A 56,652-nucleotide genomic window follows, 5' to 3' on the forward strand; every position below is an offset into this window, starting at 1 on the left:
CAGCACGGGTTACCAGCTTTACCTGGCGTTACCGGCAGGCCTCCCCGGGTAAGAGCGTTAACCTTCGCCCCGCGCCCGCCCCATATACTCTACCGCCCCTTGGCAGCCTGGGATTTCGCTGTGTTATGCCAGCTCATCCGAACGGTCTAGCCTCCTATGGGGTTCTTGTTCATCAGGCCGTGGCTTTGCCTCCAACTTCCTTCAGATTCCACCTCGCAGTGGACACCCTTGCCTTCGGCTAGCAGGCTAGTGCTGCCTCGCCTGCAGTGGACTTTCACCACCGAGTTAACGCCCATGCCGGGCGCACATAAATAAAACCCTGCGGTTTCTGCAGGGTTTAGAAATCACTGACGGACTGTAGATCTGAACATATCGAGTATGCCGAGGACTATATGCGCAAGTCCGAAGCCGATTATACCGGCGCCCAGAGTTCCTCCTACCATTGTGCCGACTCCAGCCACGACCGCCCCGACACCCGTGACTACCCAGCTCATAGTATTACCCTTCATAAATCCACCTCCTAAAGGTATTATTCCACAATGTATCCAATATATGTAACCATGGAGGCGGATTTTGACTGCTCTCAGAAGAGAACATCCCTCCTATCGGCAACCGCTGCAGCTGCCACACCCACCGCTGCAGCCTCCGGACCCGGAACCTCCAGATCCCCCTTTACCTACATATATAAAATCCGTAAAGCGCTGTTCAACCTTCCCACCGCACTCCGGACATTTTACGTTTTCCTTTTCCCTTAAAGATACAAATTCGCTGAACTTATGACCGCATTTCCTGCACACGAAATCATAGGTCGGCATATGACATTCTCCTTTACTGTAAATCTAATAAAAAGCCTCAATAAAAATTATAAGGTTTTTTCCCGGTTTTGTCATGACGTAAAAAAAGAAACCCACCGGATTATTCCTGGCGGGTTATTGGCTTTTAAGCTCTATTTATTGACTACACCCTCAAACCTGTGCCTGCAGCTAGTGCAAAACCCCCACATTTTTCTAAAACTGCCGAAATTGTCGCTTTGATGGGTGTAAAACAAGAAGAAAAGCTCCTGGCACTTAGGGCATCTGACTCCCAGCATCTCACCGCTCCAATCCTGCCGCCGCATCGCATCTTCACAAGTATCGACGCCTTCGATGTAAGACGGCTTGCACCGAGCTTTAAAGGCCGGCAAGGTGGACAATATTACCCCTCCTCAAATTTATTTTTTTAATTAATTTATATTTAACAGGCTCAAGCCTAATAGTATTGTCCTAAAATTCGAAAGAGGGGTCATTAAAAAATCATACTTTCAGATCAGCTGCAGCTCCTAGATATCGTTCGTATTTCGTCAATATCGGGTCAACCACTTCTTTTATGAATTCGAGCACCTGACCCGGGCTTCGACCAATGAAAATAGACGGATCCATCATTTCGATTATCTCTTCTTTTGTCATCCTGAACCTGGCATCACCGGCAATTTTGTCGATCAGCGTGTTGGGGTTTCCCTCCTTCACCTCAGCTGAAGCTTCTATAGAATACATCCTCAGGGCTTCGTGGAGTTCCTGCCTGTCACCGCCCCTCTTCACCACTTCCATCAGGATATTTTCTGTTGCAATAAAAGGAAGTTCTTCCATCACGTGTTTTTCGATAACTTTAGGGTAAACCACTAACCCCTTGCTCACATTCATGTAAATGTTCAGTATAGCGTCTACTGCCAGGAACATTTCCGGGATGACCAGTCTTCTATTGGCAGAATCATCAAGGGTCCTCTCAAACCACTGATTTGCGGCGGTAAGATACGGGTTGAGGCCGTTGACTATCACATAACGGCACAGAGCGGTCATGCGCTCACAGCGCATGGGATTCCGCTTGTAAGCCATGGCTGACGAACCTATCTGGGTTTCTTCAAAAGGTTCTTCGATTTCTTTCAAACTCGCCAGCAGCCTTATATCGCAAGCGAATTTATGGGCACTTTCGGCAATGGACTGCAGTACCCTCAGTACACGGGAATCCTGTTTTCTCGGATAGGTCTGGCCGGTCACGGGGAAAGTACTGTCGAATCCCATTTTTTGGGATATTAACCGGTCCAGCATTCTGACCTTTTCCTCATTATTCTCGAAAAGTTTCATAAAACTCGCCTGGGTACCTGTGGTACCCTTGGCCCCTCTCAGCCGCAGGCTCTGCTCGGCGTATTCCAGGTCCCAGAGGTCCATGACCAGGTCTTGAATCCAAAGGCACGCCCTCTTGCCGACTGTAGTAAGCTGGGCCGGCTGAAAATGAGTAAAACCGAGGGTGGGCATGTCCTTGTATTTCAATGCGAAGCGCTTTAAATTGTCGATGACGTTTACCAGCTTTCTCTTTAATATATTAAGGCCGTCCCTCATGAGTATGATGTCAGTATTATCCCCCACAAAAGCGCTGGTGGCCCCGAGGTGTATGATGGGTTTTGCTTTGGGACACTGCTTTCCAAAAGCCCATATATGTGCCATTACGTCGTGCCTTGTGATTTTCTCAAACCTTTCGGCGTCTTCAAAGTTTATATCATCTACGTGGGCCTTCATCTCATCGATCTGCTCCTGGGTAATGGGAAGCCCAAGCTCCCTCTCGGCTTCCGCTAAAGCTATCCACAGTCTTCGCCAGGTCGTAAATTTTTTATAAGGTGAAAAATTTGCGAGCATTTCCTCGCTGGCGTATCTTTCTGCTAAAGGATTCTCAAAATACTGTTTCATCATGTCAGCTCCTTTTCTAAAATAAAAAGCAGGAAATAACGCCTGCTTTACATCAGATCATCAACAAACTGTTGTATTCTATCTAGTCCCTTCTCTATATTTTCCATAGAAGTGGCATAGGAAAGCCTTACATATTCGTCGGCTCCGAAGGCAATACCGGGTACCACCGCCACCTTGTATTTTTCAAGTAAAGCCTCGGCAAAGGTTGTGGAATCCTTAATTACTCTATTGTCTATGAATTTGCCGAAGGTTTTCGATACGTTCATCATCACGTAGAATGCCCCTTTCGGCATCCGGCAGGACAGTCCCTCTATTTTGTTTATTCTCTCCACCATATACTGCCTTCTCTTTGAAAATTCCCGTACCATCACCTCTACGGCCTGCTTTCTGGCGGGGTTCGTCAAAGCTTCAAGGCTGGCTTTCTGGGCTATAGAATTAGGGTTTGACGTTGCATGACTTTGTAAATCGGTCATCGCCTTAATGAGTTCCCGGGGACCTGCCGCAAAACCTATCCTCCACCCGGTCATTGCATAAGCTTTAGAAACACCGTTTACGACCAGCGTCCTGTTGTAGATCTCGTTGTTGAGCGATGCTATGCTTACATGGGTTTCCCTGTCGTAAACGAGCCTGTCATAGATCTCGTCGGATATTACAAAAAGATCGTTTTCCAGGGCTAACTTGGCTATCTCTTCCAGGTCTTCCCGCGTATACACGCTTCCAGTGGGGTTATTGGGGCTGTTGATTATCAGCACCTTAGTCTTCTTGGTTATAAGGGGCTTTATAGCCTCAGCCTTTAATTTAAAATCCTGTGACTCTGAAGTAGGTACAAATACCGGGGTTCCTCCGCATAGTTTTACGAGTTCCGGGTAGCTAACCCAGAACGGTGAAGGAATCAGAACTTCGTCCCCGGGATCGCACAGGCAATACAGGGCGTTAAAAAGGCACTGCTTTGCCCCGTTTGATACTATAATCTGATTGGGCTCGTAAGAGACACCTATATCCTCCCTTAATACGTCAGCTACGGCTTTTTTGAGCTCGGGAATGCCTCCAACGGGAGTATATTTGGTAAAACCTTGATTTATGGCGTTTACAGCGGCGGATTTTATGAAATCCGGCGTATCAAAATCGGGTTCACCAGCACCAAAACCGATAACGTCGTGTCCTTCGCTTTTGAGCTGTTTGGCTTTAGCGTCAACTGCTAACGTTGGAGACGGACTGATGTTGCGCGCTTTTTGAGAAAGGTTCATCAATTAAGGCCCTCCTTCATTATTATAATATTCATCAGGATGCCAAATCTTTCGGATAATTTATATTTATATCATTATTGAAATCGTAAAGCAGCACCGTCATATTTATAAATTGCTCTCCTGTTTCATCCGTATCGAATTTAAGATCAACATTCATTTTGTAAATTAAAAAGTCTTTCTTACCTATCCATATCCTGTACTTCGCCTTTATATCCTTTATACTCCCGGGTTCGTTGCCTTCAAACACGATTTTTTTCAGCTTTTCCTGATCAGGTATGTACTCTATGACCTTGCAGTCGACCCCGCTTACCTTTTCATCCGGCAGGTATTCAGCTTCCGATATCATGTCCTTTAAATCGTTTAAAGTCTTTTCTGGAGTTGAAATGATATCGTTCATATCCCCGAGCCCCATTTCCTTAGTCTCCACCCATTTACCGGTAAGGGGGTTTTTTATAAAAAATTTATCTCCCTTTTGGTAAATTTCAATTTCCATCCCTGCAAGATCTCCGGTTAAGTGAACCTGATCTGGATTTCTTACTTCCCCGGTAAGCGTAACCTGCTGCTTTATATCCTTTATTATCAATTCCGCATCGATTTTCATTCTATAGCCTGTTACATTTTTCAATTTTTCGTTGGCTTTTATGACTGCCTCTTTGGGTGACAGATTTTTGAACCTGTCGCCACAACCCGCCAAAACCATGGAAATTATTAAGATCGTTATTACGTAAACTGCGATATTCTTTGTCGACTTTAAACTACGGTATGTCATCACTTTAGTCCCCCTGAAAAGCAGTATCGTTAGAATAAGATATTCTTCATCAACTTTTAGTTTTCCTTCTTACAACAATAAAAAAACAGGGAGCAATTCCCCTTGTTTTTACTCACTGCTGGCACCGTCAATCAATTTTATGACTGCTCCGTAAGTATATTCCAGTTTCTGGTCAATCCTTTTAAAATCCATATTTGTTATATAAAAACTTTCCAATCTATCGTGCAAAGCCTTGGCTTGTTTAAAACACCCGACCGTTTTATCCAACAGTTCCGTGAAAATCCTTTTTAAGTATTCTACGTCTTCCCTGTATCTGCTGAATTCGGAGTCAGTGAGTAATTCATCAAAGTTTATTATCAAATCATCTGGCTTTTCCTGCGGAAAAACATGCGGTTCTACCGAAGTTATAAACCCTACATTCAGATCCTTAATTATGAGATGCTCCACCCGCTCGGGAGACAAAGGACAGTGGAAAATCTCAACATCGAGCCCCTTCATCAGAGCTATGTCCAGTACCGCATTGAGCAGACGGGTTCTTGCCAACGCCGGCGCGCCTTTCAAAATAAAACGTTTTTTAACACCCTCAAAAAGATTCTCTAAAAAATTCACCAAACCTTCCGGAGCTATGGCGCTGGCGAACATATGCCTTTGCCTTGACTCTTTTTCTTTTTTGCGGACATCTGAAAATACTTTATTGATTACTTCTTCACAGGTTTGGCAAACCTTTTTTGCATCGATAGCCCATGAATATATTTCCTGCATTTCATCATAGACGGCCCTGGCCGCTTTCAGATAACCGAAGCCCCTCTTATAGCACCTGCTTATTTCTTCCTGTAGTGCAAGTATATCCTTTTTGTGTTTTCTTATACCATCTTCAGCCCAGAAGTCCCCTAAATTTATGATTTCGTCAACACATCCCGGATATTTAGGATCAACCACGTGGGGTGCCGTCCCGTCAATAAGAGCTATCCCGTACTCGGGGATAACTACCCCATCCAGAGAACCACTATCCGCCGAACAGTGAAGAAATTCTATGTCGATTCCTCTTTTCGAAAGACGTTCTCCTATTTTCCGAATGAAGGTGGATTTTCCAATCCCAGGTCCACCTTTTATTATGAAAATTTTACTTGCCTGGGCCCACGGCAGTATATGATCAAAAAACGACACGTACCCCCTAGAAGTGCTTCCGCCGGGGAAAAATCTTTTTATACGTCCTTCCATAAAAATGCCTCCTCTAAAAAAGCCTTTCATATACAGCTTATTAAGAGGAGGCCCGATTGGTGAATGTCAGGTCTCATATATTGTTATGAGAGCTTTGTCGCCTTCTTTTGACAGCCCGAAGATAAAACCCTTCTTTTTCAACGATTTATTTAGGAAATCCACCAACTGATACAGTTCGTCGTGGTAATTAAATTCCTTTTTTGCCAGCAATTCGAGTTTGGCTTCCATTCAAACTTTCCTTTCCAAATTTTTATGGCTCCAGTTCCCATTTTTTTATATTATCAATTACTTCGTAATTAGTCAAATCAAAGTGAATTGGTGTAATCGAAATATAATTATTTTTGATTGCCCAAATGTCGGAACCGGTGTCACCCAGGTCCTCCACCGCCTCTCCTGCCAGCCAGTAATAGGTTTTGCCCCTGGGATCCTGCCTTCTGTCAAAGCAGTTTTTGTACCTCCTGTTCCCCAGGTGCGTTATTAAAACGCCTGCTATGTCTTCATCGTCTAAGGGAGGTATGTTGACGTTTAATAAGGTGTCCTTGGGAAACTTCTTTTCCATCAAGCTTTCGCAAAGCTTTCTGGCGAAGCACGCCGGGTAGTCATACGATACATTCTCATAAGCGGCGACAGAAAAGGCCACTGCCGGAATGCCGTAAATTGCCGCTTCGATAGCAGCCGATACTGTACCGGAGTAAATCACGTCAGTTCCTATATTTGGCCCCCTGTTAATCCCCGACAGCACCAAATCCGGAGCATCGTTGAGCAGTGCGTCCAGGGCCAGTTTTACGCAGTCCGACGGAGTCCCGTTCACCATCCAGCTTTCTACGTGACAGTCATGAAGATTAACCCTCTCCACCCTTAGGGGTTTGTGCATGGTTATCGCATGAGCTGTAGCGCTCCTTTCCCTGTCGGGGGCCACAACCGTCACTTTCGCAATTTTGGATATTTCCCTGGCCAACGCCAAAAGGCCTTCGGCGTACACACCGTCATCATTGGTAATAAGAATATTCATTCCTGCACCCCTATTCTCAAGCAATTAATGCCTTGTTGTAATATTCAACAGCTTTTTCAGTTTCTCCCAATCTTTCAAAACATATACCCAGCATGGTATAAATACCGGCCTTGTCTGTAGTTCTACCCTCCAGTTCTTTATAGCATTCAGCTGCTTCTCGGTAGAGTCCCATCTTAATGAGGCAGAAGGCCTTATTTATTAATATATCATCGCTCCTGTGTTTTTGCAAAACATCCTCCAACAGCTGGAGGGCTTCACCGTATTTTTTTACCGCCATAAGGCACAATGCCATGTTGTTCTTCACCACGAGGTCATCCTTGACAAGCTTTTCGGCTTCTCTAAAGCACTCAATGGCCTTTTTGTAGTCCGCCATCTTATACAGGCAGTAGCCCTTGTTTATCAGCAGGTCTCCGTTAAGCGGGTCCATCGCCAGTCCCCTCTCGCAATATTCAAGGGCCTCCTCGTAACGCCCCGATGCGGCAAGGCATAATGCCAGGTTGTTAATGGCAATTATATCATGAGGAAATCTGGATAATGCCGATTTATATAGATTTATAGCTTTTTCGTATTCCCCGGATTTGCTCAGTACCAAAGCCAGATTCAGCTTCGCATTATTGTCTCCCGGCGCCCGGCTTAAGCAGTCGCAAAAACATGCCTTCGCTTCTTCCAGGAGTCCCAGTTCCATCAGGCACAGCCCTTTTTTGTTCTGAATCTTTACGTAGTCAGCACCCCTGGCTTCGGGTAAAGCACAGTTGAGCAGCTCCAAAGCCTCCTTGTACTGGCTTTTCCCGGATTTACACAAAGCAAGCCCGTACATCGCTTTTACCTTTAGAGCCGGGTTGTCCACTATCAAGGTGTAATTTTCCTCGGCCTTCTCAAACTCCATCAATTCCAGGCATGTTTCTCCGAGGAAATATCTTATTTCTGCGGCATCCTCTACAGAAAGAGCCTTTTCAAAATAATGTAAAGCCCCGTTGAAATCCCTCTTGAAATAACAGATTAATCCACCCCAGCAGAATAAGACGAATCCTGGCGACCGAAGCAACATTTTCCTGACATAATCAAGAGCAGCATCGTACATGTTTGCTCGGTATAAAATGCTCAGATAAAAGTGCGTTATAGATACAAATCTCCTGTTAAATACCTTAGAAAGAAGGTGTAGAGCTTCAGTTTTATTCATCCAGTCCCCCCCTTTCCTTTATATAACATATTATTCTATTTTTTCTTTTATTTTCCTGCTTTATCACGAAAATATGCCCATTCCAGCATACCGTTAAACCGGAATATAGTGCTGGCAATGGGCATCACAGAATTCGTGGGGTCTTTCAAGACTTATATCCAGCAATTCACAGGTAAACCATGTCTGGCTCGAACCCCTTAATATAAAATCCTTTCTGGGTTTCAGGTATCTACAGGGCCGGCCCGCCAGTATCCAGGGCACTATACAACCCCCGCATGCCCATTTTTTGTTTAAGTCTTTCTGTTTTAAAAGGACCTTTCCGAGCTCGCATCTGTAAATTACGCTGTTTGCATTGATGAGATGAAAAACCTTGTATTCATTTAAAAAAGGACAATGTACCGCCATGTTAATTTTCCCACGCCTCCCTTTCTTCTTATCAATATAAGTCTATGGGAGACATGAGACTCTCGTGCATAATTTCAAAGAAAACTTTTCGACAACAGTTCAACCCCTTTTATTATATCTACGTAGAAAACCGTTGCAGAAGAATCCACTTAAGACATTTCCAGTCCCCGCTGGAAAGCCCTAAGATTTACATCTCTGAATTGAGAGGGGATATTTTTCTCCAAGGACCTGAGAATACTTTCTACGCTTACGATTCCTGTTAATTTCACCAGTATCCCCAGCGCTATCATATTGAGTATCCTCGTGTTCCTTAGCTCAACGGCGACAGTCGTAATCGGAAATCCGAATTCTTTATCGGAAACACCCTCTCCGGTTATGGTATCGCTGTCGTAAATCAACCAGCAGTCTTTTCTAACCTTGTTCTTGTATAAGTCGTAGGCCTGCTGGGATAAGGTTAGCACTACATCAGGGTCCAGAACCTCGGGATACGCTATTTCTTCCGAGGAAATGACGACCTCGGATTTAGAAAACCCTCCCCGCGAAGCTACTCCGTAGGATTGGGTCTGAACCGAGTTTTTTCCTTCGTATATGGCGGCGGCTTCCCCTAAAATCTTCCCTATCAATATCAGACCCTGGCCTCCCAAGCCAGCCAGGACCACTTCGGTCCTTCTTTTCATAAAAACGCCTCCTATCTTCCTCCTAAATCTTCTTCAAGTTTGGTCATATCTTCCCGGGCTATTCTCTGAATTTCTCTATACTTTTCGGTGAAATCCGGCCTGTCTTCGTTTACGAACTCGCCTATTGCAAACCGGTTCTCCGCTATATTGCCTTCCGACAGGTTGGTGGTGCTGCTTATTTTCAGCCATTCCATCATTTCGACCGCCGATTTCATTCGGTTTAATCTGCCGTAATAGGTGGGGCATACGTTTATCACATCGACGACCGAGAAGCCCTTTTTCGCGATAGCTGTCGTTATATATTTTTCAAGGAGATTTACATGGTACACCGTTGCTCTGGCCACGTAAGGCGCTCCGGCAGCCTGGGCCAGCCTGCACACGTCGAAGGGAGTTTCAACAGCCCCGTAACGCGAAGTACTGGTTACGCTAGCTTCAGGCGTTGTACCTGAATACTGGCCGCCAGTCATACCGTAGTTAAAATTATTGGAAATGATCGCGGTTATATCCATATTCCTCCTGGCCGCATGGATAAAGTGGTTTCCGCCTATAGTAATCCCGTCTCCGTCACCCATTAGCGCCAGAACCTTAAGCTCTGGATTGGCGGCCTTCACTCCTGTGGCGGCTGCCAGCGCCCTTCCATGAGTCACGTGTAAGCTGTTGGTGGCCAAATAGTCGTCGGCCTTTCCCCAGCACCCTATTCCGGTAACGATTACGATTTTCTTCGGGTCCAGATCCAGGTCGGCAAAAGCCTGAGCAATGGCCTTGATTATTATGCCGTTGCCGCACCCCTCACACCAGAAAAAGGGCAGCCGCTCTTCGATAATATAATCGAATATGGTTCTTCCCACTTCAAAATACCTCCTTAATCTTACCAAGAATTTCGTAAGGAGTGATGATCTCTCCGTTTACCTTATTTACTCCATAAACGGGAATCCTCGCTTCAACGACCCTTTTCACTTCACTGATTATCTGCCCCAAGTTCATTTCTGGCACAACCATAAACTTCGCCCTATCGGCCAGCTGTCTGACCTTCTCGTCGGGGAAAGGCCACAGCGTATTGAGCTGCAACAGCCCGGCTTTATATCCTGACTCTCGAAGAATATATACCGCTTCCCGGGCGCTGCGCGCCGAAGCTCCGAAGGAAACCAGGATGATTTCAGCGTCCTCCGTCTCATACTCCTTCGTTATGATTATCTCATCCCTGTGATCGTATATTTTTTTATAAAGTCTTTTTATAACTTTTTCCGCGTTATCCGGTACATTGTTCGGGTAACCGGTTTCATCGTGCATGGAGCTGGAAGCGTGAAATATGTAATCGCTGCCGAAATAGGCCAGAGGCGGCACGCCGTCTTCACCGGGTTGGTAAGGCCTGTATTCCGGTGGATCCACTTTTGGAAATTTACGGTTCACGATGGGTATGTCGTCCCTCAGTATTACTTTTTCCCTCATGTGTCCTACAATTTCATCGGATAAGAATATTACCGGTGTTCGGAATTCTTCTGCAAAATTAAAAGCTTGGATCATAAGTTCGTAACATTCTTGAACGGAAGCCGGAGAAAGTACTATAATGGCATGGTCCCCATGGGTGCCCCACCGGGCCTGCATTACGTCCGCCTGTGCCGGCTTGGTGGCAAGGCCCGTGCTCGGCCCGCTCCTCTGGACGTTTATTATGACACATGGTGCTTCGGTCATTATCGCCAGCCCTATGTTTTCCTGCATCAGCGAAAATCCCGGTCCGCTGGTGGCGGTAAAAGCCTTAGCACCCGCCATGGAAGCGCCCACCAAAGCGGCCATACTGGCTATTTCGTCCTCCATCTGGATGAAAACTCCTCCCACCGCCGGCAGCCTGATTGATGCCAACTCCGCTATCTCCGATGACGGAGTAATGGGATACCCTGCATAAAAACTGGCACCCGCCGTTAACGCCCCTTCGACGCAGGCCTCGTTCCCCTGAAGAAATTTAATCCTGTCATGCATCTATACCACCTCTTTCTCCTTGACGAAAATTGCTATTTCCGGACATCTGAGGTAACACCAGTTGCACCCTATGCATTCTTCCAGACGTTCGGCTACAGGCACCGAGTTTATTTCCATCTTTAAAACCTTTTTCGGGCAGAAGGCCACGCATATGCCGCATTTTTTGCACCTTTTGCCGACGACGGAAATTTGAAACTTTTTTTTCATCTTATCCCTCCCTTTGAAGCTCATCTGCATTAAATTTTAATGCATAAAGTATGCCAGTATGTTGGGGAAAAATAATCCGAGGATAATTCCTCGGATTATTTTTCCAGCACGCACAGCAGCAGGTTGGCAGCTTTTTCGATATCATCAATTGAAGCCATTTCCGACGGTGTGTGGACATATCTTGTCGGAATCGAAAGACCTCCGGACGGTACGCCGGACCTGCTCAGGTGAATGGCTCCCGCATCAGTTCCTCCCATTTCGAGCACTTCCAGCTGGTAAGGTATTTTATTTTTCTCAGCAGCTTCGATCAGCATCTCTTTTATCCTGGGATGGCTTATCACCGACCTATCCATCACCTTAACCGCAGGTCCTTTGCCCAGCTCCACCGCCATTTTCTCCGATTCGGGTGTGTCTCCGGTCATCGTCACGTCTACGGCAATGGCAAGATCCGGATCTATTCCGAAAGCCGAAGTTTTGGCACCACGCACGCCCACTTCTTCCTGAACCGTAAAAACAAAATATGTATCGAACCTAGGTGATTTCAGATTTTGTAAAACCCGTATCAGAACGGCACATCCCGCCCTGTCATCCAGAGCTTTGGCTGTCGCGCAGTCTCCGAGTATATCGCAGTTCCTGTAATAGACCGCCTTGTCTCCCAGCCGCACCTTCTTTAATGCTTCTTCTTTGGATCTCGCACCGATATCAATGAACATGTTGTTGAACTTCAAATCTTTCATTTCATTTTTGAAAAGATTTGCGGGTTTTTCCATGCCTAAAACACCGACGGTGCCGTTTTCAAAAATAACCCTCTCGCCTATAAGGGTGAAGGGCGATACTCCCCCGATGTTGGAAAACCTGAGAAACCCTTTATCGTCTATGTTTGTGATTATAAGGCCGATTTCATCCATGTGGGCCGCCAGCATCATCTTCTCGCCAGATCCGGCTTTTCTTGCGATTATATTTCCCAGAACATCCACGCGAATCTCATCGGCATGGTCCTTTATCTCACCTATTATAACTTCCCGGATTTGGCTTTCTTCGCCCGAGGGGCCGTAAGTTTCGGTTAGCTTTTTTATCAATTCCTTCATCTTCCTAAACCCCTTTCCTGAAAATCTATAATTAGGGCGTCTATTAGGTCTATCGCATTTTGTATATCCGTAAGGCTCGCCAATCCCGCCGGTGAGTGTATGTAGCGGCACGGCACCGAAATCACTATCGTGGGTATACCTTCCTTTGTCGTATGTATACTACCTGCGTCGGTACCTCCAAAAGCGGTCCTGCGCAGCTGGCAGGGAATTCCCTTTCTTTCCGCCACCTGAAGCACTCTATCTACCAGCCGCCTGTCGGCAATATACGTTTTGTCCATAAGGGTGACGGCAGGCCCTTTGCCCAGGGTGGTGCTGTAACCTTCTTCTTTGTTTTCAGGTACGTCGGCGGCAAAAGTACCTTCAATAACGATTGCCATATCGGGTTCGATGGCATAAGCGGCCGCCGCAGAACCTCTCCGACCTATTTCTTCCTGAACGGTAAAAGCACCGGAAATGACGAGGTCGTAATCCTTCTTCAGGATCTCGGTAATAATATAGCAGCCTATCCTATCATCCAGGGCTTTCGCTTTTATCAAATCGGAGCCGATGCGCTCAAACTGGGAATCGAAAACGGCATAATCGCCTACTTTAACCTTTTTTTCCGCATCTTCCTTGTCTTTGGCGCCTATATCTATGTAAAGATTCTTTGACTTCAGAGCCGTCTCCCTTTCCTTGGGTTCCTGCAAGTGTATGGCTTTGGCTCCTATAACCCCTTTCACCTTCTGGGGACCTATCACTACTGTTTTTGAGACCAGAATCCTGTCGTCTATTCCACCGACAGTGTCAAACTTAAGCCAGCCGTTTTTACCGATAGACGTGATCATAAGGCCTACTTCATCCATATGAGCTGCCAGCATTATTTTTGGTCTTTTACCTTTCCCGGGTTTTTCAAAGAGAAGGTTGCCCAGGGCATCGGTCCTAAACTGTGCCAGGCTTTCTATCTCCCGCTTCAGGATATTTCTAACCTCGTCCTCTGCTCCGGAAACGCCGAAAGCTTCCGTTAATTCCTTCAATAACATCTTAATCCCTCCACAAAACCTCTATCCAGCGACGATATGAAAAGTGCCAGCAAGCGCCCGCTGATCTTTATATCGTCGAGGTTGAGTGTTTCTACCGTAGTGTGCATGTATCTTAGCGGAATGGAAATCAGAGAAGTGGGAATACCCTGTCTGGTTATCTGCATTGCCCAGGCATCGGTACCCGTTGCTGAGGGTTCGGGATTTACCTGGTACGGAATGTTGTAATCCTCCGCGATGCTTTTTAGCCTATTAAACAGCTTCGGGTGAATATTAGGTCCCAGAGCGATGGCCGGACCTTTGCCCAGCTTATGGGTTTCCTCTTCAGCCACATCCGCCATATTTCCATGGCAGACATCTACCGCTATACCTATATCCGGATAGAGGTGATAACTACTAACTATAGCTCCTCTGAACCCTACCTCCTCCTGGGCAGTAGCTACTGCATAAACTTCTGCGGAAAATTGCAACTTATCGAGTTCCTCGAGGCAATAAAGAATAGTGGCCACTCCCGCCCTATCATCAAGAGCATTTCCGGAGAAGCACCCATTCAAAAGTTCACACGGTTTTCTTTTGAAGGTAATAACATCACCGATCCTTACCAATTCCCTTACTCTTTCTGCCGGCAAGCCGGTATCGATGAACATATCTTCGGACTTAAGGGCTTTGTTCCTCTCTTCAGGTTCCTGCATATGAGGAGGTTTGCTGCCTATTACACCCGGAACTTTTTCCCTGCCGTGAATAATTACTTCCTGGGCAGGTAATATACGATGGTCTATACCTCCTATATAGGAGAAACGGATAAATCCCCTGTCGTCGATCTGTTTTACCATCAAACCTATTTCATCCATATGCGCAGCAAGCATGACCTTTATTTCCGCGTTCTTTGCCCCTTTTCTTCCTATTACGTTGCCCAGCTTATCCACCGATACATCTTCACAGTACCTTTGAAAAATTTGTACCAAGGATTGGGCTCTGTCCACTTCACATCCAGACGGTATATCAGTTGATAAAAGTTCCATCAGTACTTCCTTGACATCCAAATTTACTCCCCCTTTCTTTAGATTATTACTTCTACAACTTTTATAAGTTTCCTGCATTTGGGATAAAATTTTTCTATAAACGTATTGACGAAAATGAGATTTTATTGTATACTTAAAATTGCGTTTTGGGAATGAGGGCCCATAGCTCAACCGGTCAGAGCAGCCGGCTCATAACCGGCCGGTTCTAGGTTCGAGTCCTAGTGGGCCCACCAATTTTGCCGACGTAGCTCAATTGGCAGAGCAGCTGATTTGTAATCAGCAGGTTGCGGGTTCGAGTCCCATCGTCGGCTCCATAACAAATGTGGAGAGATTCCCGAGCTGGCCAAAGGGGGCAGACTGTAAATCTGCTGGCGATGCCTTCGGTGGTTCGAATCCACCTCTCTCCACCATAATCTAATGTGGGCCATTAGCTCAGTTGGTAGAGCACCTGACTCTTAATCAGGGTGTCGTGGGTTCGAAGCCTACATGGCCCACCATTTTTTATGTACAAAATTCTATTGATAAAACTACTTATTACATATTAATAGAAGCTCTCGCCGAGCTTCTATAATTTTATCTTTTTATAAAAAAAGCTTTTAATACTCATAAAACCGTATTTTTGCGGCATTATAATCTGCTCAGTATTGCCCACAAAGAACACGCCGTCGTCGGCCAGGGAATTATAAAATTTCCTGTAGAGTCTATCTTTAGCCTCCTCAGTAAAATATATCATTACGTTCCTGCACAAAATAAGGTGGCAGTTTGCCGGAAATTCGTCCTCCAGCAGGTTGAGGTTTTTAAATTTTACCTTCCTTTTTATTTCATCTTTTATTGCGTACTGACCTTCTTTCACCGTAAAATACCTTTTCTTTAGATCTTCCGGTACATTCTCCACGCTTTTTTCCGAATAAACTCCTAACCGGGCCGCTTTCAGCGCCTCATCGTCTATATCGGTGGCGAGGATTTCAACCCTGTCGTAATTGATTTTTTCGAAGAGCAAGGCCAGAGAATACGCCTCTTCTCCAGAAGCGCACGCCGAACTCCATACCTTCAAGACCTTCCTGCTCGATATAAAGCATGGCAAAATCTCCTTTTCCAGCACCTGCCACTGTATGGGATTTCGAAAAAATTCCGACACGTTTATGGTTATGTAATTTAAAAATTCCTTCAGGTGCTTTTCGCTCTGTTTTAAAAGCCTGAAGTAGCTTAAGAGGTCCGGCATGTTATTTCTTTTCATAAGAGAGTCTATGCGCCTTCTCATCTGCTTTTCCTTATAAGATGAAAGGTCGATTTTTGTCAATCTTTTAATGTTGGCGATAAATTCCTGGTATACGTCCAACAGCTCAAACCCCCTACTACTTAAACTCTTGGTATATTATACCGTACCTAATGGGCAAAAAAAATCCATGATACACGAAAATCGTGTATCATGGGGGCTAAATGTAAAGGGGGTCTTCACTAATAATATAACCCGAAACAAAAATATTTATACAAAAACGGAAAAAATGCGCGACCTATCGTCCACGCATTTTTCCCGTTAACGAAATCCGTATTCAAAGGGTTTTTCAAAAATCAACCTATCCCCTTCTTCCGTTATTAAATTTTAAAAGTTAACCACCTTTACGGGTTTTTCAAATACACCCCTTTTAACTTCGGAGGCGGTCATATGCTTTGCTTCGAATCTTTCTGCAATGTAATTGCAGGCATCCCAGGGGTTCACCTTGTCTCCGCACGTAAAAACGTCTACTGCCGCATATCCCAGTTCGGGCCATGTATGAACGGTAAGGTGGGATTCTGAAATCACCACTACACCGCTGACACCCTGCGGACTGAATTTATGAAAGGCGACTTCCCTGACTTCTGCTCCGGCTTCCAGCGCGGCCTTTACCATTATTTCTTCGATTAGATCCCTGTCGTTTAATACGTTTGGATCACAATCATAAATTTCCGCTAAGATGTGACGGCCCAAGGCTTTCATCTTGCTATCACAGCCCCCTTCATTTTGAATTGAATCAATCAAATTAAATTGTAGCAGATTATTGCAGAATGTCAATAGATTCGAGAAAAATCCTTGAAAAATTCCTCCTGTTCGCCATTTCAACGTGATTTTATTTGTATACCTCTGAATTTCAGCCAATTATACGTTTTTCCTCCAATAATTAATGGTCTTTTTCTCAAGTCCGATAGATTTTTCGCTCCCACCATCGCCATCGAGTATCTGAGTTCCCTTTCCACCTGGCACAGATATTTTCTGAGGGCTGCCGACCCACCTTTCAACAATTTATACAGGACGGTGCCGGCCAGACCCGCCGCCCTGGCTCCCAGCGCCAGCGATTTTGCTACGTCAAGGCCGGTTTTCAATCCCCCCGATGCAATAATATCGGCCCTATCTCCGATTTCGCTGATTACTTCTATAAGGCTTACAGGCGTAGGAATGCCCCAGCCTTCCAGGGTGTTTACCGCATCCTTTCTGTTTCTCAGGTTTTCGATGGCTATAAAATCGGTTCCCCCGGCCCCTCCCACGTCGATTATTTTTATCCCGCAATCGACCAGTATCCTGGCTTCTTCTCTGGCCATGCCAAATCCAACTTCTTTTACTATGACCGGCACCTTTACACCAGCTGCTATTCGCTTTATATTCTCCACAGTACCCGAAAAACATTTTCTACCCTCGGCCATGACTATCTCCTGAGGTGTATTTAGATGAATCTGTACGGCATCAGCGTCTATCATCCCAACCACTTCGGCGACCTCTTCAAGGGAAGCGTCAGCCCCGATGTTCGCGAAAATTAAACCTTCAGGGTTCTCCTCTCTTACCACTTTAAAGCTCGCTTGAGCAGACTTGTCGTTTATGGCAATTCGTTGAGACCCCACGGCCATGGCGAAGCCGAATTCTCTAGCAATCTTGGCCAGTTCACGGTTTATGGTGCGTGCAAAAGAAAAGCCGCCGGTTATGGCGTTTATTATTATGGGTTTTTCTAGCCGGAGGTTTTGGAGGTTTGTGGAAATATCTATTTCATCGAGATTTACCTCCGACAGGCAGTTGTGGAGCAGCGTTATATCGGAAAAAACGTTTCTTTCCAATCTCTTTTCCAGCATCAGGCTGTACCTGATGTGTTCCTTCTTCCTCCTCGATCTTTTGCTCATTAAAGCTCCCCTCTAAAAAAGGGAGGAATAACCCTCCCAATTGTGTTTAATCATTATTGTTTTCATCTTTCTTAAAGATATCGCCCACCACATCACCTATGGTTACGTTGAGTTCTTCTCTGGGCACGGAAGTTTTTTCCTCATTTTTTTTCTCTTTTCTCGGCGGCTGTTCGTCATCGAGCGCCTGTTTTATGCTGAGGCTTATCCTCTTTTCTTCCGGCTTTATATCAAGGATTTTTGCCTTTACGGTTTCCCCCTCTTTTAACGCATCCTTCGGGGTAGCCACACGTTTTTTGGAAATCTGAGATACGTGTACGAGACCTTCAACCCCCGGTTCTAATTCCACAAAAGCTCCGAAATTGGTAAGTTTTACTACCCTTCCTTGGATTACCTGCCCGATAGCGTACTTCTGTTCTATATTATCCCACGGATCGGGGCTGAGCTGTTTCAGTCCCAACGATATACGGCCTCGCTCTTTGTCCACTTTCAATACTTTAACTTCCACTTCTTGATTTTCACTCAAAACTTCAGAGGGATGGTTTATCCTCTGCCACGACAGATCTGATATGTGAATCAGCCCGTCGAAACCCCCGATGTCGACAAAAGCCCCAAAATCGGTCAATTTCTTGACTGTCCCTCGAATGACCTGGCCCTCTTTTACTTTCTCCCAGATTTCCTCCTTCAACTTCTCTTTTTCTTCCTGGAGGAATAATTTATGGGAAAGCACCACTCGCTTTTTATCCCTGTCCAGTTCTATAATCTTCAATTTCAGATCTTTCCCTACGTAACCGGACAGGTCAGCTACATATTTAAGGTCGGCGTGGGATGCAGGGATAAAACCTCTCAATCCCCTGACGTTGACCAGAAGACCTCCTTTTATGCTCTCTATAACCCTTCCCTCTACGGTCTGTTTCTTTTCAAAAGCCTCCTCCAGATAACTCCAGGCCTCGACCGTATCGGCTCTCTTTTTGGAAAGAATCAGATTTCCCTCTTTATCTTCGAGTTTTAATATCAAGACTTTGATCCTATCCCCATTTTTTACGATTTCGGAAGGCGATGAGAAAGGTAAGTTCGACAGCTCGTTCAGGGGTATTATGCCTTCCGACTTATAGCCTACATTCACCAGAACCTCTTTGTCGCTTACTTTCATGACCGTGCCTTCAACAATTTTACCTTCTGCAAGTTCTGAAATTTCATCATCGTAAGCTACTTCTCTTTGTTGATTCTCCATTTCTTTCGAAATTTCTTCCATTTTTGTTATAACCTCCTTTATAATCCAGTCAGGTGTAGAAGCACCTGCAGTAATGCCGACTTTTTCGACTTCCTGAAACCACTCTTGCTTTATTTCTTCGGCGGTCTCAATATGGTACACCCTTGCTCCTACATTCTGACAAACCTGCACCAGTTTTTTCGTATTGGAGCTGTTCTTCCCTCCCACAACCAGCATTACGTTAACCAATTCCGCAACTTTTTTCGCCGCTTCCTGCCTTTGTTGGGTGGCGTTACACCTGGTGTTATGAAAAACCGCCAGATCCAGCTTCTCTTTCAATATATCCATTATCCTCTTCACGTTTTCTTCGGTTTGGGTCGTCTGGACGACAACCCCCACCCTTTTGTCCGTAAAAAACGCCCTGGCGTCTTCCTCGTTTTCGATTACTACCGCCTCGCCGGGACACCAACCTTTTATACCTTTCACTTCGGGGTGGTTGGGGTCGCCGATTATCACCACCGTGTAGCCCTTACTGGACAGATCCTGAGCCAGTTTCTGAACTTTTTTAACAAACGGGCAGGTGGCATCGATCACGTTTAAGCCCCTGGCGCGGGCTCGTTCTATAACATCGGGCGGTACCCCGTGGGTTCGAATCACTAGATTTCCCTCGCTTATATCATCCACATCCACGGCTTTTACACCCAGGTTCTCCATTTTCTTAACTACCTGCTGGTTGTGTACGATCGGCCCTAAAGTGTAGGTTTTTCCCCCTTTTTTTATCAAATCTTCCAGCAATCGCACGGCATTTTTGACACCAAAACAAAAACCTGCATGCTCTGCCACTATAATTTGCACAAAACTCACTTCCCAATGCTATTTTTTGCTTTATTTGAATTCTATATAAATCCAATAATTCCTTCTTAAATATTAAAAAGCAAGATCAATACGATAGTAATTTTGATACCTCATTAAAAATAACCCTGCTTATCTCGGTCAGTTTTTTCGAATTCAATTTTTCCTCTTCATCGAGAGAAAGCCGCATGGGTTTCCCCACCCTGACGGTAATACTGCTGAAAAACCTGTAGTCCCCAGTTATGGCTACGGGCACCAGAGCCACTTCCTTCGCCTTCGCCGCCAGCAGGGCGATACCGGGTTCGGGTTCTTTTAGACTTCCGTCTTTGCTCCTCGTACCTTCCGGAAATATGCCCAATACCTTTTTATCAGCCAGAATTTCCACAGCTGTCTTTATCGCTTTTCTGTCTGGAGCTCCGCGGTTAACCGGGAAAGCGTTTAATTTCCTGAGAATAAAGCCGAAAACCGGGATTTTAAAAAGCTCCTTTTTCGCCATAAAAAAAACCGGTCTTTTTAAAATGCAGCCAACTATGACTGGATCCCACCAGCTTTTGTGGTTGGAATAAACTATTACTGCCCCTTTTTCTGGAAAGAATTCCAGACCCTCAACCCGGATTTTGAAAAGCATATTTATTAAAAGCGAACAAGCGAACTTTGCAAAATTATAAAACATTTTTCTCCCTTCTCTTTATATGGCTTAAAATTTCTTCAACGACTTCTTCCGGGGTCTTGTCGGTGGTATCTATTATTACCGCATCTTCTGCTACTGTAAGGGGTGAACACTCTCTTTCCCTGTCCTGTCGGTCTCTTTCGGCCAATTCTTCCTCAACTTTTTTTAAGTCGGTCTTTATCCCTTTCTTCAACATTTCATCGTACCTGCGCTTTGCCCTTACCTTTATATCGGCGGTCAGGTAGAATTTGTATTTTGCATCGGGAAGCACTGTGGTTCCTATATCCCTTCCATCCATAACGACACCATAATTCTCTGCCATTTTTCTCTGTAGTTTCACCAACCTCTGCCGCACCTGCGGAATGCAGGCGACCTTCGACACCTTCTGATCTACGGAGGGCTTTCTTATCTCTTCGGTTACATCTCTTCCATCGAGGTAAATACGGCCCTTTTTTATTTCTATGCTGCTTTCTTCGGCTATATTTATTATTTCCGCGGTCCTTGAAGCGCCTTTTTCGAGGGCTTTTAACGTAATCGCTCTGTACATGGCCCCCGTATCTACGTATGTGAGATTCAACTTGTCTGCTATTATCCTGGCTACGGTACTCTTACCCGCACCCGCCGGTCCGTCAATCGCTACGCTGTAGATGAGGTCCGGCCTTAAGACTCTCGCACCTCTCAGATAGACGTGTTTTATATCCCTATGATCTTTTTCCGTATTAAACACCATCAGTATTCTGATGCACATTCGCAAACCGTTCTGCACGGCCATCTGTCCAACATCCAGTAAAGGTACCATATCCAAACCCATTTCCCTCGCCGCGGATGCCGGATAAGCTGCATCTATATCCGCAGTAGCGCTGAACAAAATAAAACAAATATCTTCAACCGCTATATCGTTTAATTCCATCATCCTGGAAAGAAGTTCTCTTGTGGCATCCTTCACGGCAGCGGCCGTGTTTTCTTCAACGGTGATCGCGCCTCTAACACCTCTAACCTTCAAACGACTCATCTCCTTCAGCCATTTGAGGCTGCATTTATGCCCGCCAGATATCCGGTAGAAAAAGCCGCCTGTAAATTGTAGCCACCGGTAAAGCCGTCCACATCGATGACTTCTCCTGCAAAATATAGGCCCTTTACTATTCTTGACTCCATGGTCCTCGCATTTATTTCCTTTACGGAAACACCCCCGCGGGTCACGATGGCCTCGTCTTCCATACATCCTATGACGGTTAGCCTAAAATCGGTCAGTTTTTCAAGAATTATATTTCTCTCTTCCCTCGTCAACTGGCTTACCGGCTTTTCGGGATCGAGCCTGCATACATCGATGAAAACCGGTATCAGCCTTTTGGGTAACAGGTCATCAAAGGCGTTTTTGGTATGTTTTCGGCGGTATTTCTCAAAGTCTCTCTTCAAGCGAGCCTCTAGACGTTCGCGATCAAGGGCGGGTTTTAAATTGATTGAGAGTGTTACGCCTTTTTCAATATGGTCGACTACACTGCGGCTGATGGTAAGTACAATCGGACCCGAAACGCCGTAATGAGTAAAAAGCATCTCACCAAATTCGGAATCCAACTTTTTGCCCTGGCAGTATGCGGTTACTTCCACGTTTTTAAGGGCCAGACCCTGGAGATTTTTTACCCAGTCTTCCTTTGTTATAAGCGGCACCAGTGAGGGTCGCGGCTCCACGATAGTATGTCCGAGTTTTCTGGCAATATTATACCCATCGCCGGTGGAGCCGGTCGATGGATAGGATACCCCTCCTGTCGCCACTATAACCCTGTCACACGGAAAAAATTCTTCGGAATTGTAAAAAATCAGCCCTTTCACAGCTCCAGCTTCTGCTATAACTTCCTTAACCCTCATCCCGTATCTGATTTTAACCCCGGCTTCCACCAGGGCATTCTTAAAGGCTCGCACCACATCCGAGGCTCTATCTGATTCCGGGAAAACTCTTGCTCCTCGTTCTACTTTCGTTTTAACGCCCAGGTCGTAAAAAAAGGAAATGAGATCCCTGTTAGAAAATCTCGTAAAAGCGCTGTATAGAAATTTTCCGTTTCCGGGGATATTCTGTATGAACTCATTCAAGTCTTTTGCATTTGTCAGATTACAGCGCCCTTTACCCGAAATTAAAATTTTCCTGCCCAAGTTCTGATTGCGTTCAAACAATGTCACGTCAGCACCGTGAATCGAGGCCTGGTAAGCGGCCATAAGGCCGGCTGCTCCCCCTCCGACAACCGCTACTCTGTTCGTCATGGTTTCGATGCTCATCTCCGTTATTTTTTGAGCTTTCTTGCAAATAGTAAAAGTTGAGACCTGAGTTCTTCCCCCATTTTAAATAGTATTTTCTCCAGATCTTTGTTGGTTATTATCATTTGAGTCGGCTCGAGTACTTCTATCTTCCTGAACTCTTCTCGCATGACAAACCTTATCATATCTTCGATGGAATCGGCGTTAATCGTGAGAAAAGCCGGGGCATAAGCTACTTTTTCCCCTAAGGCGTCATCGTAAACCACGTAAGGCTCCGCCGATATATCGTAATCCTCGAAGGAAATACCCTGTATAGGTATGTTCCGCAGAAGCGTTACCTGTTCTTCTCTGACGCTTTGGGCAACCTGCTCGACTGGCTTGCCTCCGAACAAAAATTTTCCGGGTTTAAACTCACCTTTAAAATCCATTCTAACCCTGAACTTTATTTTGCTCTGCATCACTTCGTCTCCCAGTTTAACTTTGACCATTATTGGCCCTCCATATTTTTAGAAAAAGTCTCGCAATTCCTCAATGGAATTAAATACTACTGATTCCCTCAGAACTTGGGAATAGATTTTTGCGGCTAATCCGCCCGTGTAATCCCTTTGTTCTATCGGGGTCTCATGCAAAACGAAAATCTTTTTTTCGCCTTTTGAAGCAACATCTCTCAGAGAGATCAAGTTCTTTAAATTTCCATGGCCAAAGGGTATGTTGCAGATAATAACGGCCTCAGCCCTATCTATGTACAACCTATTTTCTTGCACCTTTTCCTCGGAAACTGGCGAAAAGGGCAGGTCCTCAACCACATCAACCCCGAGGTTTTTTGCTACTTTCCAGTCGGTATCGCCCATATTCAAAACTCCAGCTGATACCTGGTATCCCCTTTCCCTCAGGTACTGCAATATCTTTTCTCCCGCTCCGCCGCCGCAGACGACGTGGATTCTTTCGCAGCTCCTTGGTCTTAAGTCTTTCTGTACCGGCGAAGAAAAAGTTATCACAGGGCGGCCGCTGTGGGGTTGTATGCTAATCTTCACGTGGACGTTAAAAACTTCGAGGATGTTTTGCTCGGTTATGACTTCCTGAGGCGATCCGGTTTTAAAAATCTTCCCGTCTTTTAAAAGAAGCAATTTGTCGCAGAACAGCGATGCCAGGTTTATATCGTGAAGGACTGCTAGGACAATTATTTTCATGTTCTTGCAGAGGTTTTTTAACAATTCGAGAATTTCCCATTTATAGTTTATGTCCAGGTGGGATATGGGTTCATCCAGTACCAGAACTTTCGGCTGCTGAGCGAGAGCGCGGGCTATTAAAGCCCGCTGCTTTTCTCCTCCGCTCAGTTCATTGATGTACCTGTCCTTTAAATTCCATATGCCTACGGCTTTCATGCATTCTTCGATAATAGCTTTGTCCCGGGGCTTTTCCCGCTCGAAAGTCCTCAAATAGGGATTTCTCCCCATCATAACGATTTCTTCCACGGTAAAGCCCAGGTCCAGCGAGGTTTCCTGCGGCACTGTGGCCACATACCTGGCCAAAGCCCTAGGCGACAAGCTCTCGGCTTTTTGGCCTTCTATTAATATGCTGCCCTTTTGCGGTATAAGCCAGCGGTTGATGTTATTTAGCAAGGTGGTTTTACCGGAACCGTTGGGCCCCAAAATACCGGCAAATTCCCCCGGATTTATCCCCAGACAGATGTCTTCCAGGATGCTTTTGTCTTTGTATCCGTAAGTTAAATTTTTTACCTCGAGTCCAGGCATACTAATGCTCACCCGTCTTCAGCAGACTGCCAGCAACAACTCCCTTAAAATCTTAGCGGCAAGCAAGGAAGTCCTCTCGGACAAATCATTAATCGGTGATACTTCCACCAGGTCAAAACCGACTATGTTCAGTTCCCTGAAACAGGAAACGACTTCAAGGATTTCTTTAGAGGTGCAACCGCCTGGTTCGGGCGTTCCCGTACCCGGGGCGAAAGCCGGATCCACCACGTCGATATCGATCGTTATGTAAACGGGATGTCCCCTTAATTCATTCAAGTTCTCCAAAAAGGGGCCCTTTACATCTATAAGATTCATATGGGTGTACTGTTCGGCAAAAGTGAATTCCTCTTTTACACCGGACCTAATGCCGAACTGGTAAAGGTGCTTTTCCCGGATGCACTCACACACCCTTCGCATTACCGTAGCATGGGAAAGTTTTTCATCGAAAAACGTATCCCTCAGGTCCGCATGGGCATCGAACTGGAGGACTTTAAGCTCGGGATATTCTTTCGCAACCTGTTTTACTACTGGGTAAGTTATAAGGTGTTCTCCTCCAATAAAAACGGGTATTTTCCCGTCTTTTAGTATCATCGCAGCGGTCCGCTCTATAATCTCCAGGCTTTTCCCTACGTTGCCGAAAGGTATGTCTAGATCGCCGGCATCGTAATACTTCTTGTCGTTAAGAGAATCGTCGGAATAGGGGCTGTAATCTTCCAAACCGTACGACACTTCCCTGATCTTCCTAGGCGCCATTCGGGTCCCCGGTCTGAAGCTCACAGTAAAATCCATAGGAACTCCAACTATGACGGCTTTGCTATCCTCGTAATTTTCCTTTGACCGCAGAAATTTGCCCTGATCCAGTAGTTTGTCGAATCCTTTCAATTCGTTTCCCTCTCTATTTCGAAATGATAGCCTTTACAAATGCCGGCAGATTGAAACAAGATCTGTGAATGTACGGAGTATAATACTTTGTATTCAAGTCGGGTATATTCGAAATATCTCTGGTGAGGGGGTCGATTAACTTTGAACCCATTGTAAAAGTCCATAAGGAGCCGGGATAAGTCGGAATTGTGGCCGTGTACACAGCCGCATGCGGGAAAATATCCGAAACAGCACTGTATACTTTCTTTAGCAGATCCTCGTAATAGAAGGGGGATTCGGTCTGGGCCACAAAAATACCCCCATCGGTTAAGGCCTCGTAAATGTCTTTATAGAATTCCTTAGCGAACAATCCCACGGCAGGACCTACTGGGTCCGTTGAATCGACAATTATGACATCATAATAGTTCTTGAACTTTTTAACATAAGCTATACCGTCTTCGCAGAACACTTTAGCCCTCGGATCTTCAAAAGCCACACTCAGAGTAGGGAAAAATTTCTTTGAGGCTTCGATCACCTTCTCATCGATTTCCACCAGATGAGCCTCTTTTACCGGGTGTTTCAGGATTTCCCTGAGCGTACCCCCATCTCCGCCACCGATGACCAGCACCCTTTCGGGATTGCCGTGGGTAACCAGGGGGACATGGGCCATCATTTCGTGATAGATGAACTCATCCTTCATCGTTAGCTGGACGACATCGTCCAGGACGAGCATTCTGCCGAACTCTTCAGTTTCGAACACGGCGAGATTCTGATATTCGGTCTTCTCGGTATGCAGGACGTCCTTTACCCTATAGCTCATTTTTATACTTTTAGACTGCATTTCGGTGAACCAGAGTTCCAAATCTTTTCACTCCTTCATTCCTGGGATTACTTTCATATCGGAAAAATTATACCAAATAAAAGGCAAACATTCAAATAGAAAACCTCAGCTCCTGCAGCCGGTGTTGTTGAAGAAATTCTTTACTTCCAGCCTCATCAAAACAGCCGAACATGAACAGATATTGAACTGCAAAGACTTTTTGCATTTTTCATCCAAGTCCTTCAACTCAACGGCCTTGAAGCCGAATTTTTCAAAAAAACCCGCGGCACCCCGGGTAAAAAGGTATATCCTGCTCACACCGCGTCGATCGCCATAATTGATCAAGGCCCTGACCAGTCCGTCTCCAATGCCTTGATGTTGAAATTCAGGGAGTACCGCTACAGACCTGATTATAGCGGCATCCCCGTATATTTCCAGTCCCCCCGTTGCCAGGATGGTATCGCCCTCTTCAGCCACCATAAAATTGTCGAGATGTTCGTCAATGCCTCCTGTCCCCAGCCCCACTGTTTCAAGTATATTTTTTAGAGTTTCGAAATCCTTTGGCCTGGCTTTCCGAAATACGATCAATGTGAACCCTCCGTTTACAGGCTCTTCAGGTACTTTATTTCAGCCTCGGTCATATACCGCCAGCAGCCGGGCGCCAGCCCCCTGAGGGTAAGTTTCCCTATGCGCGTTCTTCTAAGAGAAATAACCGGGTGACCTATAGCTTCGCACATGCGGCGTACTTGTCTTTTTCGACCTTCATGAATGATAATTTCCAGCACAGCAAAATCCCGTCCCGTTTTCAATATCCGCACCTTCGCGGGGGCGGTCTTCCCGTCTTCCAGGACTATTCCACGCCTTAGCCGGTTAATATCGCTCTCATGCGGGGTACCCGCGATCTTGGCTATATAAGTCTTTTCTATTTCGTGTTTTGGATGCGTAAGCCTGTAGGACAATTCACCATCGTTCGTTATTATAAGCAGGCCCTCCGTATCTTTATCCAGGCGCCCCACCGGGAAAACCCTCTCTTTTATGCCTTTCAACAGGTCTATTACCGTAGGACGACCGAAAGGATCTTTTGCAGTTGTCAGTACACCTTTCGGCTTGTTCATCAGTATATATAGGGGTTTATTATTCAGACGGCATATCTTCCCATCCACCCTTACTTCGTCCAGAGCCGAATCAACTTTAATACCGAGCTCTCTTACGATTTTACCGTTAACTTGAACACGACCCTCCAGGATTAATTTTTCGCAGGCTCGTCGAGACGCAATTCCGGCCATAGCGAGAAACTTCTGCAACCTTAGCTCCAATTAACAACTCCCCTTTTGTTACTTAGTATTATTATTATACGCGCTCCTGTCATTTTCCTTCATTACAACCAAATTTTCATTAAAAATTCCCGAAAGCCCCAGTCGATTTACCTTTTCCCTAATCGCCTCTTCTTCCGTAAGATAAAGTCCAAGTTTTTTCATTCTTTCATAATACGAAGCTCCGGCAAAGGTATAGCGCTTGTAAAGCCCTTCGGACGTTTTCAATTCTTCGTTGACGAAGGCTATCATATCGCCTATGGATAGCTCTCTGGGCAGTTTTAAAAGCTCCATCTTTAGCGCCCTTCGCGCTGCATTATGGCCTGCAAGAATTCCCGTGCATATGGCTTCGGTGTGACCTACAATCGGGCCGGATTTCTCACCGGCGCAAAACAGGTTTTCTACCCCCTCAACTCTCATGAAATCGTCCCGGGGCGCCATCGACATGTACCGTATCGAGTTGCCCTTGCTGGCGGCATAAGGATCCTCGAAGCGGGCATTTTCAAAACCCTTTATTTTTCGAAGTTCCTCTAAACTGAAAAACGGTGTCATGAGCTTCGCATGCCCAGTATCCAGTAAAACGATGCTCCTCGCGTAATCTTCCAGAGCGTACTGCTGGCAAACTTTGAGTGATAGCTTTTCCTTATGAACGAATTTATCGGGCAGTTCTATTACAACTACCCCTTTTTCCTCGAGTTCCCTTCTTATATCGTCCCCGAGAGAGTCTTTGTTCAATTTACAAGAACCGCTCATGGCTCCATATAGTTCCGGGGATCTTTTGCCAACCAGGTCTTCAGCACCCGCCTTTTTGCTGATACTTACCCTGGGCCCGAATGCCGGACATCTCTGTACGCACATGCAGCAACCATGCCCGTACTTAAGGCAGTTTCCTACGGGCCCCGATGATCCGGTGGTCTCCACGAACACATCGCCCTCGACCACTTCATCGTCCGACAGGATAACGCCGGTTATAGTTCTCCCTTTCATCCTGACATCAACGGCTCGAGACATGAATCGTATTTCGATCCCTAGACCCAACAGAAAATCCCTAACCCGGGCCTCTATTTTTGTTACATCGTAAAGGGTTGCGTGGGAATGACCGGGAAAATTCACATTGCTATGCCTTGCGGTAGCATCGGCGATTTCGAACAATTCACCGGCACCAAGCGCAATCGCCTCCTCGGCCGCTGTGTACCGGCCGTTGTTCCTCATTATACCTCCCACCAGTCCGCAACCCAGAAGCATATCCGTTTTTTCCAGTATTACTACATCGGCTCCTGCTTTTTTGGCTGCAAGAGCCGCACCGCAACCAGCCCAGCCTCCACCTATTATTATTACCTTAGGCATGTGCATTGACCCCCATTACATTTTTGCTTTCGGTTTGCACCTTACAGAGTTGAAGTCTTTTGCCTCCAACCAGCGTCTCACAGCTGCCGCAAACTCCCTCACCGCAGCACATCTGCGCATTGTTGGAAACAGCAAGAGCTATTTTTCGCCCGCTCTGCTCCACCAATGCTTTTACCAGATTATGCTGGGTTTCCGAACCACCGCTGTAAACCACTTCATAACCGCCGTTTTCGATTAATTCCCGGAGGTAGTTTTCATAGGGAGAACCTGAAAAATCGAAAACTTGCACTCTTACGCCCAGGGATTCCAGGAGTTCCCTGGCTGGGTTGCAGTTTATGACTCCCGGATCGAGAAATGCCGTTATATCATTCCCGCCTCTAACGAGGGTCTTCGCGACCAGCACCAGGGATGCCTGACCTATACCCCTCCCGATCAGCAGACACTTTTTATTAACGCTGGATTTTATATGCTTTAACCCGAAAATGCCGTTGTAGTAAGGGCCTCTTAACAGCAGCGTTCTGTCTTCCCGAGCCAGACTTCTCGTCTTGGGACCTATTATCTGCATGGCGAAGGTTAAGGTATTTTTGTCCTCATTCGTATCCATCACACAGAGCGGAAACTCAAAATAGGAGGGGCTGTTTACTGCCCTTAAGAACACGTATGTCCCGGGCTGACTGTATTCCCTACTTAAAGCCGCCAAAGGAAGGAGGACTTTAAATACTATAAGGTTATTCGTAACGGTCTTTTTTTCGATTATCTTTACCCCCAGAGTTCTCCGGGGTTCTTTTTTTCTCCTGCCGTTCCATATGAATTCCTGGTAAACGCAAAATCCCTGCCAACGGCAATCACAGGTCTCCTTACCCTGTAGTATAGAGCAGGCAATACAGCTGTTGGTCTCCGCCAGGTAGCAAGGGCAATAAGGTGATACCGCATCTATGCACTGGTAATTGAGAGCCATCGAGAACCCTCCTTCGAAAAATAAACGTAACATTATTAGTACATTATGAATTTTGCAGCCGGTTGGTGATAAAAAAAGCCGAATTCCAGCGAATTCGGCTTTTTTAACCTTTTTTATGAAATCCCAGTACTTTTAACAACTCCGCAGGGCCGTCCTTTAATACATTAACCACCGGCAGCGATACCGCTTTTTTTATTTCTTCCCTCAGGAATTTCTCGTCGACGTACCCTGGTTCATATACACCGGTTTCAAACCTGTACCGGGGATAAAAGGGATTTATGGTCACCGCCACCACCGGCACCTCTTTCAACACCTCAATTCTACCTCCAAAAGACTCTATTCTCTTTGTCGTATTCATCACATCACCCGGATACCCGCCGATGATAAGTTTTATGGGATCGCTCAGAAGGATGGTCAAACCCTTCAAACGGTTTTTAAAAATATCTACCAGCCTGTTTAACACCGGTTGGGAAACAGCCGCGGGTATAAATATCGCACAGGCCTTTTCGGTCAAAACTGCCTTTAAAGCGCCAATTATATCTTCGTGGATCAGGGCTGGATAGCGGATGGCTTCGACGGTGCCGTCCCGGTTGACCACAGATATCGTTTTAAAACCCCCGAGGATTTGTTTATAAATTTTGCCGGCTTCGGGCAGTTTGAAAATACTGCAAATCTGTCCGGTCTCCTCAGCCAACTCAATGACATCCGGGTTTCTGGCAGCACCCGTAGCCAATATTATACCTTCCGTTTCAATCATCGGCGCTATTCTGTTTAACGCTCCATCAACCAGGATGATGTCGCAACCCGCTTTTTCCGTCATTCTATCAAGAACTCTTCTAAGTTCCCGGCTCTTGTTAGGACCTGCAACAACCGCGAGGCCATCACTCTTCACCGCAGCGATCGAAATTCTGCCCAGAGGTGTCATAATATCTGTCGTCTCCAGAATTTCCAGTTCGGCGCTGCCTGCCCTGAGGCAGGCAGCCGCTGTAGCCACCACACTGCCCCTTTTTAAAAAAAGGCGGGGTTTTAAAAGCCCCGTTACATTATCTATTTCCTCACCGTCATATCCTATACTGGTCAAACCTACGACATTATTATTTAAGTATGAAAAACCTTCGAGTAGTGCAGATATCGTAGTGGTTTTACCGGTATTTTTTGCGGTACCGGCTACGCCTATTATTCGCACGCTGCCAACCTCCGAAAATTATAAACTTGTAACTGTGCCCCTGCCGGCTCTTCCCGGGTAAGCCCCTTCCCCGCGGCTTCCCAACAATCCCCTGTAGAGGGCGTCGACAAAATTGCCGTTCTTTGCTACGGAATCCAGGGTACTTTCTATACCTTCAACAATTTGCGAAGCCCAGATTTCCGAGTTCCGTGTCGGAGTTATTTCGGCATGCCCGAAAAATCTAAAAGCCGACTGTGTGGCCCTGAGCGTGTCAATTCTAGCAGCTACCGATATGGGGCCGCCGGAGTAGGCTTCATCAGCGGAAGCGATGGAAATTCCGTCCACGCCCAGCACTGAAGCGAGGGATGCGTGCAGGGCGGTGCTTAGTGATGACTGAACTCTGTCTTCGGTCTGGGTTAAAAATCCGATAGGTGCACCGCACCAGATCGGGGCGTTCAATATGCTCCTCAGAGCCGAGATCTTGGCCGCGTTAAAATCCACGTAGTTGTCCCTCATTTGGCCGCTGATCATCACTTCAGGTGAGTAACAGAACAAAGGCTGGAGAATCGGCTTTGCACCCAGCCTAAGCCCCAGCATGGTCACAATTAACATGCCCGCAAAGGCTTTATGGGCGGGGACTCCGCAGAGCTCTTCATTCGTCACCACATCGAAGGGCATGTCAAATCTGGCAGCGTATTTTATGGCAGCTACCGCATCCACAGTAAGCCTTTCGGGATCCGTTCCCCCTCCTAGCGAACCGTAGGCTATATTTATTTTCGTAAGGTCTGCTCCAACCTTTCCCGCAAGAAGCACCGTTTCCGGAGTGTTGAGACCCCTGTGGGCTCTAACCTGCCAAAGAGTCGAGGGCATCAATGCATCCTTTATTATCCGCAGGTTTTCATATGTTATGACAGAACCGTCTTCTTCGTGGGTGATATAGCCCTCGAAAAAGCCCTCGGTTCTTGCTCCCCAGGAGGGATCAAAGTGCACAACTCCGTCTGCACCCCACGCTTCGCAGGTCTTAATATGGGCTATGTCCATAAACGGACACCCGGTCCCATACTGGATAAAAACCATGGGATTTTTATCGGCATGCTGCAATTTCAGAGGATTGATCCTGAGCTTCAATTTTTCCAGGTAAGTTTCCAGTGCTTTCAATTCTTCAGCGGTCAGATGCCTTGTCTTTTCCTTCAGAGCGCCGCTATCGTAATATACTTTAACGACATTGTCGCACAACCTTGCGTATTCCTTTTTAAGTTTTAACACTTCAGTTTCATCGGTGCTCTCCAGCATCCTTTCTCTTATTTTAGCTCTTTCTACCCCGGGGGTAGTCTTATTTTTCACGTAATCAATTATCCCGTCGACAATAGCGTTCAATAGATTTTCTATCCTCTTGTTTTTAAATGTATAATCGTATTTTTCCGTCATATCCTTTTTAAATTTGCTTCTACTTACATCTTCCTTTACGTACTCCCTGCCCTCCACAAACGCCACGGCTTCTTCAACAGTAGTTCCCGGTCCAAATCCGGCGTCAAATCCGAGTTCAGCAGCCAGTTCCGGCCTTATGGCCATCCCGCCTATGCCTATCCTGACCCTTTCTCTTATTCCGGACGCCTCGGCCAGATCGATAAAACTTCCCAGGATTTCGGCCACCCTATAACCCAGGGTTCGACTAATAAGGATGACATCAACATCATTGTCCATAGCGGTCTTAATTATCTCTTCAGGAGAATAGTCGGGGGGAAGCAGTATCGTATCGTGTTCCGCCTGATCGAGCCCCCTTTTTATCATTTTGAGGCCGATGTCGTGAACCGGGTCCAGAGGGGCAAGGAGCACCTTTTTCTTTTGAACAGTCACACTAGACCCCCCTTAATTGTCCTTTTTAAAAAGCCAGGCGTAACTATCCCCGGGTTTATATATATATCCTCTGATCCTGACCCTAGCACCCGGGCCCTGATGCTGTATGAAGACTATGCTTGCATCTTTAAATCCCAGCTCGTTCATCAGCTGAAGAGAGAGTCTCTTCCCTTCTTCTTCGTCATCGCAAACCAGAAAAGTCTCTATATCTACGGCATCCATTACTCTTTCAAGTGCTCCTGACATCGCAGACCTCCTTGCTCATCGCAGATGAGTAGTTATGAATAAAAAATATATCTGTCGGTTTAAATACCCGCACTTTCCCAGTATTTTTCCACATCGAAAACCAGATTCTCTATATGTTTGACCATAGCGGCTTCCGCCGCCTCCGGGTCCCTGGATGCGATGGATTCGAATATTTTTTCGTGGTCCAGCAGCACCTTGCTTTTAACCTTTTTCCTTATATACTCGAGTACGGGTGACAGCTGACCGTGCTGCCTTATGAGATCCAAGGCCGCATCAAGTACCCTGTTCCTGGCAGCCTGAGCTATCAGCTTGTGAAATTTCACGTCATCGTCGGCTATGGAAACACCCTCTTCCAAGTGTTTTTTCTGAGCTTCCAGGATTTCCTCCATTTCCTTTATCTCTTTTTGGGTGATGTACTGAGCGGCAAGTCTTGCCAACTGACCCTCTATTACTTTTCTGGCAACCAGCATGTCGAGCAATTCCTTCCTGCCGGTGACTTTAATAACATTTATAAGCTCGTTTCCGTAATGGTTGATCTTCTGCTCCTGCTCTAGTTCCCTTAGTTTTTCCATACCGTAGGGTGTCAGGATCCTGCCTTTAAAACCGACTTTTTCAGTGTAACCCTCGGCGTCCATTTCCCTCAGTATTCTGCCGGCTGTAGCTTCGCTGACCTCATAGCCCTGCAGCTTTAGATTCTCTCTCACGTAGCCGGAACCGATCGGCGCCTGTGAATCTGCTATTGCTTTGAGGATCAGATAAAACAAGTGTTTTTTTTCTGAAAACATCCTATCCCCCTAAACGATAAAATGCTACTCATATTATACATCACCTTAATATTAAAAAAAAATAATTTTTTGGACAAAAAGGGGCCGAAAAGCCCCTTTTTGTCTTGCTATATCACTTTCCGATTGAAGAAATCGATCATACCGACTTTCCGAACGCGATTTCTGATTTCTTCTATATCGGTGGTATATAACCCCAGATGTTTCATTCTTTCGAAATAGACGGAACCAGAGAAGGTGTATTTTTTGGAAATCCCTTCTTCAGTCTTCATCTGCTCGTTTACATAGGCAATAGCGTCTCCCACCGCCAGATCGGTTGGAATCTCCACCAGGCTAACCCCCGCGGCATACCTTACTGCATTAGCCCCGGCCAGGGTTCCGGTGCAGATGGCTTCTGTATGCCCTACAAGCGGTCCCGCCTTTTCCCCTCCGCAAAAGAGGTTCTCAACCCCCAGGGTTTTGAGGTTGTTGTCCCTCGGAGACATTGCCATATACCTAATGGAATTGCCGATATTGCCTGCATATGGGTCCTCAAAACGGGCATTTTCAAATCCCGGTATCCTGCGCAACTGATCCAGAGGGAAATACGGCGCCATCAATTTGGCGTGCCCGGTATCCAGTAGTACCACGTTCTCAATGAACTCCTTTAGAGCATACTGTTGGCAGGCTTTCTTCGTGAGTATATTTTCATCTTCTCTAACTTCTTCCGGGACAGGGATAACTGCCACGCCGGTGGAGTTGAGCTTATCTACTATTTCCTGGGATAATGACTCCTTGAGCAATTTGCAGGAACCGCTCATGGCCCCGTAAGTCCCGTCGGCTTTTTTCGCCATCATTTCTTTTACGCCGGCCTTTGCGGCAATGCTAACTCGGCCGCCGTAACTGGGACACCTTATTATGCACATAGCGCACCCATTGCCGTATTTTGTGCAATTGCTCTGGGGTCCGGCAGTGCCGGTACATTCGACGAATACATCGCCATAGAACTTCTCGTCGTTATCGGTTATAACGGCCGTTATTCTGTTTCCTTCCATTTCAATATCCCTGACACGGCTTCGAGTGTGCACCTCGACTCCGGCCTCCGCCAGTATCCTCCTCACCGCCGGCTCTACTTTGGCTACGTCATAAAGGGTGGCATGCTTGTGACCGGGAAATTCCACGTTTTTATGCCTGGCTACCGCGTCTGTAACCTGGAATAGCTCTCCGGCCCCCATGGCAATCATTTCTTCCGCGGCCGTAAATCGGCCGTTGTTTCGCATGATACCGCCTACCAGGCCGGTTCCCAGCAGCATGTCCGTTCTTTCAAGCAGTACAACTTCCGCTCCGGCTTTTTTGGCGGCCAGAGCGGCGGCACACCCCGACCATCCACCGCCTACGACCACAACTTTAGGCATTTTATTACCCTCCACTAAAACTGATATTAGTCAAGATACCCGCTGTGCTTGGCAACAATTTCCATTAACTTGATAAGAGCTCTTACTGCCCATCTCGCGCGATCTTCTATAATCTGCCCGTTTTCGTCCGTAGTCCCGAGCCCGGGGGAAATCATTATATTTGCATCGTAAGCCACTGTAGGAATAACCCCCATCTGGGCCACCCCGCTCTGGAATATGTTGGTCCCTGCGTACATATCTTCTATCGAGAATATAGGGAGCCCTAGTTCGTCGCCGTTCCAGGTGTTTTCGTAGTTGACTTCCACCGCTCTGCTGTTGTAAGACTTAGTAATTATCAATCCTTTCTTTATCTTCGGATGTATCTGTTCAAATTCTTCTTTTACAATGTTGTAAAGATCGTCTACCGGTTTTGTGAGTTCTTCGGGATTTTCTCTGAGCTCCTTTAAAGCCGCGATGACCCCCAGTAGAGCTTCCTTGCCCGGATCGTTGGTCACGTATGCTGCTTTCCCATAAGACGCCGTCGTACCGTACCTGTCTCCGTGGTAACCCAGTGCCCTCCTTATATGGACCATATATTCTTCTTTTCCGACGATGAGACCTGCCGTCGTCGATTCGCTGGCTTTATCAAGGCTGTAAATAATGACGTCCGCCCCGCTCTTTCTGATGTCGTGGCCGATGAAGGGCACTCCCCAGGCATTGTCCAGCACGTAGGGTACGTCAAATTCATGGGCAATTTCCGCCAGCCTCTTCTGGAGCACCGGTGTTCCTTCCCCATCCTTAACGCCGTAACCGTAACCCGGAGTGTCGTAAGCTAGAGAAGTTATACCGGCGAACATGGATGCTTCTCTTTCAGCCGCAACCCTAATTTTTTTCGCTGAAGCTTCAGGGTCTACTTTGGTCAGGAGTATTACCGGAAAATATTTAATTCCGTGCACCGAATAATCTGCACCCACTAGAGGTACTATATGGGTACTCAAGTTGTTTTGCCTTTTCCCGTAAAAGCCCAGCTCTCCAGCGGTACATCCGCGATCGGACAGAATATCCTTGAACCTCGGAGGGAACGGCCTTCCGTATCCACCGTGGTGATGCAGATGCTTTTCATAGGGTATGATGTACCTGCTAAGGTAGTTATCTCCCCTGCCCTGCATCGGTGGGGTAAAAAGCACATCAAAGGTCACCCACAGGCCCGCCTCACAGGTGTTGATAGGCGCCGCATCGTATTCATCACCGTATACGTCCTTTACGATAGCCCTGATTTCGTCCACCAACTTCGCCAGGGGAATAACCTCGGTACTTCCCTTATCAACCGCTTCTCTGACTTTTTTTGTAAGCGGCGAAGGACAGCCCGATATCGCTCCTGTCAGTCCGAATTTTCCTCTAATCTCCGGGGGTATGCCGATTTCATCGGCAGCTTTCCTGGCTTCCGCATAGATGTTTGCGATGTTGGCCTGAAGGTGTCTGTACATCTCGAATTTCTTTTTAAATTTCGGCATGCTATTACCTCCTGAAAAAGATTTATTTAAGCTTTACAATCATCTCAATTTCACAGGGGGCATCCATCGGCAGCTCGTTAACCCCCACTGCCGAACGTGCATGGGCTCCGGCCTCTCCGAATATTTGATCCAGCAGTTCCGAGGCACCGTTTACTACCTTTGGCTGCTGGTTGAAACCCTCGGCGCTGTTTACAAAGCCTACTACTTTTACTATTTTCTCTACATTATCGAGACTTCCCGCCAAGGCCTTAACAATGCTGAGGCAGTTCAGAGCGCATATCCTTGCAGCTTCATACGCCTCTTCCACAGAAATATCTCTGCCTACCTTCCCCTTATACTTTAATTCTCCATTTACAAAAGGTATCTGTCCGGCAGTGTAAATGTATTTATCTACCAGAACTCCCGGGACGTAAGCAGCGACAGGTTTAGGCGGCTCCGGCAGTACGATGCCCAATTCCTGCATTCTTTTTTCGAGAGACATAGCGCACCTCCTTTCCGTTGCTTGTTCCCCGATGGTAACTTCTGCATCCAGTTCAAGCCCCATCTCATTGCCTGAAACCAGATAGGGGGCTTTTACCACAATGTTATAATGGTTTGGCATATGTGTCTCGTCGTAACCCGCTATACTGCCTATAACCCTGCCGTTGATTTTTACTACATCGCCTATGACTACAACAGCGCTGTTTTTAACTGCAAAAAATCCTACATAGGCAATTCTGTTTACAGTGTCTCCAGGACCCTTTGCCTCATCGGTAACGATCAGTTCGTGCACCTCGCCAGCCTTCAGGCACCTTGAGGGCTGGACGATTAGGTTCAAACCTCTTGCCTCGTATTTTCCATCCAAGACTACTACCAGGCTGCCTTTCAAAGTTTTTTTTCGTACGTATGGATTGGTCGTTCTAAACATACCGGTTTTGTATGGATCTGCCATTGGCTACCCCCTCATCACTGATGAGCTATTACATTTAAGTAATTCGACATTAAAATTGAAAATCCTTCTTACTCAATTATTTTTTTCAACTGAGTACAATACAGCGGTATCACACACCAGGGGCAACCCATTCCATCATTATCCTGTAAAACCTGTCAAAAAACGTCTTTTTCCTGATATCCTGAATCGATAAAAGCGGTACACGGCGGACTAAAACACCCTCGATGAACACATGTATCTCCCCGACGACCTGATCTTTAAAGACTGGAGCCGGTACGAAAGGAGGTACAACGAATTTTATCTGTGCCTTTTCACCATCCCGCATAGGCAGGGCCACGTCTTCTCCGGCTATAAGGACCGCCTTGTTGATGATGCCGCCTTTCACAGGAACGGCAGTGTAGATCTTATTTTTTGTGACCAACCTGTTTAACCTGTAGGTAATGAAACCGTAGTTTAAAAGCTTGAGGGAATTGGAAAAATGGTCGTGGGCGTTAAGAACTACCGATAAAAGGCGCAATCCGTTTCTTTCCGCTGTCGCTACAAGACACCTGCCGGCCTTTCCCGTATAACCCGTTTTCACACCATCTATTTCTTCGGAGACCCTGAGTAACCGGTTGGTGTTGTATATATGTCTCGGGTGCTTTCCCTCGGTTATAATTATGTCTTTCGTGCTCACTATTTCTCTGAACTTTGGAATATTCAGAGCATAGCGTGTTATCAAAGCCAAGTCCCTGGCTGTAGTAAAATGCCCCGGTTCGTCCAGACCATGAGGGTTTTTAAAGTGGGTGTTTTCAGCGCCGATTTCCCGTGCCTTTAAATTCATCATATCCACAAAGGTTTTTACGTCTCCTCCTATGTGTTCAGCAATAGCAATCGCGGCGTCATTGCCTGATGGCAGCAACAGTCCGTAAAGCATGCTTTCCAGAGACATGGTTTCTCCCGGCTCCAGGTGAAAGGAAGAACCTCTTACTGACGCCGCTTTACGACTTACGGTAACAGTAGAGGTAAGATCCCCTCTTTCCAGAGCCACGATTGCCGTCATTATTTTGGTAGTACTTGCCATAGGAAGTCTCATGTCCGAATTTTTTTCCGCCAGAATCCTGCCTGAAACCGGATCCATAAGTACATACGCCCGGGCACTCAAGGAAAGATCTGACTCTTTCGCTTCGGAGTCGGAAATAAAAAAGCCCGAGGCAAACAATATAACAATTACCATGGCAGCCGAAACGCATTTTTTGAGCATAAAATAATCCCTCCAGCTAAGGTTATTTTTTGTAGAAAGAGTGTTTAAAATTCCGCTAAAAGCTGGGGGGATTTACAGTAGTTACATATAAATTTTGCTTATTGATTTTTATATAAAATATTGCATCCGAATTCCTTGGCTATTTTCTCCGCTTCCTTAATATCCTCCTCGCTACCTATCGACCAGCCTCCTTTTAAAACACCGTTAACATATATTTCGACTCTCTCTTTCTTGAATATCATTAATTTTTCGTGCCGCTGTTTCATTTGATTTACCTGCCGCATGACGGCTTCGTCGGGATTTATACCCATAACCTTGAGGGCAATTAAAAGACACGACAGTGCATCTTCCAGTTCCCGCTTGGCTTTTGCCGTTTCGCCCCTCAAAAGTGCTTTAAGGGATTCAGCAACTTCCTCGTTAAGGTGACTTATGGCTTCCTTAGGGTCCGTTGTCTCGTATTTTCTGTTTTCCCATATCAGGTTCATAGCCTCCTGAAGTTCCATTTCTACTCCTCTCCCGGAATGATGATATTTGCTTTTTCTATTTTAACAAATAAATAAGGCCCAGTCTACTTTGGCTGGACCACAATGGGTTCTTGATTTTTTTTCAGCACTGCTTTTAGCTGATCTAGTATTTGCGGCGCTGCATCTATAACCCTTTCCCACATGGCGTTTTGATGTACCGGCAGCAGTCTGACCTGCCCCTGCCCTACCACCATAAAAGCAACGGGTTGCACCGAAACGCCCGCTCCGCTGCCGCCTCCAAAAGGCATTTTCTGCGGTTCCTGGTTTTTATCTTTATCCTGACCGTTTTTTAGCGGCAGCTCGCTCCCTCCTGCAGCAAAACCAAAGGTGACTCGAGATACCGGGATAATAACATTACCGTCCGGGGTTTCCACGGCATCTCCTATTATGGTGTTGACATTTACCATGTCCTTTATGCTTTCCATGGCCGTTTTCATGAGGTTTTCAATAGGATGTCCGTCCATCTTGCTCTCGATCCCTCACCTTTTTTGTGCTCCAACCTTGATGTCAGCAATAAAAGCCCTGCGATAATAATATGACCTATTCTCGTGTTTATTATACTTTCTAAATACAGCTCCGTAGTTGGATTTTCGCTAAAATCCGGCTGTATATCCAGCGATAAACAGGAATTATACAGGTTGAAAAGGCGGTATAAAACAAAATAAGCCAGGCCCCAAATCATCCCAGCGGATATGCCGGTAAGAGCAGGATCACCGAATCCGTATTTTATTCGAAGCGATATTTTTTTTATTTTGGCGATTTTAAAAATATAACGCAGCAATCTTTGGGACGTCATAGAATAATTATTTGACGTCGTTTTTGCGGCTCCCTCTCCGGCATCTGAAGAGATTAATGAATTCCTCTGTATAACTATAAGTCCCAAAATCGATATTTTTATATATATTCTTTTTTGTGAATCTTTCCAGCTGAAAGTTATATTGTAGGATACGGGAATAAGTACAATAAGTAAAACGGTTAAGCCGATTACTAATAAAACCAGCACTTTAATCCCCTTGTTTTATGTTTAATCGAGCTTGGCCAGTTCCTCAATAGAGTTCAGGCCGAAGTATTCCAGGCAAAACTGAGTGGTGCCGTATAAAATGGGCCGTCCCGGCGCCTCCAGGCGTCCCATTTCGCATATAAGGTTTTTTTCTAATAAGCTGTTCAGGGTTTTTTCCACATTGACGCCTCTTATCGCTTCAATTTCGGTTTTCGTTATCGGCTGCTTGAACATTATTATCGCCAGGGTTTCTAGAGCAGCCCTGGAAAGCTGGCTTTTTACTCTGGGTTTAAATATCGTTTCAATATAAGGATAAATGTCGGGCTTGGTAGTTAATCTAACCTTTTCGCCCACCTCAGATATCAAGATTCCTCTTTTTTTCGAATTATATTCCTGTTTCATATCATTTATCAGGCGCACGACCTCCTCTTTTGGGACTTCCAGCGCCTTTACCAGGTCTTCCACCGCCACCGGGTCGCCGGCTGCAAACAAAATACCCTCCAAAATCCCCATAGCCCGTTCTCTGTCCATCAGGCTTCCTCCTTTAAAACGACTGTTATCTCGCCGAAAACCTCGTTCTGGTACGCTTTTATTTTGTTTAATTTTATCAATTCAAGCACTGCAAGAAAGGTAACTATTAGCTCCAGCCTAGAAGCATTTCTCCTGAACAATTCCCTAAAAGATACCTTTTTTCTACTGGAAATTATGCTATAAACCTGTTTTATTTTTATCTTCAGGGGCAAAGGTTCCTTCAATATCGTCCGGGGATTTAGATTTTCGGCAACCTTCTGATTCCTTATAATTCTGGAAAAGGTGGATATGAGATCGTCAAAGGTTATCTTAGAAAGCGCAAAATCATCTTCCCATAAAAAGGAGAGATCCTCCGGCTTGCGCTTGAAAATCCTGCTCTCACTCTCCTCTTTTTCTTTCAGAATCATCGCTATATCTTTATACTTCTTATATTCCATCAGCCTGTCCACCAGCTCATTCCTTGGATCCTCTACGTCCGTTACGGCGCTTATCTCCATCTGAACATCGCCGCTCTTCATAGGCGGAAGCAACATTCTAGATTTTATACTAAGTAAAGTGGCGGCCATCAGCAAAAATTCGCTGGCCAGGTTTATATCTAGTTTTTCAAGCCCTTCAAGATAGCTCAGATACTGATCCGTCAGCTCTGATATGGGTATATCGTAAATGTTAATCTGGTTCTTTTCTATAAGATGGAGAAGAAGGTCCAAAGGACCTTCAAAGGCTTCGAGTTTTACGTTTAACGCCACGCATTTCACCCTTTTTATTTGTTTAAAAAATCAACAAGCCGGTTAAAGCGTCCAAAATGTTTACAACTACGAATAAGAGGGGTTCAAGGATAATATCTATGATGTCGAAATAAACGAGAAATATAAGAATTAAGGGACCGTAAGTCTCCAGCTGCGCGAGTGCATCACTCAAACTTCCGGGCAAAAAACCTGACAGTATCTTGGACCCATCAAGAGGGGGTAAAGGTATCAGGTTAAAAACAGCCAGGATCAAATTATAAGAGAAAAGCGTCTCTATAAAACTTGCCGCAACTCCCGAAAAAGTATCTAATTTAAGCAGCGCCAATGTTATAAAGGCGAGCAGTAAGTTCGTGAGAGGCCCTGCCATTGATGTAAGTATCATACCGGTTTTACTGTTCCTGTAATACCTGGGATCCACCATTACGGGTTTTGCCCATCCGAATTTAAATATCCACAACATCAGTAGCCCAATTGGATCCAGGTGTGATATCGGATTTAGAGTCAATCTGCCGGTCCATTTGGGAGTAGGATCTCCCAGGGCGTAAGAAACCCTCGCGTGGGCATATTCGTGAAAAGTAATAGCTATTAAAAGGGCTGGAATTCTGATCAGCATCTCCGGGCCGGAAAAATAGGGCATTTACAACATCCTTTCGCATAATATTTCCCAACAGCATTATACCATTTTTGTTTTTATGAAAAAAGTGCGCTCTCGCGCACTGTGAATTACAGGATAGAAGGTATTGCCTTCTTTTCTGGTTCGAATATCTCGTTTCTGAGCAGGTCCCGGTACGTTTCCCTCTTCACCACCAACCGGGCGTTACCGTCCCTTACGAAAACCACCGCCGGTCGCGGTATCATGTTGTAATTGCTAGCCATTGAGTAATGATATGCGCCCGTGCAGAAAACGGCCAGAATATCTCCAGGGCTCACCCTCGGTAGTTTTATGTCCCAAATAAGCATATCGCCGGATTCGCAGCACTTACCTGCTATCGAAACAGTCTCTTCTACAGGCATGCCGGCCTTATTGGCCAGAACCGCTGAGTATTTTGCACCGTAGAGGGCTGGCCTTATATTGTCGCTCATTCCTCCATCCACACTGACGTATTTCCTCACGCCCGGAATATCCTTAATGGCTCCAATTGTATAAAGAGTAATTCCCGCAGGTCCCACAATAGCCCTTCCCGGTTCTACCAGTATCCTGGGAACAGCCACGTCCAGTTCCCGCGCCCATCGCTTCACTGCTTCTACCAGTGCCAACAGGTATTCTCGGGGGTGGAGTGGTTTATCGTCATCGGTGTATTTTACGCCAAACCCGCCTCCAAAATCGAGCTGCATTGTAATATACCCGAACCGTGATTTAACCGATTTCACCAATTTCATCATGACTTCCGCCGCCAATGCAAAGGGCTCTGTTTCAAATATCTGTGATCCTATGTGGCAGTGGAATCCCACCAGCCTTACGCCCTTTATCCCGAGGGCGCTCTCCACTGCCATCATCGCCTGACCGTTTTCAAGGCCGAAACCGAATTTGGAGTCCAGCTGTCCGGTCTTTATATAGTCGTGGGTGTGGGCCTCAATCCCCGGGGTTATACGTAGCAAGATATTCACCCTTCGCCGCAGCTTTTTTGTAAGATCGTTTAATATTTCCATCTCATGAAAATTGTCAACGACTATCTGACCTACATTGTATTCGAGGGCCATTTTCAATTCTTCGTAGGACTTATTGTTGCCGTGAAAGTATATCCTTTCCGCGGGAAACCCGGCTTTTATCGCCGTATAGAGTTCTCCACCGGAAACTACATCCAGATATAGACCTTCCTGTTCTGCTATCCTGCACATGGTCATGGTCATAAAGGCCTTTCCCGCATAGATGACACCGCTGTCTGGGTGGAGGGAATCGAGTTCTTCTCTGTAAAGCCTGCAATTTTGCCTTATGAGGGACTCATCCATAACGTAAAGCGGCGTACCGAATTCCCTGGCAAGGTCTACAGCATCACATCCGCTTATTTCTAGATGACCTTTGCTGTTAATGCTTATATTACCGTGCTGCATTTTCGCTTTTGCTCCTTTCTTAAAATAAAAAAGACAACCGTAGATATTTGCCGGCTGTCCTTGCTTTCATACAGGCAAATACCTCCTCTCTCCCCAAAGTAATGAAGTAGCGCTCCACCAAAAAACCGGGGGAATTTTTTGGTGACAGTCCTATATCTGTTCGATATAGGCCCAGCACAATCCTCCGAGAATTGGATTGCACTTCGGCGACGACCCCTTTCCCCCTGCATCCACGGCCTCTCGCGCCTCCACAAGGGTACTCTTGGTCTGTCGCGCCTCTACCTCAACTCATTCCGAGATGAGGTATGCATATTTTTTGCTTACTATAACATATACTTTTCCTATTTGTCAACAGAAAAATTTTTTACCTTGACTCGAATTTTTCAAGAGCGCTTACCATTACCACTTTAAGCAGAGCCGCTACCGGGACTGCCAGAATCAACCCCCAGACTCCGAAAAATGTGCCTCCGATCAACAAAGAAAGGATAACCGTAATCGGATGTAACCCTAGGCTTTCGCCCATTATATGGGGAGATATTATACCGCTTTCCACCTGCTGTATTAAAGCGAAAGCAATTACTACCCAAGGCACTTTGCGGGGGTATTTCAGCAAAGCTATCGCGATCGCCGGTATAGCTCCTATTATGGGCCCAAAGTATGGAATTATGTTTGTTATCCCCGCAAGAATGCCTATCAGTAGAGCAAAATCTATCCCCAGGATGTAAAGCGCCAAGCTCGTCAGTATCCCCACAATTAAGCTTACAGTTAGCTGCCCCCTTACGTAACGCCCCAGTGTGGAATCTACTTTTCCCACCCAATGAAAAACCCGGTCACGGTATGCATTAGGGATGTACCTGGTCATACTATTTTTTAACTTATCGAGGTCTTTCAGTATGTAAAAGCCGAGTACTGGCCCCAGGATAAAGCTGAACAGCCCTGAAAACCAACTCAGCAGGATGCCCACCAGGTTTTGTAGAAGATCCAGGAGTAAGCTCTCCATTTGATCTATATTCCTGTCGATAACTTCCTGAATCCCCACCGGCAGGCTGTTCCTGTAGTTTTTCCTGAATCTATAGACAAAATTTTGAAATTCCCTGGCATAGAAAGGCACGGTTTCAATCAACTTGTTCAGCTCTGCTATAACTACCGGCACTATGTAAATCATGGCCACCGCCAGGGAACACAAGAGTATAAAGTATATTAGTGCAACGGCCACGTGTCTCTTAAAGCCCTTCACCGTTAAGAATAAGACTATCGGGTTCAGGATGTAGGCAATCAAAATACCGACTCCACAGGGAAGCACTACATTATAAAGTTTGTCCCTCACCCTGTAAATCAGCATAACCAGTAAAATAAATACGATAAATAAAAAAAGCCGGTATAAAAATATCCGGTCAGAAAAGATTTTGGCGCGCATTTGTCCCTCACTCTTTTTCTTTAACGTTTTTAATCAAGCCCGTGGTCTTCTTTTTTAAGCCCCTGGAAATTTTAAAAAGCTTTTTTCCTGCCCGCATCGCCGATGAAGGTCCGAACAGTACCGCCATCAAAGCACCGGCTAAAATGCCTGTAAAAAGCCCACCCATAAATCCAGACCTCATGATGAATTACCTCCGTTTATTGCTTCTTTTCTTCCGTAGGGCACGAGACTGCCGTCATCACACAATTCGAAAACCGTTACTTTATTATTGTTTATCGAAAATTCCACGAAACAGTCCCAGCAATAGTACTGATTGGTGCCCACTCTGCCGGTAGAGTTTCCTCCGCATAAAGGACAGTTCAACTTACCCACCTTCTTAAACGATCTATCCATATTTTCTCCAAAAAAACAAAAAAATACACCTTTTTAGGGTGTATTACCTAATTCTCTCGCTTATAATCCCGCCGCCCAAAACCACATCGCCGTCGTAAAATACAACTGACTGCCCCGGCGTCACAGACTTTTGAGGCTCGTCAAAAACCACCTTTACCATCCCGGAGTTCAAAGGCATAATTTCAGCTGGCTTTTCGTCGAAATTGTAGCGTATTTTGGCCAAAACCCGCTTTTTTTCGGTCAGTGCATCAAAAGCTATCCAGTTAACCTGATCGGCAGTAAATTCCTGCGTCAAAAGGTCCTTTTCTTCGCCGACTACCACGGCATTTCTTTTACGGTCAATATCAACCACGTAAAGCGGCTTTCCGGCCGAAATTCCGAGGCCGCGCCTCTGACCTATTGTGTAAAAGGCGATCCCTTTGTGTTGTCCCAGTATTCTCCCGTTTTTATCCACAATCGGACCGGGTTTTATCCTTCCGGAAGCTTTTTCTTTTAAAAACTCTTTGTAGTCGTCGTTCACAAAGCAGATTTCTTGACTATCGGGCTTTTCGGCAACGGGTAGGCCGGCTTCCTTCGCAATATCTCGAATCTGGCTTTTTGTAAAATATCCTAAGGGCATGAGCAGGTGTTCGAGCTGATCCTGGGTCAGATTGTAAAGGGCATAAGATTGATCCTTACTTTTATCTACGGCCTTTTTCAAAAGGTACCTGCCTGACACGACATCGTATTCTATCCTGGTGTAGTGACCGGTAGCCAGGTAATAGGCATCGATTTCCATTGCCTTATGCAAAAGAGCCTCGAATTTGATGTACCTGTTGCAAGCTATACAGGGGTTGGGAGTCCTGCCCCTCACGTATTCCTCAATAAAATACTCTATTACTTTCTGATTAAACTCTTCTTTGAAATTCAGAACGTAATACGGAATCCCGAGTTTTTCGGCCACCTTACGTGCGTCATACACGGCGCCTATGGAACAGCAGCCCCCTTCCCGGTAGGTATAATCTTCGGAAGGGTCCTGCCAAATCTGCATCGTTATACCTATAACTTCGTAACCCTGTTTTTTTAATAAATAAGCGCAGGTGGAGCTATCCACTCCACCGCTCATTGCAACAACCACTCTATTTTTGTTCAACGACATTTTTGCTCTCCTTTTTCTTTTTGTAATCCTCTATGGCTGCATGCAGGGCGTCGGCGGCTAAATTGGAACAGTGCATCTTGACGGGCGGCAATCCTCCCAGAGCCTCCGCCACCGCCTTGTTTGAAACATTTAAAGCCTCATCTATGGTCTTACCTTTAACCATTTCTGTAACCATGCTGCTGGTGGCTATAGCAGCCCCGCAGCCGAAGGTCTTGAACTTTATGTCTTCAATTACATCATCTTTAACTTTTATATATATTTTCATAATGTCCCCGCAGACGGCATTCCCTACTTCACCAATTCCGTCCGCATCGGGTATTTCTCCCACGTTTCTGGGGTTTGTAAAATGGTCCATTACTTTTTCGTTATACATCGATCACTACCTCCCTTCCTTGGGAAAAAGAGGAGACATCTGCCGCAGCTTCTCTACTATGCCCGGAAGAACTTCCAGCACGTAATCCACGTCTTCCTCGGTATTGTCCCTTCCAAGAGTAAGTCTCAAAGAGCCGTGAGCTATTTCATGCGGCAATCCTATAGCCAGAAGAACGTGCGACGGTTCAAGGGACCCTGATGTGCAGGCCGAACCGCTGGATGCACAGATGCCCTTCATATCAAGATTGAGCAGGAGCGATTCGCCTTCTATATATTCAAAGCATAGATTCACGTTGTGGGGCAGGCGCTGGGTAGGGTGCCCGTTCAATATCACGTGAGGAATTTTTTCCATTATGCCCTTGATCAACTTGTCTCTCAGGTGCGATAGCTTTTTGTAATGGTCTTCGAGTTCCCGCTCGGCTAGTTCCGCAGCTTTGCCCAGGCCTACTATACCGGGCACGTTTTCTGTACCGGCTCTTCGTTTGTTTTCCTGGGCTCCTCCAGTCATGAAAGGTTTGATCCTGGTGCCTTTACGGATATATAAAGCCCCCACACCTTTAGGACCGTATATTTTGTGAGCGGAGATGCTTAAAAGGTCCACACCCAATTCGTCAACTTTTACAGGGATTTTGCCTACGGTTTGCACCGCATCGGTATGGAAATAAACCTTCCTGTCCAGTTTTTTCAAAGCCTGCCCTATTTCCGATATGGGTTCTATCGTTCCGATCTCATTGTTAGCGTGCATGATCGTAACAAGTATGGTCTCATCTGTTATGGCGTTAATGACATCTTCGACCTTTACCAAACCGTATCTGTCCACCGGCAGGTAGGTGACCTTAAAACCCTCTTTTTCGAGATCTTCACAGGTATGGAGTACAGCATGGTGTTCTATTGAAGTTGTTATAATGTGGTTGCCCTTGTCTTTATTTGCATGGGCGATACCCCTGATAGCCCAGTTGTCTGATTCGGTACCACCGCTGGTAAAGAATATCTCCCTTGGGTCGGCTCCGACAAGACGAGCTACCTTCTCTCTAGCTTCCTCAATGGTCGCTTTCGCCTCCCTACCATATGAGTATACGGTCGATGCATTACCGAATTTCTCGGTAAAATATGGGAGCATGGCTTCGAGCACTTCTTTTCTCATAGGGGTAGTACCGGCATGATCCATATATATCCTTTTCATAAAACCCATCTCCTTTTAAACTTTATTTATATATAGTACATGTAATTTTGCGACTCGGCTTTGCGCTTCTCGGCTTCGTCACACATATCCTGAAGCGTTATTGAATCCATGGCTGCGACCATGCTGTCTCTTATTTTCTCCCATACAATGCGCATTATGCAGTTTTCTGCTTTATCACATTCCAGCGGGTCCTGTTCCAGCACGCAGTCTACAAGTCCGATAGGTCCTTCAAGAACTCTAAGTACGTCGCCCACGGTGATCTCCGCAGGTTTTCTGGCCAGCATATACCCGCCCTGGGCTCCCCGGACGCTTTTTACGAGACCTGCCTTTCTCAAAATCATCATGAGCTGTTCCAGATAATGCTCAGATATATTTTGCCGGTCAGCTATGCTTTTGAGGGGAATGGGACCCTCTCCGTAATTGACAGCCAGGTCAAACATGGCTTTAAGTCCATACCGACCTTTTGTGGACAGTTTCAATTTAGACTCGCCCCTTAATTCCTATCGTTTTAGTTGGTTTTCTGTTAATAATATACTCCAAACATAGGTAATTGTCAAGTTAAGAAAAAAAACCTTTAAAAAAATAAAAGCTTTGATTTTTCAAAGCTTCAGCATAAATACTAAATTTTCAGGTCTATATGCCGGCCATTCCGGTGTGGCGATTTTTCCCTTTTTTTATCTTTTTCCCTTTTACCATTCTCTTTTTCGGGTGTAACCTGAAGCCGTTCCGCTCTCGGAAGTACATTCACTTTTTGCTTCATAACCTGGAGCTGTTCCTGAAATTGTGAGGCCGTTATGCTTTGCCCTGCTTCACCGGCGTCTTTCAAGACCTGCTGGTTTTTGGACACCTCTGTCACTTTTGGAATGACTACCTGCAAGTCAACCGGCCGCATAGCTAAAAACTCACCTACCTTCGTACGTTCCGAATTTTATCTGACCTTCATAATTGTAAAAAGTAGCGTGTTCAATCTTATCTCTCAATTTCATGCTCGCGTTACCGATAACAATATTCACGCCAGGATAGATGGCATTATAAGCCGAAACTTTGGCCCTAACTGAATATTTTATAATAAACTGGAGCTTTTCCTTTTCTTTGAGAAGATCTTCCTTCTGTTGCCGGAGCATTGTTTCTGAGTCTCTCAGCTTTTCCAGCATGTGAAGTTTATCGGGTGTTAAAAAGTCTTTATTATGTATCTTTTCTAACATTTCAACCGTTTTCTTTATTTTTTCAAGATTTCTTTCTACATATTCCAGGTTTTCATTGATTTCCTGAAGCTCTTTTTTCTGCTTCGGGTTTATACCAACCTCAACTTCAGTATACGTAGCCATCGGGGAACCTATGATTTTTGCATTTATTTCTTCGCCGGCTTTGGCACTGCCGCCGACCAGCTGGCCTTTCTTACCGCTCACTTCTATCCTGTTTCCAGCCGAAAGATAGCTGTGCATTATCGCCTCATAGACGATAATATTTTGCCCGGCTTCTACTGTGCTGTTTTCAATATACTTTGCCACAACATCCTGGGCGGCTTTAACAAAGCCTTTACCCATACCCTGTATACCTCTTTTTAATATAACCTTCCCGCCCGATATTATTTCAGCAGATTCCACGTAACCTTCCACCTCTACATCACCTTCGGCTTTTACTTTATATCCGCTCTTTATATTCCCGTAGATCTTTACGCTGCCTATGAAATCTATATTTCCGGTGGCAGGCCCTACATCTCCTCTTATCTCCATTATAGGCAAGACACTTATATGTCCGTCGAATATTACAGGATGCCCATCAATCCCGGAAAATATCTTACTTCCGTCTTCGGACAAAATTACATTCTTTCCTGTACGTAATTTTACCTCCTTCCCGTCTATTGCAGGTATCGTCTTTCCCGTTATTGTCTTGCCCGGTAAACCTTTTTCAGGCGGGATTATTTCTGCAAGCAGCTGTCCTTTTGTTACATTCGTAATAAAACCGAGATCGCGAAAATCCACCTTGCCGTCTTCAGCAATTTTGGGCTTCAATTCCTTATGCACTTCAAAATAGTACTTAATTTCCCCATCTTTTCCCGCTTTTGGTTCCAATCCTTTCGCAATCTGGATCCTGCTGCAAAATATACCCTTGTCCAGCATCTCCTTTATTTTTTCTACGTCTATCCCATATTCAACGCCCTTTTTGTTCAATTCGGCTATAATATCCTCCAGGTTAAGCATTTCCCCGCCTTTTGGCGGCGATAAAGAGATTACTGCACTCATCTCGTCTTTTGAGATTTCGATCTCCATCTGAGAGTCTTCAATGGTCTGCTCTTTTGCATAACCGTCAGATTCACCGACGCTCACGATATCCTTTGCCTTTCCCATAACTGATTTTTCCACTGGCTCTAACCCCCTATTACCTGAAATAAGCCCTTTTCCTGCTCAAACTACCCCTTAACCTTAAAACGGCTTTGGTATGGAGTTGTGAGATTCGGGCCGGTGACAGATTAAGGACAACGGATATTTCTTTTAAATTCAGACCTTCGTAATAGTAGAGGGCGACGACCAGCTTCTCCTTAGGTGGAAGTTTATCGATGGCTTCCCCCAGTATTTTCTTTATCTCTTCTTTTTCGACATGAGATTCAGGCCCGCCGTTATCTTCCACCGCAACCGAAAGTATTTCCTCAAGAGAAACTAAATTCGTTGCCGCTAATTCCTTATAAGTCTGGTGAAGTTCAGCCATGGTAATGTTTAACTTCCTGCAGATATTCTCATCTTTTACATTTCCATTCAATTCCTGTTCCAGTTGAGAATAGGCGTCTTGTAAAAGCCTGGCTTTCTCCATCGTTTTCTGAGGTATCCAGTTTAACCTGCGCAGCTCATCAAGCATTGACCCTCTGATCCTGGTATAAGCAAAAGTCTCAAATCTTACTCCTTTTCCGACGTCATAGCGTTCAATGGCCTGTAGAAGGCCGATGACACCGGCACTCACCAGGTCGTCGTAATCTACAGAGGGCGGTAAATTTATGGCCAGACGGGCTGCTATATGCTTTACGAGAGGTATGTACTCTTCTATAAGTCTTTCCTTCAAATTTGAGTCTCCGGTATTTTTGTACTCAATCCAGAGATTTTCGGCTCTGACTGCCTCCTGCACCTGACCACCCCAAATCTACAGTATTTTTATTCCATGTCCTATGGTCTTCACCGTCAGTTTGCCCGTATTGCAGCAAAATTCTATGGTCCTGCCATAATTTCCTTCAACGTCTTCTGCCACAATGTCTATTTTCATTTTCGCCAGTTTCATCTTCACTGCTTCTACGTTGCGCTTTCCTATCTTCATAATACTGTTGTCCGATTTTACTTGAAACATTTGTGACCCACCGGCTATCTTGGCAATGAGTTTCTTAGAATTTGCTCCTGCTTTTTCAAGTTCTACGACAAGCAAATCAATGGCTGTATCTGCAAATTTCCCTGGATTAAAATCCTTCTTGCCGCTCAAGCTGCTGTCTGGAAGCATCACATGAGCCAAACCGCCTATTTTCCTGGTACTATCGTATAACGCTACTCCCACACAGGACCCCAACCCAAGAGATACGAGCAATGCAGGTGCTTTGGCCGTTTTATATTCCCCCATCCCCACGCGAATTATCTCCATCGAAAGATCTCACTCCAATTGTTTTTAAAAGTGTGCTGAAAGATTTGTCATCATCGGGTATAAGGTAAAAGTGAACTTTAACCCCATCCAGTCCTTCTTCGAATTCGGTTTCCATTAAAAAGGCTGTATCTCCCATGCAGCCATAAAGGCTTAACGGAAAACTCAGTATGGCACCGGCCATGTCGATGGCGAGGCTGGGCACGGAGATTCTTAAAGCCAGCTTAGTAAAATCGGAGAGAGCTGCTATAAAAGCACTGGCAATTATGTTCCCCAATTCCTTCAAGGCTGATTCTTCCATAGCCGTCAGTTCCAGCACTTCTTTTGATTCGCGGAGTATAATTTTCAATAGATTGAGTGTATCGCCGGCCTGTATAATGAATAAAATATTGAAGCCCAGATCTCCTTCTACTCTTAAAAAAATCCCAGTGACCGGATTCTCAGGCCCGCCGACTGATTTTGATACTTCATCAAAGGGTAAAACCTTTACTTCCGGTATTTTCATCTGTACCTTCTGAGATAACATCACCGACAGAGCCGTCGCCGCGTTACCTGCCCCTATGTTGCCGATTTCCTTAAGGGCATCAAGCTCAAAAGTGGAAAACATATTCCTCAAACCTCACATTATGGCCCTCTGTTCTGTCTCGCTGGGCCTTAATATTTTTTCAAGATTTAATATTATAAGCAACTTGTCGTTTAATTTACCCACCCCTTCTAAAAACTCCGAATTGATGTTTCCCGCTACGGAGGGTGCGGGTTCGACAGCATCCTGAGGCAGCTGTATAACCTCCGTAGCAGAATCCACAATCATTCCCACAGTTAAATCATCCACCATAACTATAATGATTCTCGTATCGCCGGTAATTTCGCCCGGAGGTAGGCCGAATCTCTTCCTCAGATCTATTACCGGAACTATTTCACCCCTCAGGTTTATAACTCCTTCCACAAAATACGGCGCTTTCGGAACTCTGGTTATAGGCATCATCCGCTCGATCGTATTCACCTGCAGTATATCCACCCCATATTCTTCCTGCCCCAGTCTAAAAACCACAAACTGGCGAACTTCTTCCATGGTACGAACCCCCTTTAAATCAAAGCATTGATATCTAGAATCAGGGCAACCTGACCGTCACCCAAAATTGTGGCACCGGCAATAAATCTTATGTTTTTCAAAAAGGCTCCCAGGGTCTTGATGACTATTTCCTGTTCTCCCAGCAGAGCGTCGACTATTAATCCTACGTCTTTCTCACCTTTTTTTACAATAACCACCGTTAGATTTTCATTTTTCAGGCAGTTGGCAGGTATGTCAAGCATCTCGTCTAATCTTAAAACTGGAATTACATTTCCCCTCAGCAGAATTACTTCGTTTTTGTGCACTTTTCTCAATTCCTTATAAGGTATAATCACTGTCTCTTTAATTGCACTCAAAGGTATGGCATATTTTTCGTGACCCAGCTGGACCATTAGAGCCTGGATTATGGCAAGAGTCAAAGGCAGCCGTATTAAAAAGGTCGTGCCTTCATTTTTCCTGGTTTTAATTTCGACAGAACCACCTAGGGATTCGATTTTTGTCTTGACCACATCCAGCCCTACTCCTCTTCCCGAAATGTCCGTCACTCTCTCACTGGTGCTGAATCCGGATTCAAAAAGGAAATTCAGAATTTCAATTTCCTTTAATTTTTTTCCTTGGGATTTATCCACCAGCTTCATTTTCTGGGCTTTTTCCAAAACTTTTTCCACATCGATGCCGCGCCCATCATCAGATACCTCTATTACGACATTGTTCCCGTCGTGAAAGGCTTTCAGCTTTAATGTGCCTTCTCTAGGTTTGCCTTTTCCTACCCTTTCCGATGGCGTTTCGATTCCGTGATCCAAGGCGTTCCGTATCAGATGTATCAGCGGGTCACCTATTTCATCTATAACCGTCCGGTCCAGTTCGGTTTCGGCACCCTCTATTACTAGCTTTACTTCTTTGTTCAGTTCTCTTGACAGGTCGCGTACCACCCTTGGAAACCGGCTAAAAACATTTTCAATGGGTACCATCCTCACCTTCATAACCGCGTCGTGAAGGTTTGAGGTGATTCTTTCCAGGTATTCTATGGCTTCCCGCCTTTTTTGCCCCTGTTCGGTTAAACTATCCAGCTCTTCCAAACGGGTTTTTATTATTATCAACTCGCTAACCAGGTTCATAAGATTATCCAGTCTTTCGATATCGACTCTCAGCGTCTTGCTGGTATTTCTGATCCTGTTTGTCTCTTTTGGATTTTCCTTAACAGAAAGCATTTCTCTTGCGGCCGCCAGCTTTTTTTGGAAATTTGCTGATTTAACTTCCCTCACATTAACCGATTTTAACTCTGATACAGAATTAACCGCATTCAAAAGGTCTTCTTCCGATCTGGAAGTTATCATGTAAATGTAAAACTCCTTATCAAACTTTTCGTCCTCAATATCTTGGACATGAGGTTTTGTCTTTATTATTTCTCCCAGATTCTCCAGAGCTTTGAACACCAGGAAAGCCCGTGCGGATTTAAGAAGGCAGTTGTCTGCTAGTTCCACGTATACCTCCCATGTTTTTAAGTTTTTATTCGCCGCTTCTTCCAGGAGTCGAAGTTCAAATTCATTAAAACTTATATTATCCGCACCCTCCGGCTCGTCCTTAGCTTTGCCGCCAACCGGCTCGTTGGACATAACTTTTTTTAGTTTGGCTATGGCAGGCCGGATGTCGGTGTCTCCTTCCCTTCCTTCTCTCGCAATCTGTTCTGTCATTTCCTGAAGCATGTCAACGCACTTCAGAAGCACATCAATAAGGGTGTTTGTTATCGGTAAACTACCGTTCCTTATTTCGTGTAACAAGTCTTCCATTTCATGGGTTAACTCAGATATTTTATTAAAACCCATTGTACCTGCCATACCCTTCAGGGTGTGAGCCGACCTGAAAATTTCATCCACAACTTCATGGCTTGGCTTGCTCTCCAGAGTTAAAAGATTATTATTCAAATTCTGAATATGTTCATTTGCTTCTTCCAAAAATACATTCAGGTACCGGTTGTCCATTTTTATATTCACCTCTTGTATGTAAAATTTGTTTTAAATGCAACCCTTTTGGCGCAATTTTCTTTGTTCAGTTAAAATGAATTTTATTATTTCGTCCCTCATATGCTCCTCTATATCGATGAACTGAACCCCCATATTATACGGATTAATACTCCTCATAGGATCTTTGGTTATTCTAACAACCTTCGCTTTCAAGTTGAATTCTTTCGAGTTCAGCGGCAATTTAATCTCAACGATCTGCTCTTTTCCTATTTCCTTTCCGGAATATATCATTGCTCCGCTGGCACTCAAATCTACCACATAAGCATTCATCCAGTTTTCGGTCCCCTCAGGTCTAACCATTACTTTCAAAGAGACCTGCACCCTGAAATAATCTCTTCTCTGATTTTTTTCCGGAGGTCCCATCAGTTTGACCGCTATAACCGGAATAGGAGCATATTTCTTTTCTACAACCTTAGCTCGCACGAAGTAAAAACAATCGCTCTTTGCGTAGTAAATCCTGACAAGTTCATCGGATCTCAGGAAAAAAATCTTCCCTTCAAAAAAAGGCATTCCCAGCAGAACCCTGTCACCATCAAAGTCCTCCACTTTGGTGGGAAATATTATATTTTGATCATCCCTGATTACTTCGATCTCGACTTTCATTCCTATTTCCAAATTCTTATTTCTCATAGACTTAATCCCCCGTTTTCACCTTTGCATGAATGATAAAAACTTTTTTATCCAGCCCCCAACGGTTTGTTCTGTAGCAGCAAAATCGAGTTCATCCTCAAGTAGTTTTCTACCAATATTCATCACGCATTTCGATGGAAGGCTATTAGGAAATTTTACAAAAAAGGGGACTTGTTCCATATTTGACTGAAAGACTGTTTTGTCTTCCAGTATAAACCCCAAATAATAGATGGAGGTATTTAAGAACTTTAAGGAAGCATTCATCAACTTTTGAGCTGTTAATTCTGCGGTTTTGAAATTATCGGCTTTATTGACGACCAGATGTATTTTATCAACATATTTGTGAACCAATTTGATGACTGCATATGCATCGGTCAACGCAGTGGGTTCCGGTGTTGTTATCACAACAACCTCTTTCGAAGCGCGGACGAGGCTCATAACGTTTTTAGATATACCTGCACCGGTATCGATAACTACAATGTCCAGGGGCAGGTCTATATTATTAAAGGCCTTTAATAGACTCTCGATTTCGGTCTCCGACAGATTGGCGAGATTATAAAGCCCTGAAGCACCAGGTATTATTTTTATTCCTCCGGGTCCATCTAAAATAATGTCATTTATGGATTTCTGGCTGTTCAACACATGAAATAAGTTAAACTGAGGGTTTAGCCCGGTTATTAGATCGACATTGGCAAGCCCAAGATCGGCGTCTATTAAGAGGACGTTCTTACCCATTTTCTGCAGCGCAATGGATATGTTGACCGAAAAATTGGTTTTTCCCACTCCACCCTTACCACTGGTTACAGCTATAACCCTCACCGAATTTGAAATTTTTACCTGATGAACCTGTCTTTTCTCTAAACTCCGCAGTTTACTGGCCTGGTCGTTCATCGGTCGCTTCCCTCCAGGATAAGATCTGCTATTTTGGCAGCCGAAGCAACCTCTATATCGTCTGGAACGTTTTGACCCACCGTAAGGTAGGAGGGGCTGCAGTTTGTGGAATAAACAGCATTCAATATTAGTCCGTAGGTTTTGGTTTCGTCAAGTTTGGTAAAGATGAGTTTTTGATAATTTATTTCCTTGTAATTCTCCAGAATTTCGTAAATATCTCCTGTCCT

General features: G+C 45.4%; 66 protein-coding genes, 4 tRNA genes, 1 pseudogene and 1 riboswitch (1 of these 72 only partly in view). Of the genes and pseudogenes, 4 read left to right on the top strand and 67 right to left on the bottom strand.

Going from position 1 to position 56,652, the window contains the following annotated elements:
- Window positions 1-146: 146 nt before the first annotated feature.
- The 19 genes from LZ11_RS12285 to LZ11_RS00080 all read right to left on the bottom strand — a co-directional run bounded on the left by LZ11_RS12285 (window position 147) and on the right by LZ11_RS00080 (window position 14,562).
- Window positions 147-296 carry a hypothetical protein gene (locus LZ11_RS12285; protein WP_170240234.1) on the bottom strand — a complete coding sequence of 50 codons (150 nt, stop codon included), beginning with the start codon at window positions 294-296 and terminating at the stop codon, window positions 147-149.
- Between the two features lie 48 nt (window positions 297-344).
- Entirely contained in the window at window positions 345-509 is a 165-nt protein-coding gene (locus LZ11_RS12290; RefSeq protein ID WP_170240235.1) for a hypothetical protein, read from the bottom strand.
- A gap of 93 nt (window positions 510-602) precedes the next feature.
- Window positions 603-815 carry an FmdB family zinc ribbon protein gene (locus LZ11_RS00005; RefSeq protein WP_148865424.1) on the bottom strand — a complete coding sequence of 71 codons (213 nt, stop codon included), beginning with the start codon at window positions 813-815 and terminating at the stop codon, window positions 603-605.
- 131 nt (window positions 816-946) lie between these two features.
- The gene (locus tag LZ11_RS00010; protein ID WP_148865426.1) at window positions 947-1,192 is read right to left on the bottom strand and encodes a hypothetical protein; all 246 of its coding nucleotides are present in this window, start codon (window positions 1,190-1,192) and stop codon (window positions 947-949) included.
- Window positions 1,193-1,292: 100 nt separating this feature from the next.
- Window positions 1,293-2,720, bottom strand: a complete 1,428-nt coding sequence (purB, locus tag LZ11_RS00015; RefSeq protein WP_148865428.1) for an adenylosuccinate lyase — start codon at window positions 2,718-2,720, stop codon at window positions 1,293-1,295.
- Between the two features lie 47 nt (window positions 2,721-2,767).
- Window positions 2,768-3,967: a pyridoxal phosphate-dependent aminotransferase gene (locus tag LZ11_RS00020; protein ID WP_148865430.1), complete on the bottom strand. Its 1,200-nt coding sequence runs from the start codon at window positions 3,965-3,967 to the stop codon at window positions 2,768-2,770.
- Window positions 3,968-4,001: 34 nt separating this feature from the next.
- A complete protein-coding gene (locus tag LZ11_RS00025; RefSeq protein ID WP_342782574.1) occupies window positions 4,002-4,736 on the bottom strand; it encodes a DUF6612 family protein in 735 nt (244 codons plus the stop codon).
- Window positions 4,737-4,844: 108 nt separating this feature from the next.
- Window positions 4,845-5,957, bottom strand: coding sequence for a PRK06851 family protein (locus tag LZ11_RS00030; protein WP_148865434.1), 1,113 nt, complete (start codon window positions 5,955-5,957; stop codon window positions 4,845-4,847).
- 66 nt (window positions 5,958-6,023) lie between these two features.
- On the bottom strand, window positions 6,024-6,185 hold the full coding sequence (locus tag LZ11_RS00035; protein WP_148865436.1) for a YpmA family protein: 162 nt from the start codon (window positions 6,183-6,185) through the stop codon (window positions 6,024-6,026).
- A gap of 22 nt (window positions 6,186-6,207) precedes the next feature.
- Entirely contained in the window at window positions 6,208-6,969 is a 762-nt protein-coding gene (gene surE / locus LZ11_RS00040; protein WP_148865438.1) for a 5'/3'-nucleotidase SurE, read from the bottom strand.
- A 16-nt stretch (window positions 6,970-6,985) separates the two neighbouring features.
- The gene (locus LZ11_RS00045; RefSeq protein WP_148865440.1) at window positions 6,986-8,149 is read right to left on the bottom strand and encodes a tetratricopeptide repeat protein; all 1,164 of its coding nucleotides are present in this window, start codon (window positions 8,147-8,149) and stop codon (window positions 6,986-6,988) included.
- 93 nt (window positions 8,150-8,242) lie between these two features.
- Window positions 8,243-8,410 (bottom strand): hypothetical protein, encoded by a 168-nt coding sequence (locus LZ11_RS12295; RefSeq protein ID WP_170240236.1) that lies wholly within the window; start codon window positions 8,408-8,410, stop codon window positions 8,243-8,245.
- Between the two features lie 293 nt (window positions 8,411-8,703).
- Window positions 8,704-9,231 carry a 2-oxoacid:acceptor oxidoreductase family protein gene (locus tag LZ11_RS00050; RefSeq protein WP_148865442.1) on the bottom strand — a complete coding sequence of 176 codons (528 nt, stop codon included), beginning with the start codon at window positions 9,229-9,231 and terminating at the stop codon, window positions 8,704-8,706.
- Between the two features lie 11 nt (window positions 9,232-9,242).
- Window positions 9,243-10,079 carry a thiamine pyrophosphate-dependent enzyme gene (locus LZ11_RS00055; RefSeq protein WP_148865445.1) on the bottom strand — a complete coding sequence of 279 codons (837 nt, stop codon included), beginning with the start codon at window positions 10,077-10,079 and terminating at the stop codon, window positions 9,243-9,245.
- Between the two features lies 1 nt (window position 10,080).
- On the bottom strand, window positions 10,081-11,208 hold the full coding sequence (locus tag LZ11_RS00060) for a 2-oxoacid:acceptor oxidoreductase subunit alpha (RefSeq protein WP_148865447.1): 1,128 nt from the start codon (window positions 11,206-11,208) through the stop codon (window positions 10,081-10,083).
- Window positions 11,209-11,415 (bottom strand): 4Fe-4S dicluster domain-containing protein, encoded by a 207-nt coding sequence (locus LZ11_RS00065; RefSeq protein WP_148865449.1) that lies wholly within the window; start codon window positions 11,413-11,415, stop codon window positions 11,209-11,211. It lies immediately after the preceding gene.
- A 95-nt stretch (window positions 11,416-11,510) separates the two neighbouring features.
- Window positions 11,511-12,503, bottom strand: a complete 993-nt coding sequence (locus LZ11_RS00070) for a M42 family metallopeptidase (protein ID WP_148865451.1) — start codon at window positions 12,501-12,503, stop codon at window positions 11,511-11,513.
- Window positions 12,500-13,522: a M42 family metallopeptidase gene (locus tag LZ11_RS00075; protein ID WP_148865452.1), complete on the bottom strand. Its 1,023-nt coding sequence runs from the start codon at window positions 13,520-13,522 to the stop codon at window positions 12,500-12,502. The genes LZ11_RS00070 and LZ11_RS00075 overlap by 4 nt, the downstream gene beginning before the upstream one ends.
- Window positions 13,513-14,562: a M42 family metallopeptidase gene (locus LZ11_RS00080; protein ID WP_148865454.1), complete on the bottom strand. Its 1,050-nt coding sequence runs from the start codon at window positions 14,560-14,562 to the stop codon at window positions 13,513-13,515. Before LZ11_RS00080 ends, LZ11_RS00075 begins: the two co-directional genes overlap by 10 nt.
- A 135-nt stretch (window positions 14,563-14,697) precedes the next feature.
- Here LZ11_RS00080 and LZ11_RS00085 point away from each other — a divergent pair.
- The 4 genes from LZ11_RS00085 (at window position 14,698) to LZ11_RS00100 (ending at window position 15,038) form a co-directional block, all read left to right on the top strand.
- A tRNA-Ile gene (locus tag LZ11_RS00085) sits at window positions 14,698-14,774 on the top strand.
- Window positions 14,775-14,779: 5 nt separating this feature from the next.
- A tRNA-Thr gene (locus tag LZ11_RS00090) sits at window positions 14,780-14,855 on the top strand.
- 10 nt (window positions 14,856-14,865) lie between these two features.
- Window positions 14,866-14,951: transfer RNA gene (locus tag LZ11_RS00095), tRNA-Tyr, on the top strand.
- Window positions 14,952-14,962: 11 nt separating this feature from the next.
- Window positions 14,963-15,038 (top strand) — tRNA-Lys (locus tag LZ11_RS00100).
- 68 nt (window positions 15,039-15,106) lie between these two features.
- On the opposite strand, the gene LZ11_RS00105 is transcribed toward LZ11_RS00100, so the two are convergent.
- The 48 genes and pseudogenes from LZ11_RS00105 to flhF form a co-directional block, all read right to left on the bottom strand.
- On the bottom strand, window positions 15,107-15,880 hold the full coding sequence (locus LZ11_RS00105) for a CheR family methyltransferase (protein ID WP_148865456.1): 774 nt from the start codon (window positions 15,878-15,880) through the stop codon (window positions 15,107-15,109).
- A 264-nt stretch (window positions 15,881-16,144) separates the two neighbouring features.
- The gene (speD, locus tag LZ11_RS00110; RefSeq protein WP_148865458.1) at window positions 16,145-16,519 is read right to left on the bottom strand and encodes an adenosylmethionine decarboxylase; all 375 of its coding nucleotides are present in this window, start codon (window positions 16,517-16,519) and stop codon (window positions 16,145-16,147) included.
- 119 nt (window positions 16,520-16,638) lie between these two features.
- Window positions 16,639-17,688 carry a type 2 isopentenyl-diphosphate Delta-isomerase gene (gene fni, locus LZ11_RS00115; protein ID WP_148865460.1) on the bottom strand — a complete coding sequence of 350 codons (1,050 nt, stop codon included), beginning with the start codon at window positions 17,686-17,688 and terminating at the stop codon, window positions 16,639-16,641.
- Window positions 17,689-17,734: 46 nt separating this feature from the next.
- Window positions 17,735-19,753, bottom strand: a complete 2,019-nt coding sequence (locus LZ11_RS00120) for a bifunctional 4-hydroxy-3-methylbut-2-enyl diphosphate reductase/30S ribosomal protein S1 (protein ID WP_148865462.1) — start codon at window positions 19,751-19,753, stop codon at window positions 17,735-17,737.
- An 85-nt stretch (window positions 19,754-19,838) separates the two neighbouring features.
- Complete coding sequence (locus LZ11_RS00125) at window positions 19,839-20,423, bottom strand: lysophospholipid acyltransferase family protein (RefSeq protein ID WP_148865464.1); 585 nt, start codon at window positions 20,421-20,423, stop codon at window positions 19,839-19,841.
- Window positions 20,413-21,423, bottom strand: coding sequence for a (d)CMP kinase (cmk, locus tag LZ11_RS00130; RefSeq protein WP_222927128.1), 1,011 nt, complete (start codon window positions 21,421-21,423; stop codon window positions 20,413-20,415). Before cmk ends, LZ11_RS00125 begins: the two co-directional genes overlap by 11 nt.
- A gap of 14 nt (window positions 21,424-21,437) precedes the next feature.
- Window positions 21,438-22,676 carry a BaiN/RdsA family NAD(P)/FAD-dependent oxidoreductase gene (locus tag LZ11_RS00135; protein ID WP_148865468.1) on the bottom strand — a complete coding sequence of 413 codons (1,239 nt, stop codon included), beginning with the start codon at window positions 22,674-22,676 and terminating at the stop codon, window positions 21,438-21,440.
- 20 nt (window positions 22,677-22,696) lie between these two features.
- The gene (locus LZ11_RS00140) at window positions 22,697-23,158 is read right to left on the bottom strand and encodes a hypothetical protein (RefSeq protein ID WP_148865470.1); all 462 of its coding nucleotides are present in this window, start codon (window positions 23,156-23,158) and stop codon (window positions 22,697-22,699) included.
- Between the two features lie 18 nt (window positions 23,159-23,176).
- Window positions 23,177-24,424, bottom strand: coding sequence for an ABC transporter ATP-binding protein (locus LZ11_RS00145; protein WP_148865472.1), 1,248 nt, complete (start codon window positions 24,422-24,424; stop codon window positions 23,177-23,179).
- Between the two features lie 18 nt (window positions 24,425-24,442).
- A complete protein-coding gene (speB, locus tag LZ11_RS00150) occupies window positions 24,443-25,306 on the bottom strand; it encodes an agmatinase (protein WP_148865474.1) in 864 nt (287 codons plus the stop codon).
- 13 nt (window positions 25,307-25,319) lie between these two features.
- Window positions 25,320-26,147, bottom strand: a complete 828-nt coding sequence (gene speE, locus LZ11_RS00155; protein WP_148865476.1) for a polyamine aminopropyltransferase — start codon at window positions 26,145-26,147, stop codon at window positions 25,320-25,322.
- 84 nt (window positions 26,148-26,231) lie between these two features.
- Window positions 26,232-26,693 (bottom strand): GNAT family N-acetyltransferase, encoded by a 462-nt coding sequence (locus LZ11_RS00160; RefSeq protein WP_148865478.1) that lies wholly within the window; start codon window positions 26,691-26,693, stop codon window positions 26,232-26,234.
- Between the two features lie 14 nt (window positions 26,694-26,707).
- A complete protein-coding gene (locus LZ11_RS00165) occupies window positions 26,708-27,421 on the bottom strand; it encodes a pseudouridine synthase (protein WP_148865480.1) in 714 nt (237 codons plus the stop codon).
- 18 nt (window positions 27,422-27,439) lie between these two features.
- A complete protein-coding gene (locus tag LZ11_RS00170) occupies window positions 27,440-28,765 on the bottom strand; it encodes an FAD-dependent oxidoreductase (RefSeq protein ID WP_148865482.1) in 1,326 nt (441 codons plus the stop codon).
- Window positions 28,758-29,723, bottom strand: coding sequence for a sulfide/dihydroorotate dehydrogenase-like FAD/NAD-binding protein (locus LZ11_RS00175; RefSeq protein WP_170240237.1), 966 nt, complete (start codon window positions 29,721-29,723; stop codon window positions 28,758-28,760). Before LZ11_RS00175 ends, LZ11_RS00170 begins: the two co-directional genes overlap by 8 nt.
- Before the next feature lie 103 nt (window positions 29,724-29,826).
- Window positions 29,827-30,909 carry a lysine 5,6-aminomutase reactivase subunit KamB gene (gene kamB, locus LZ11_RS00180; RefSeq protein ID WP_148865486.1) on the bottom strand — a complete coding sequence of 361 codons (1,083 nt, stop codon included), beginning with the start codon at window positions 30,907-30,909 and terminating at the stop codon, window positions 29,827-29,829.
- Window positions 30,910-30,927: 18 nt separating this feature from the next.
- Window positions 30,928-32,745 carry a cobalamin B12-binding domain-containing protein gene (locus LZ11_RS00185; protein WP_246110645.1) on the bottom strand — a complete coding sequence of 606 codons (1,818 nt, stop codon included), beginning with the start codon at window positions 32,743-32,745 and terminating at the stop codon, window positions 30,928-30,930.
- A gap of 12 nt (window positions 32,746-32,757) precedes the next feature.
- Entirely contained in the window at window positions 32,758-32,991 is a 234-nt protein-coding gene (locus tag LZ11_RS00190) for a hypothetical protein (RefSeq protein ID WP_148865488.1), read from the bottom strand.
- A gap of 59 nt (window positions 32,992-33,050) precedes the next feature.
- Window positions 33,051-33,776 carry an FCD domain-containing protein gene (locus LZ11_RS00195; protein WP_148865490.1) on the bottom strand — a complete coding sequence of 242 codons (726 nt, stop codon included), beginning with the start codon at window positions 33,774-33,776 and terminating at the stop codon, window positions 33,051-33,053.
- A 107-nt stretch (window positions 33,777-33,883) separates the two neighbouring features.
- Window positions 33,884-35,167, bottom strand: a complete 1,284-nt coding sequence (locus tag LZ11_RS00200; RefSeq protein ID WP_148865492.1) for an FAD-dependent oxidoreductase — start codon at window positions 35,165-35,167, stop codon at window positions 33,884-33,886.
- Window positions 35,168-35,193: 26 nt separating this feature from the next.
- Entirely contained in the window at window positions 35,194-36,660 is a 1,467-nt protein-coding gene (locus tag LZ11_RS00205; protein WP_148865494.1) for a hypothetical protein, read from the bottom strand.
- Between the two features lie 22 nt (window positions 36,661-36,682).
- Complete coding sequence (locus tag LZ11_RS12955) at window positions 36,683-37,141, bottom strand: Atu1372/SO_1960 family protein (protein ID WP_148865734.1); 459 nt, start codon at window positions 37,139-37,141, stop codon at window positions 36,683-36,685.
- Between the two features lie 42 nt (window positions 37,142-37,183).
- Window positions 37,184-37,591, bottom strand: a pseudogene (locus LZ11_RS13115) (DUF6917 domain-containing protein); the annotation flags it as partial.
- 109 nt (window positions 37,592-37,700) lie between these two features.
- On the bottom strand, window positions 37,701-38,834 hold the full coding sequence (locus tag LZ11_RS00220; RefSeq protein ID WP_148865496.1) for a D-alanyl-D-alanine carboxypeptidase family protein: 1,134 nt from the start codon (window positions 38,832-38,834) through the stop codon (window positions 37,701-37,703).
- 98 nt (window positions 38,835-38,932) lie between these two features.
- The gene (locus LZ11_RS00225) at window positions 38,933-39,337 is read right to left on the bottom strand and encodes a MazG nucleotide pyrophosphohydrolase domain-containing protein (RefSeq protein ID WP_148865498.1); all 405 of its coding nucleotides are present in this window, start codon (window positions 39,335-39,337) and stop codon (window positions 38,933-38,935) included.
- A gap of 65 nt (window positions 39,338-39,402) precedes the next feature.
- Entirely contained in the window at window positions 39,403-39,822 is a 420-nt protein-coding gene (gene ytfJ, locus LZ11_RS00230) for a GerW family sporulation protein (RefSeq protein WP_148865500.1), read from the bottom strand.
- Complete coding sequence (locus LZ11_RS00235; protein ID WP_148865502.1) at window positions 39,792-40,361, bottom strand: DUF2953 domain-containing protein; 570 nt, start codon at window positions 40,359-40,361, stop codon at window positions 39,792-39,794. The genes ytfJ and LZ11_RS00235 overlap by 31 nt, the downstream gene beginning before the upstream one ends.
- 21 nt (window positions 40,362-40,382) lie before the next feature.
- The gene (gene scpB, locus LZ11_RS00240) at window positions 40,383-40,889 is read right to left on the bottom strand and encodes an SMC-Scp complex subunit ScpB (RefSeq protein ID WP_148865504.1); all 507 of its coding nucleotides are present in this window, start codon (window positions 40,887-40,889) and stop codon (window positions 40,383-40,385) included.
- A complete protein-coding gene (locus LZ11_RS00245) occupies window positions 40,889-41,635 on the bottom strand; it encodes a segregation and condensation protein A (protein ID WP_148865506.1) in 747 nt (248 codons plus the stop codon). The genes scpB and LZ11_RS00245 overlap by 1 nt, the downstream gene beginning before the upstream one ends.
- A gap of 22 nt (window positions 41,636-41,657) precedes the next feature.
- Entirely contained in the window at window positions 41,658-42,272 is a 615-nt protein-coding gene (locus tag LZ11_RS00250; protein ID WP_148865508.1) for a site-2 protease family protein, read from the bottom strand.
- Between the two features lie 86 nt (window positions 42,273-42,358).
- Entirely contained in the window at window positions 42,359-43,687 is a 1,329-nt protein-coding gene (gene lysA, locus LZ11_RS00255; RefSeq protein ID WP_148865510.1) for a diaminopimelate decarboxylase, read from the bottom strand.
- A 99-nt stretch (window positions 43,688-43,786) separates the two neighbouring features.
- A riboswitch (Lysine riboswitch) is annotated at window positions 43,787-43,976 on the bottom strand.
- Between the two features lie 75 nt (window positions 43,977-44,051).
- On the bottom strand, window positions 44,052-45,104 hold the full coding sequence (locus LZ11_RS00260; RefSeq protein ID WP_148865512.1) for an AI-2E family transporter: 1,053 nt from the start codon (window positions 45,102-45,104) through the stop codon (window positions 44,052-44,054).
- Window positions 45,105-45,111: 7 nt separating this feature from the next.
- A complete protein-coding gene (locus LZ11_RS12300) occupies window positions 45,112-45,285 on the bottom strand; it encodes a hypothetical protein (protein WP_170240238.1) in 174 nt (57 codons plus the stop codon).
- Entirely contained in the window at window positions 45,282-45,467 is a 186-nt protein-coding gene (locus tag LZ11_RS00265) for a hypothetical protein (RefSeq protein ID WP_148865514.1), read from the bottom strand. Before LZ11_RS00265 ends, LZ11_RS12300 begins: the two co-directional genes overlap by 4 nt.
- Window positions 45,468-45,540: 73 nt before the next feature.
- Complete coding sequence (mnmA, locus tag LZ11_RS00270) at window positions 45,541-46,629, bottom strand: tRNA 2-thiouridine(34) synthase MnmA (protein WP_187695039.1); 1,089 nt, start codon at window positions 46,627-46,629, stop codon at window positions 45,541-45,543.
- On the bottom strand, window positions 46,616-47,008 hold the full coding sequence (gene nifU / locus LZ11_RS00275) for a Fe-S cluster assembly scaffold protein NifU (protein ID WP_148865518.1): 393 nt from the start codon (window positions 47,006-47,008) through the stop codon (window positions 46,616-46,618). The genes mnmA and nifU overlap by 14 nt, the downstream gene beginning before the upstream one ends.
- A gap of 6 nt (window positions 47,009-47,014) precedes the next feature.
- Window positions 47,015-48,190, bottom strand: a complete 1,176-nt coding sequence (gene nifS / locus LZ11_RS00280; protein WP_148865520.1) for a cysteine desulfurase NifS — start codon at window positions 48,188-48,190, stop codon at window positions 47,015-47,017.
- 26 nt (window positions 48,191-48,216) lie between these two features.
- Complete coding sequence (locus LZ11_RS00285) at window positions 48,217-48,669, bottom strand: RrF2 family transcriptional regulator (RefSeq protein ID WP_148865522.1); 453 nt, start codon at window positions 48,667-48,669, stop codon at window positions 48,217-48,219.
- A 140-nt stretch (window positions 48,670-48,809) separates the two neighbouring features.
- Entirely contained in the window at window positions 48,810-49,082 is a 273-nt protein-coding gene (locus LZ11_RS00290; protein WP_148865524.1) for a hypothetical protein, read from the bottom strand.
- A gap of 10 nt (window positions 49,083-49,092) precedes the next feature.
- Window positions 49,093-50,556, bottom strand: coding sequence for a flagellar assembly protein A (locus LZ11_RS00295; protein WP_246110647.1), 1,464 nt, complete (start codon window positions 50,554-50,556; stop codon window positions 49,093-49,095).
- Between the two features lie 16 nt (window positions 50,557-50,572).
- Window positions 50,573-51,310 carry a FliA/WhiG family RNA polymerase sigma factor gene (locus LZ11_RS00300; RefSeq protein ID WP_148865526.1) on the bottom strand — a complete coding sequence of 246 codons (738 nt, stop codon included), beginning with the start codon at window positions 51,308-51,310 and terminating at the stop codon, window positions 50,573-50,575.
- Between the two features lie 15 nt (window positions 51,311-51,325).
- Window positions 51,326-51,811: a chemotaxis protein CheD gene (locus tag LZ11_RS00305; protein WP_148865528.1), complete on the bottom strand. Its 486-nt coding sequence runs from the start codon at window positions 51,809-51,811 to the stop codon at window positions 51,326-51,328.
- Window positions 51,777-52,415: a chemotaxis protein CheC gene (locus LZ11_RS00310; protein ID WP_148865530.1), complete on the bottom strand. Its 639-nt coding sequence runs from the start codon at window positions 52,413-52,415 to the stop codon at window positions 51,777-51,779. The genes LZ11_RS00305 and LZ11_RS00310 overlap by 35 nt, the downstream gene beginning before the upstream one ends.
- A gap of 12 nt (window positions 52,416-52,427) precedes the next feature.
- On the bottom strand, window positions 52,428-52,880 hold the full coding sequence (locus LZ11_RS00315) for a chemotaxis protein CheW (RefSeq protein WP_148865532.1): 453 nt from the start codon (window positions 52,878-52,880) through the stop codon (window positions 52,428-52,430).
- Window positions 52,881-52,894: 14 nt separating this feature from the next.
- Entirely contained in the window at window positions 52,895-54,862 is a 1,968-nt protein-coding gene (locus LZ11_RS00320; RefSeq protein ID WP_148865534.1) for a chemotaxis protein CheA, read from the bottom strand.
- A gap of 33 nt (window positions 54,863-54,895) precedes the next feature.
- Window positions 54,896-55,534, bottom strand: coding sequence for a flagellar brake protein (locus LZ11_RS00325; protein WP_148865536.1), 639 nt, complete (start codon window positions 55,532-55,534; stop codon window positions 54,896-54,898).
- A gap of 18 nt (window positions 55,535-55,552) precedes the next feature.
- Window positions 55,553-56,425 carry a MinD/ParA family protein gene (locus LZ11_RS00330; protein WP_148865537.1) on the bottom strand — a complete coding sequence of 291 codons (873 nt, stop codon included), beginning with the start codon at window positions 56,423-56,425 and terminating at the stop codon, window positions 55,553-55,555.
- A protein-coding gene (gene flhF / locus LZ11_RS00335) for a flagellar biosynthesis GTPase FlhF (protein WP_148865540.1) crosses the window boundary here: on the bottom strand, window positions 56,422-56,652 show its end. 894 nt of this gene lie beyond the right edge of the window; only the last 231 of its 1,125 coding nucleotides appear in the window; its start codon lies beyond the right edge, outside the window; the stop codon is at window positions 56,422-56,424. Before flhF ends, LZ11_RS00330 begins: the two co-directional genes overlap by 4 nt.

Source organism: Thermosediminibacter litoriperuensis (genome assembly GCF_008124715.1).
Classification (GTDB): Bacteria; Bacillota; Thermosediminibacteria; order Thermosediminibacterales; family Thermosediminibacteraceae; genus Thermosediminibacter; species Thermosediminibacter litoriperuensis.

Excerpts from the sequence above, each read along its gene's own strand:
- LZ11_RS12285 (WP_170240234.1), bottom strand. The coding sequence starts at position 296 with ATGGGCGTTAACTCGGTGGTGAAAGTCCACTGCAGGCGAGGCAGCACT.
- LZ11_RS12290 (WP_170240235.1), bottom strand. The coding sequence starts at position 509 with ATGAAGGGTAATACTATGAGCTGGGTAGTCACGGGTGTCGGGGCGGTC.
- LZ11_RS00005 (WP_148865424.1), bottom strand. The coding sequence starts at position 815 with ATGCCGACCTATGATTTCGTGTGCAGGAAATGCGGTCATAAGTTCAGC.
- purB (WP_148865428.1), bottom strand. The coding sequence starts at position 2,720 with ATGAAACAGTATTTTGAGAATCCTTTAGCAGAAAGATACGCCAGCGAG.
- LZ11_RS00020 (WP_148865430.1), bottom strand. The coding sequence starts at position 3,967 with ATGAACCTTTCTCAAAAAGCGCGCAACATCAGTCCGTCTCCAACGTTA.
- LZ11_RS00025 (WP_342782574.1), bottom strand. The coding sequence starts at position 4,736 with ATGACATACCGTAGTTTAAAGTCGACAAAGAATATCGCAGTTTACGTA.
- LZ11_RS00030 (WP_148865434.1), bottom strand. The coding sequence starts at position 5,957 with ATGGAAGGACGTATAAAAAGATTTTTCCCCGGCGGAAGCACTTCTAGG.
- LZ11_RS00035 (WP_148865436.1), bottom strand. The coding sequence starts at position 6,185 with ATGGAAGCCAAACTCGAATTGCTGGCAAAAAAGGAATTTAATTACCAC.
- surE (WP_148865438.1), bottom strand. The coding sequence starts at position 6,969 with ATGAATATTCTTATTACCAATGATGACGGTGTGTACGCCGAAGGCCTT.
- LZ11_RS00045 (WP_148865440.1), bottom strand. The coding sequence starts at position 8,149 with ATGAATAAAACTGAAGCTCTACACCTTCTTTCTAAGGTATTTAACAGG.
- LZ11_RS00050 (WP_148865442.1), bottom strand. The coding sequence starts at position 9,231 with ATGAAAAGAAGGACCGAAGTGGTCCTGGCTGGCTTGGGAGGCCAGGGT.
- LZ11_RS00060 (WP_148865447.1), bottom strand. The coding sequence starts at position 11,208 with ATGCATGACAGGATTAAATTTCTTCAGGGGAACGAGGCCTGCGTCGAA.
- LZ11_RS00065 (WP_148865449.1), bottom strand. The coding sequence starts at position 11,415 with ATGAAAAAAAAGTTTCAAATTTCCGTCGTCGGCAAAAGGTGCAAAAAA.
- LZ11_RS00070 (WP_148865451.1), bottom strand. The coding sequence starts at position 12,503 with ATGAAGGAATTGATAAAAAAGCTAACCGAAACTTACGGCCCCTCGGGC.
- LZ11_RS00075 (WP_148865452.1), bottom strand. The coding sequence starts at position 13,522 with ATGTTATTGAAGGAATTAACGGAAGCTTTCGGCGTTTCCGGAGCAGAG.
- speD (WP_148865458.1), bottom strand. The coding sequence starts at position 16,519 with ATGAAAGCCTTGGGCCGTCACATCTTAGCGGAAATTTATGATTGTGAT.
- fni (WP_148865460.1), bottom strand. The coding sequence starts at position 17,688 with ATGAGCAAAAGATCGAGGAGGAAGAAGGAACACATCAGGTACAGCCTG.
- LZ11_RS00125 (WP_148865464.1), bottom strand. The coding sequence starts at position 20,423 with ATGTTTTATAATTTTGCAAAGTTCGCTTGTTCGCTTTTAATAAATATG.
- LZ11_RS00135 (WP_148865468.1), bottom strand. The coding sequence starts at position 22,676 with ATGACGAACAGAGTAGCGGTTGTCGGAGGGGGAGCAGCCGGCCTTATG.
- LZ11_RS00140 (WP_148865470.1), bottom strand. The coding sequence starts at position 23,158 with ATGGTCAAAGTTAAACTGGGAGACGAAGTGATGCAGAGCAAAATAAAG.
- LZ11_RS00145 (WP_148865472.1), bottom strand. The coding sequence starts at position 24,424 with ATGCCTGGACTCGAGGTAAAAAATTTAACTTACGGATACAAAGACAAA.
- LZ11_RS00170 (WP_148865482.1), bottom strand. The coding sequence starts at position 28,765 with ATGCCTAAGGTAATAATAATAGGTGGAGGCTGGGCTGGTTGCGGTGCG.
- LZ11_RS00175 (WP_170240237.1), bottom strand. The coding sequence starts at position 29,723 with ATGGCTCTCAATTACCAGTGCATAGATGCGGTATCACCTTATTGCCCT.
- LZ11_RS00190 (WP_148865488.1), bottom strand. The coding sequence starts at position 32,991 with ATGTCAGGAGCACTTGAAAGAGTAATGGATGCCGTAGATATAGAGACT.
- LZ11_RS00195 (WP_148865490.1), bottom strand. The coding sequence starts at position 33,776 with ATGTTTTCAGAAAAAAAACACTTGTTTTATCTGATCCTCAAAGCAATA.
- LZ11_RS00200 (WP_148865492.1), bottom strand. The coding sequence starts at position 35,167 with ATGCCTAAAGTTGTGGTCGTAGGCGGTGGATGGTCGGGGTGTGCCGCC.
- LZ11_RS00205 (WP_148865494.1), bottom strand. The coding sequence starts at position 36,660 with ATGCCGAAATTTAAAAAGAAATTCGAGATGTACAGACACCTTCAGGCC.
- LZ11_RS12955 (WP_148865734.1), bottom strand. The coding sequence starts at position 37,141 with ATGTCTCTCGAAAAAAGAATGCAGGAATTGGGCATCGTACTGCCGGAG.
- LZ11_RS00220 (WP_148865496.1), bottom strand. The coding sequence starts at position 38,834 with ATGCTCAAAAAATGCGTTTCGGCTGCCATGGTAATTGTTATATTGTTT.
- LZ11_RS00225 (WP_148865498.1), bottom strand. The coding sequence starts at position 39,337 with ATGGAACTTCAGGAGGCTATGAACCTGATATGGGAAAACAGAAAATAC.
- ytfJ (WP_148865500.1), bottom strand. The coding sequence starts at position 39,822 with ATGGACGGACATCCTATTGAAAACCTCATGAAAACGGCCATGGAAAGC.
- scpB (WP_148865504.1), bottom strand. The coding sequence starts at position 40,889 with ATGGACAGAGAACGGGCTATGGGGATTTTGGAGGGTATTTTGTTTGCA.
- LZ11_RS00250 (WP_148865508.1), bottom strand. The coding sequence starts at position 42,272 with ATGCCCTATTTTTCCGGCCCGGAGATGCTGATCAGAATTCCAGCCCTT.
- lysA (WP_148865510.1), bottom strand. The coding sequence starts at position 43,687 with ATGCAGCACGGTAATATAAGCATTAACAGCAAAGGTCATCTAGAAATA.
- LZ11_RS00260 (WP_148865512.1), bottom strand. The coding sequence starts at position 45,104 with ATGCGCGCCAAAATCTTTTCTGACCGGATATTTTTATACCGGCTTTTT.
- LZ11_RS12300 (WP_170240238.1), bottom strand. The coding sequence starts at position 45,285 with ATGAGGTCTGGATTTATGGGTGGGCTTTTTACAGGCATTTTAGCCGGT.
- nifU (WP_148865518.1), bottom strand. The coding sequence starts at position 47,008 with ATGTATAACGAAAAAGTAATGGACCATTTTACAAACCCCAGAAACGTG.
- nifS (WP_148865520.1), bottom strand. The coding sequence starts at position 48,190 with ATGAAAAGGATATATATGGATCATGCCGGTACTACCCCTATGAGAAAA.
- LZ11_RS00290 (WP_148865524.1), bottom strand. The coding sequence starts at position 49,082 with ATGCGGCCGGTTGACTTGCAGGTAGTCATTCCAAAAGTGACAGAGGTG.
- LZ11_RS00305 (WP_148865528.1), bottom strand. The coding sequence starts at position 51,811 with ATGGAGATAATTCGCGTGGGGATGGGGGAATATAAAACGGCCAAAGCA.
- LZ11_RS00310 (WP_148865530.1), bottom strand. The coding sequence starts at position 52,415 with ATGTTTTCCACTTTTGAGCTTGATGCCCTTAAGGAAATCGGCAACATA.
- LZ11_RS00315 (WP_148865532.1), bottom strand. The coding sequence starts at position 52,880 with ATGGAAGAAGTTCGCCAGTTTGTGGTTTTTAGACTGGGGCAGGAAGAA.
- LZ11_RS00320 (WP_148865534.1), bottom strand. The coding sequence starts at position 54,862 with ATGGACAACCGGTACCTGAATGTATTTTTGGAAGAAGCAAATGAACAT.
- LZ11_RS00325 (WP_148865536.1), bottom strand. The coding sequence starts at position 55,534 with ATGAGAAATAAGAATTTGGAAATAGGAATGAAAGTCGAGATCGAAGTA.
- LZ11_RS00330 (WP_148865537.1), bottom strand. The coding sequence starts at position 56,425 with ATGAACGACCAGGCCAGTAAACTGCGGAGTTTAGAGAAAAGACAGGTT.